We start from the raw sequence: 57671 nt of genomic DNA, 5'->3' as shown, positions 1-57671 counted from the left end.
CAGACAGAAAATGTATTTTGAATAAATCCGGTCGAGCGTAGTCAGGAAAAAAATAAAGCTCATTACCGCCACAAACGTCAGCGCGAACAACACCCCACCCCAAAACAAGTATCCCTTCTGGACCAGCGATTCATAGGCCGACTCCCGAATCAGGCTAATGGGCACAAGCTGTGTACCGCGCTGTTTATACATTCGGAAATAAGCCGTTACGCGTTCATGGGCGGGTACGGTAAACGGAAACCAATAGTGACGATGATGACGTAGGCGTTGGGTTGCCGGGGTTTTCCAACCAATAATCGGTGAGGCCAACAAGATCCGATTTTGGCTATCGACCAGAAAAAGCTGAAGCGAATCGAACGACCAGAAATCGATTTCGGCCAACCAGGTCTGGGCTGTTGCCGACCCATTCTCCATTCGAAATCGCAACCAGACAGGCCGGGCCGCTTTGATCCCCGTGACATAGCCAAAATTAGGAACGGGCGTGGTAATCGGTCGAAAGGCGGAACTGGCTGCCAGGTCAATGACATTCGAAATAGTTCGGCTAGCCAGTGAGTCCCGAAAATAAGCCAGTTTTCCCCGTAAGGAAACGTCATCCCCCTGCGTAGGCAAACGAATAACCGACTGCTTGCTGAGCGGTTGGGCGATCAGGCGAAAAGTCAGTAAGCAACAGCTTAAGATGAGGAATACCTGTTGACTAAAACGTCGCATTAGTGGTCTGAGCTACCACTAATGTAGGAATTTATTTAAAGAGTTAAAGAGCGAAAGCGTGTTTACGGTCCAGGATGTCACGCTTTCGCTCTCTCACTCTTTATAACGTATACCCTCCGTTGTATTGCCGCCGGACAAACTGGTTGGCGTAATCGAAGTTGGTAATCTTCATGTTGTCGCCATCCCACAGAAGTCGCTTACGCCCTGTAAACTTACCCCCTTCGCGTGCCATGTAGGAACGCGTAGCCAGATTGCCCATCAGAACGGTTTCGGTCAGTGGCCCCGACTGATCGAACGACGACGATGTGTAGGCTCCGTAACCCTGTTTGCAGGCTTTTACCCATTGCTGCTGATGCCCTTCCGTTTTTCCTTCGACCAGTGGCTTTTCGGGAGCGGGTAAAGCCGTGTTGGCAAACTTATCGGCCGGGAGTAGTTTTGGGTCATTACCAAATAAACCACCCGTCAGCATACCTTTGGTACCAATAAACAGCATACCGCCGTTGTTGTCCCGGAATACGTCTTCATACGCTACGCCTTCTGGCAATTGCGGTCGAATACCGCCATCGAACCAGGAGAATTTAATCTCTTTTACTTTCTTATCGTCGGATGGAAAGGTCAGGTGAATGGCCGACGAAGGTGGGCAACTGTCATCAAAAAAGGCTTCTTTGAAGAAATCGGCGTAAACCGAACCGACGCTGCACTCCACGGCGGTGGGGTATTTGAGTTTCAGGGCCCGGAAAGGCACGTCCATAAAGTGGCAGCCCATATCGCCCAGCGCTCCCGTTCCAAAATCCCAGTAGCCGCGCCAGCGAGTAGGCATATAGGCTTCGTGATACTCGCGAAAAGGAGCCGTTCCGAGCCAGAGCGGCCAGTTTACTTCCGGTGGTACCGGCTGCGATTCGCCTTTGTCTTTGGGCGACCGAACGCCCTGTGGCCATACCGGGCGGTCGGTCCAGCAGTAAACTGTATGCACATGGCCAATCAGTTTTTTCTGGATTGCTGTTTCGATAATCCGCGTGGCATCGCCCGAACTACCCTGGTTGCCCATCTGGGTGACCACTTTATACCGTTCGGCAGCCTGGGTCAGCATCCGGGCTTCGTAAATATCGTGCGTCAGCGGTTTTTCAACATACACGTGCTTGCCCAGCTGCATAGCCGCCATAGCAATGGGCGCGTGCATATGATCGGGCGTACTGACAATAACGGCATCAAAACTTTTACCGACTTTGTCGAACATCTGTCGATAATCCTGAAAGTACGGTGCGCTGGGAAACTGAGCCCGGTATTTTTTGGCCTGACGATCATCGACATCGCATAGGGCGACCATGTTATCGGAGCCATTGTTATACGCCAGCCGGATATTGACATCGGCCTTGCCTCCACAACCTACAGCCGCAATAGCCAGTTTATCGGACGGAGCAATAATGCGCGCACCTTTGGCCGACTTTCCGCCCAGTACATGACGCGGAAGCAGCAGAAAACTGGCCGCAGCCAGCGTACTATTTTCCAGAAATTGACGACGAGAGGGCTTAGGCATAAATTTAAAGAGCGAAAGAGTGAATTGTGAAAGAGCGAAACTTGACGGCTAAGACCAAGTATGTTCTCCATTCAAACTAGTAAGCCCGAAACGCTTAGCTACTACTTATTCAACTGGCCCCTTAGTTTTGCTCTTTCGCTCTTTCACTCTTTCACTCTTTCACTCTTTCACTCTTTCACTCTTTATAGTTAGCCCATTATCTGGCCCATTTTCATGGCGATGCCCATGTCGCCCTTGATTTTGAGTTTTCCCATCATCACAGCCATCATCGGATTCAGGTCGCCTGTGCTCATTTTCACCAGGTTATCGATGCTCACCTGCAAATCGCAGTCGGCGGGTTTATCGTCGTTCGACACGATGGCTGGCGATTGCGTAGCATCAATGTACACAACCCCTGCATCAGTTACGAGCTTAACGGTAGCGTTGATATTATCGGCATGTGTAACTTTGGTCCGAATTTGTTCGGTCAGTTCTTGCAGAGTCATTGGCTTTGGATTTCGTTGGTATGTAGGAAACTCTGCCGCGAAAATAAGGTTTTGGGAAGTTACATACGAAACTTCCTTTTAACAGGCTGTCAAATACGGAGATAAATCCGTTTCTATTAAACAGGCGGACAGGATGTTCGCGTTACTATGCGCTCTCAATTTTTAACTCTTCTTTGCATTCTTACCTTTCTGAGTTGTACCTGGGGAATCGTGGATGCCGTGGTCTCTTTTTCGCAAACCGAAGCGGTATCAGAAACAACACAGATCGAGCGAAAAAATAAGCCCGACGACACATCGCCCAAGCAATATTATGAGGACCGCTCGTCGGGGAACGTTCCCCTTCCCAATGATGAAGAACAGGTTCGGTCGCTGGCAATCGCTTCCTTTTTTTATTCCCTGATTACCCTGGTTGGGGCTATTTTCATGTTCCGGCTGCGTCGCGTTGGTTTCTGGATTTACGTGACTGGAGTTGTCTGCGGATTTATCTTACCCGTAGCACTGGCCGGCTTCGAAGCCCTGAATATTTCATTTGGCGTCTTTTTCAGCCTGCTTTTTGTCGGGTTGTACTGGATTTCGCTCAAGGAAATGCACTGATTAATTTGCCTTAATCAACCCCATCATGCATTATTTCGCCTTTGGATTAACTCTTCAGACCACCATTAATTTCGACGGTGTTTTGCCATCGTCGACTGGCCCGGCAGATGTCCTAATTACCGAAGGCCCTGTTCCTGAAAAAGCAGGGCAGTTGACTCGGGTCCAGCGACGGGGAGTACGGGCAAAATTTGGCCGGACAGGGGAGGCAATTGTTATCAACTGGGAAGGGATCGGTAAGTTTCGGATCAGCGACGGCAACCAGATTGTGTACCAGAATCTTGGCGCCGATGAAGGAACGCTTCGGCTATTCCTGCTTAGCGAAGTCTTTGGCGTGATTCTGTACCAACGGGGTCTATTCCTGCTGCATGCCAGTGCCGTGGAAGTAAACAGGCAGGCCCTTGTTTTTATGGGCATACCGGGTGCCGGCAAGTCGACAACGGCCACGGCATTTGGGAAAGCCGGACATACCGTATTGTCGGATGATCTGGTAGCGATCCAACTGATCGGCAACAAGGCCTACGTCATTCCTGCCTTCAGTCAGTACAAGGTCTGGAAAAAGGCGCTCAACGGACTTAACATAGCTACTGCCGGACTGGCTCCGTCGTTTGAAGGAATAGAGAAGTTTTTAGTAACCCAACCGCTGGATACATTTCCGAAAGAGCCGGTTCCGCTCCGCCAGATCAACATTCTGTTTCCACCAAACTCCCGTGTCAGTGAAGGGCCGATCAGTGCCATACGCGCCCCTGTCGAGCTACTTCGGCATTTTCCGATACCTGTTCAGTTGTTAACCAAACCCTACTTACCCCAGCATTTCCAGCAAGCGTTGCGCATCGCTCAATCGGCCCCGATTCACTTCATGAAGCGAACCAAGGATTTTCAGGCACTGGAAGCATACGTTGCCGAAACCGGAATTTGATCTCAACCATTAAACCTTACGCATTTAATACGCTCTATATACAGGTCGGCATGATTTTTCGTTTACTACGCTGACAAGTCGTCTGCGAATTAGTTATACATCAAAATCATTGCCTCAACTGTCTTATGAATCTGTTTCGTTTCGCCATTTTCCTGCTTGTAGCCACCCTGACTATCCCTTCTTTCGCCCGTAATGCCGACGATCCTGATGCAGTACTGGGAAAATGGCTTAGCTCGAAAAAGAGGAATCAGGTCCAAATCTATAAACAGGGGAATAAGTATTACGGCAAACTGGTCTGGATGCTGGAGCCCAATGACCCTGCTACCAACAAGCCTAAAATTGACACGGAAAACCCGGACGTTACGCTGCGGAATCGCCCCTTAATAAACATGGTCTTGTTAAAAGATTTGGTTTATAAGGGCAATAATGTGTGGAGCGGAGGAGAAATCTATAACCCGGAAGATGGCAAAACCTACAATTGCGACCTGACACTGAAAGATGCTAATACGCTCGATTTCCATGGCTATGTGATGGGTATCAGTTTACTGGGCAAAACCCGCACCTGGACACGGGTCAAATAACCTTATTCAACAATCCAGCGATTGAGCGAATTATGCTTGCCTTCCAGCACAACCTTGACAAACCCGGCAGGTAATTTAGGCACTTCGATCACAGCCGCTTCGGTACTGGCGGGCACTTCGGCCAGCAGGCTATACTGGTCACGTTTACCTTCTTCAAAGTGATTCGTTGTCGATACCCATACTTTCACCGTTCCCTCTTTATCAACGGCTTTCCAGTTCAGCAGCAGTTTTCCGGCTTCTTTCCGGGCTTTCGGCTCTGCAATGGAGATTTTACCCGTTAAGGGTACACCATCGAGTTCAAATGCCTGCTCTTTCGGAATCGTAACCCCCAAATGGCGGGCCATGGTCGGCATTATATCGACAATAGCGGGTGTAGTGGTTTTAAACTGACTATTCAGATCTCTGGCATTCGTTACCATCCAAGTAGCCCGCTCCCGATCCGACTGCCCTCCGTGATTTTTGCCTGTATCGGCACTACGGCCATGATCGGTGGTGATGAATAGCTGCCAGTCTTCACCAAACGTTTTCTGCCGGTATTGAATGGCTTTCCAAAGGCGACCCATCTGATCGTCCATGATGCCAACCGCTTTGTAAAACGGTTCGCTGTCGCCGTATTTATGGCCCATATCGTCGGTATATTCCAGATATACCCACGTTAGGTCCGGGCTTTCGTCCTGAATATACCGGCAGGCTTCGTCCACTACTTTTTCATCGATCCGGTGGATATAACCCGACTCCTTATCGTGCGGAAAAAGCAGCGTGTCGCGTTCCAGGCCATCGAAAGAATAGTCGATCCGTAGGTTTCCGGTTTGGGGCAGGTCTTCGCCCACCAGTTTGGTCCGGTTATCGAGCCAGGTCGAAAAAACGGCTGTTTTCTTGAAGGGGTACTGCTGTTCGAAAAAGCGAAAAATGGTCCAGTAAGCGTAGTTGGGCGCCTTGATGCTGTTGTCCCATACATTGTGTTTATTGACCCAGGTACCCGTAAGCAGACTGTTATACCCGACGGCCGAAATGGTTGGCGTTTGCGAATAGCTGCTTTTCTGCCCGCCTACGTAAGCCCGCGCATAACCGCCTTCTTTGGCAATGGCTTTCAGGTTGGGGGTCGGTTGCTTTTCAATGACATCAGATGGAATACCATCTACAATCACAAAAAGGGCTTTTTTAGACTTGGTTTGAGCCCAGCTACAGGGTACAACGAGTAGCCAGGCGGCAATACACAGGGAAAATTCGGCAATCCGTTTCATACAATTCAGTACTCCATTTTGACCCAAAATAAATGCAGTCTGGTGAATACTGGACGGTTTGCCCGAAAACTTTACAGCCTGTTAATATGAATCGCTCGTCCGACATGGCATCGCGGACGAGCGACTACTTTTTCATTTAAAATCCAATTGAATTACCACCATCGACGGGAAGCGACACGCCCGTAACATACCGAGCAGCTTCGGAAGCCAGAAAAACAGCCGCCCAGCCAATATCAGACGGTTTTCCGAATGCGCCCATTGGGGTCCTACGCATGGCCCGGGCAAAGCGGTCTGGATCACCACTCATGGCCGTTTTGCTCATAGCCGTTTCGATGAAACCCGGTGCGATGGCGTTGACCCGAACGCCATTGCCCGAAAATTCCGATGCCAGCACTTTTACCATACCCTCTAAACCCGATTTGGAGGCCGCATAGGCAGCCACCCGGTCGATCCCGTAGTAGGCCGCCATCGACGAAATCATGATGATCGAACCGCGTTGACGGGCCATCATCCGTTGCGCACAAGTACGGGTCAGGCTAAAAACGGAGTTTAAATTGGTATGGACAATTCGGTCGAAATCAGCGTCAGAAACTTCCAGCGCCGGTTTTTTCATATTGATACCCGCATTATTCACCAGAATATCAATGGGCCCCAACTCGCTTACAATTTTTTCGACCAGACCTTCCAGCGATTCACGGTCGGTCACGTCGTTAACCTGATAATGGGCCCGTTCGCCCAACGATTGTACGGCTTCTTTCAGCGGTTCCTCCCGGCGACCTGTAATCACCACGCGCCCCCCCGACTCAACCATACACCGGGCAATATCGAACCCAATACCGCTGCCTCCGCCTGTAATGAGTGCTAACTTGCCATCAAGCGAAAAAACAGCCGGATACGTTAAATTTTCGGTTTGTGTCATTTTATAAAAAGTGGTTTAAACACAGAGACGCAGAGAGCACAGAGGTTTTATATACGTATGTTTAGGAAGCTGTTTAAACTTTTCTTGTGAAGATTTTTGTCATGCTGACGAAGGAAGCATCTTACCATATCCTGACTATTATGTCTAGAAGATTTAAGATGCTTCCTTCGTCAGCATGGCAAAATCACTCATTTTGGGCCTATTATTAGGTGTTTAAACAACTTCCAGTGATAAAACCTCTGTGTGCTCTGTGCCTCTGTGTTTAATTAATAGTTTCTAAACTGCGTTCGATACCCATTTCAAGGCCTCTTAACTCCGCCAATCCACGCAAACGCCCAATGGCCGAATAGCCGGGATATGTTTTCTTGTGCAGGTCGTCGAGCATCTGATGGCCATGATCGGGACGCATCGGAATGGCGGTTTCCCCTACGCCTTCTTTGCCCCGTCGTTTCTGTTCCAGCACGATTTCCTTCACAACGGCATACATATCGACATCACCCGCTAAATGGTCGGCTTCGTGAAAATTACGAGGATCGGCTTCGCGCTTGGTCGTACGCAGGTGAATAAAATGGATGCGATTGCCAAACCGTCGAATCATACCCGGCAAATCGTTGTCGGGTCGTATGCCCAACGAGCCGGTACAAAATGTTATACCATTGGCCGTTATATCGCAGGCATTCATGAGTTGTGCCAGATCGGCCTCCGTACTCACTACACGGGGCAGCCCCAGCAAGGGTCTTGGCGGATCGTCGGGATGAATGCACAGATTGACGCCCACTTCCTGTGCCACCGGAGCCACCTGCTGAATGAAATAATACAGATTTTCGCGAAGCGCCTGATCGCCAATCTGGCGGTATTCATCCAGTAAGCCCTGAAAGGTATCCAGCGAAAAGGCCTCTTCGGAACCCGGTAGTCCAAGTAATACCGTATTGGTCAGTTCAGCAACTTGTTCGGCCGTCATTTTCGCCAGCTTCTGCCGGGACGATTCAATGATCTCTGGTTCATAATCCGCTTCCGCACCGGGACGTTTCAGAATATAGAGGTCGAACAGGGCGAAGTCCTCCCAAACGAATCGCAGTGCCCGTGAGCCGTCGGGCATTTCGTAGTCCAGCTTTGTACGGGACCAGTCCAGCACCGGCATAAAGTTATAGCAGACCGTTCGGATACCGCAGGCAGCCAGATTGCGGATAGACTGCTGGTAAGTCTCGATGTAACCCGCGCGGGTAGGGCGCCCTTTTTTGATATCTTCATGCACTGGCAGGCTTTCCACAACCGCCCATTGTAAAGGTGAATACCGACCGTTATCGGCTTCAATCAACTGTTTGCGTTTGGTAATTTCGTCGACGGTCCACAGATCACCTACTGGAATCTGATGCAGGGCCGTCACAACCCCCGAACAACCTGCCTGCCGAATATCCATCAGCGAAACCGGGTCGTTCGGTCCGAACCAACGCATGGTTTGTAACATACTCATTTGATATAGTCAATACAATTTAGGTATCACCGCGAGGACGCTAAGGCGCAAGGATTAAAATGGATTGATAGTCAATCTTTGCGTCTTTGCGTCCTCGCGGTGAAAAACAGTGCTTACGTACTGATAGCTGACGAACGTAGCATTCGTTTAGGCCTCAGTATCAAACTTATACAAAGAACGGAACATCTTTAGGTGCGTATTTTCGCATCCCTTCTTCATTGATTTCGACGCCAATACCGGGTTTTTCGGATAATGGAATAAACCCTTTCTCCACCATTGGCCCGTCGAAGGTAACGATCTCTTTGAACATCGGCTCCTCGTGGAAATAAATCTGCCACTCCAGAATCAGGAAGTTGGGCACCGACGCACATACGTGACTCGACGCCATGGCCCCCAGATACGACGCGACCATGTGTGGGGCAAAGGGTACGTAATACAAATTTGCCAGATTGGCAATCCGCTGGGCTTCGCCCAGTCCACCTGCCTTCTGCAAGTCGGGCATGATGATGTCGACAGCCCCGATTTCGAGCAGCCGACGGAAGCCATGAGCCAAGTAATGGTTTTCGCCTGCACAGATGGGGGTCGTCGTTATTTCCCGGATTTGTCGGTACGCTTCGGGGTTTTCGGCCGGGATGGGCTCTTCCAGAAAGAGCAATTTAAGCGGCTCCATCATCTTGGCCACCCGTCGGCCCGTGGTCATGTCGTAGCGCCCGTGCATATCGACGCAGATATCGATTTTAGGTCCAACGGCTTCACGAACCCCTGCAATCTGGTTGTACATACGTTCCAGTTCGCCGGGGCTGGCTGTCCAGTTGTAGGCGTCATATTTGTTGGGGTCGTTGCGCTCGTCGATGTCGTATTTGACGGCCGTAAAACCCATATCGACCGCCCGTTTGGCACTCTTCCCAAACGATTCCGGGCTGGTATCCGTCTCCCGATACGCTCCCGTATCGCAGTACACCCGGATTTTATCCCGAAACTTTCCGCCAAGCAGTTGATACACGGGCAAGCCAAGCGCCTTTCCGGCCAGATCCCAAAGGGCCGTTTCGACCGCCGACAGTACCGATACATATATACCCGCCTGTGCTCCCTCGAAGAACCCCGACTTTCGAACATCTTCGAAAATACGGTTGACATTCAGCGGGCTTCGGCCTTTAATACGTTGCCCAATCAGTTTGACCAGGTGGTAGGTTCCGACCGATGCATCGACGGCTTCGCCACATCCCCAGATTCCCTGATTGGTGTGCACTTTCACAAACAGACTATGACCACCGCGTGTGTAGCCACATTTTATGTCGGTAATTTTCAGATCCGACGGAGCCGACGAAAGTGGGGTCCGCTCAATGGCGGTTTCCAGCCCTTCGCCAAAGCTGGACAAGGCACTACCGCTAAATACGCTGGCTAGGGCGCTTTTGGTCAGGAAGGAACGTCTTGACGTTTTCATAAGAAATGAGGTCAGAAATGGACAGATATTGTCAAGGGTGGTCAGGGGTAGTCAAGTATGGTCAGGTATGGTCAGGTATGGTCAGGCATGGTCAATTCTTGACCATACTTGACTATTCCTGACTATGCAATTTTTACCAGGTTCGATTTTTGAGAAATTCCTGAATCTGCTCTTTCGGAACAGGGAGTTCATTAATGTGCGAATTCAGCCACTGCGAGAAATCTTTTTCGATCTCATCCGACCAGCGCGTATCGATCTGGCCCGGTGTATACTTCTGCTCGCGCAGCCGCTGATGCCCGAACATATCCCGCAACCGAATGATCTCGGAAGTTTTCACTACTTTTTCGGCCAGATGGGGCGGAATAAAACAAACACCTCCATCACGACCCAATACGATGTCGCCCGGCATGACCATCACTTTACCGATCCGGGTTGGCCGATTGATGCCGACCAAAGTTGTGTTCAGATCGCCTTCCGGGTTGTGGTGTGAGGGGTGATAACTGCGGAAATACGACGTAAAACCACCAATTTCCTTTAATCCGGCGATGTCGCGAACGGCTCCTTCATACACAATACCGTTGCCTGTTTTGGCATAGATGGAATTGCCGAGGTTATCGCCAATGGTTGGGCCATCTTCATGCATATCAAACTGGTCGACCACATATACATCGCCTTTCACGAGCAGGTCAATCGGCCAGGCGTTCTGCGATTTTACCCGACCGTCTTTGGTATGGCCTTTTTCGTCCGTGACCCGATGAACATCAGGACGACCCGGCATGAATGTGGCCGTTACGGCCCGCCCAACCAGCACACTATCGGGGTTGATGGTCTGCCAGCCACCTGCATACTGATACCGGTATTTTTCTCCTTTCAGCACCGCCCAGGCTTCTTCCTGCGTGACAAGTTTCATCCGTTTTAAAATGGCATCTGGTACTTTCGGGCGACCATCCGGGAACCGTTCACCTTTCCAGTCGGGAGTCAGGAAAATTAACTCTTCTTTCGAAATTTGTTGTGCAACCGATTGCACGGCATGGCCTGCCAAAATCAGCATGGTTAGCCAAACGAATACATGCTTCATATAGAATAGGATATAAGGGAGTTTACAGAGGGCTTGTCAACCAGGATGACATTCATTTATTCTCTTCCTTCCAAAGCATATTGAGCGATTATCCTACCCTCGATAAGTAAAGGTAACCGTAGGTCGGGTTTAAGGTATAGTTTACTATATCCGAAAAAACTCCACTGCCAATGCGCAATAAACCAATTCAGTACGCGTCAACACTTCTTTTCTTTCTCTTCATAGCTGGCTGGACTCAGGCCCAGAGCCTGCGCCCACCCGCCTATCCACTCATCACCCACGACCCCTATTTTAGCTTGTGGAGTATGACGGATAAACTAACCGACTCCCCTACCCGCCACTGGACTGGCAAACCCCAATCATTGGAGGGGATTATCCGGATCGATGGCAAACCGTATCAGTTTCTGGGTGCTGTGCCCACCACTTACGAACCCATTCTGGCAACCGGCGAATCGAAACCCTACCAGGCCCGATACACATTGGAAAAGCCCGATAAAGGCTGGGAAAAATCAGATTTTGACGATAGCAAATGGGCAACGGGTACGGGGCCTTTTGGCGATACGCCCGATGCGCATACCAAATGGGTCAATAGCCAGACGATGAAAGAGGGGATCTACGTGCGTCGGGAATTTACCTACGATGGCAAAGCCGATCCATCGAAACTATTGCTGGTGCTGAACCATGATGACGATGTAGTGATCTACCTCAACGGCACTAAAATTCTGGACAAGCCCGACTACGTCAACGAATACATCAACTTACCCTTCCCCGAAGCCGGTCAGAAGGCGCTGAAAACCGGCAAAAACGTGCTGGCGGTGCATTGTGTAAGCCCACGCGGAGGGTCGTTTATCGATGTTGGTATTGTTAACCCTATTACCAACTCATCCATTACCACAGCTACGCAAACCGATGTGACCGTATCGGCGACCCAGACCCGTTATAGCTTTACGGCCGGGCCTGTCAACCTGATGGTAAATTTTCTGTCGCCCCTGCTGCTCGATGAACTGGAGGTAGCGGCCCGACCTGTGAGCTACGTTACGTTCGACGTACAGTCGTCGGATAAGAAGCCGCACTCGGTACAGGTATTTTTCAGTGAAGCAGGCACCATTGCCACCAACACCATCGGTCAGGAGGTAATTACCAAAACCGCTCAGTCGAATGGCCTGACTTATCAGGTAGTCGGTACAGAATCCCAAGCCGTGTTGGGCCGTAAGGGAGATAACGTCCGCATCGATTGGGGGTACGCGTATCTGGCTGCCCCTCAACAAACCGGCAATCAGACCGCATCAGGACTAGCCAGTGCGCTGAAACAGGCATTTTTAGCCAAAGGTCAACTCCCGACTACGGGCGCACGACCAGGTGCGAAAGCTGCCGTCGATATAGCTATGGCTGCCGTTCTGGACTTTAACAATCTAACAGGCTCAGCTACCAAACACCTATTGCTGGGTTATGATGATCTGTATTCGGTGCAATATTTTAAGCAAAACTTACGCCCGTGGTGGCGTCGGGATGGGAAAACGGCAATGGCCGACTTATTGCATTTCGCAGAGAGTGACTATAATCGACTGCATCAGAAATGTACTGCGTTCGATGCTAAACTTCGTGCCGACGCTCAGAAAGCCGGTGGTAAAGAATATGCCGATCTTTGCGTACTTGCCTATCGTCAGTCCATTGCCGCGCATAAAATCGTAGCGGGCCCGAAAGGGGAAGTGCTTTTCTTCTCAAAGGAAAACTTCTCCAATGGCTCCATCGGTACCGTCGATATTACCTATCCCTCGGCTCCGCTTTACCTGCTCTACAACCCGGTCCTGCTGAAAGGCATGATGGAGCCGATCTTCCAATACTCCGAAAGCGGTCGCTGGACCAAGCCATTTGCCGCTCATGACGTAGGTACGTACCCGCTCGCTAACGGACAAACATATGGCGAAGATATGCCCGTTGAAGAATGCGGGAATATGCTGATTTTGATGGGTGCTATTGGTAAAGTCGAGGGCAACGCCAACTACGCCAAGCAACACTGGAAAACGCTGACAACCTGGGTAGATTATCTGAAAAAAGACGGTTTCGACCCCGCCAATCAGCTCTGCACCGACGACTTTGCTGGTCATATTGCCCGCAACGCCAACCTGTCGATCAAAGCGATTCTGGGCATTGCCGCTTATGGGCAACTAGCCGCTCAACTGGGCGACAAAGCAACGGCCGAAAGCTACCTGAAAACGGCCAAAGAGATGGCCGCTAAGTGGCAGCCGCTCGCGCTGGACAAAACCGCGTCGGATAAAACCCACTACGACCTGACGTTCGAAAATCCGGGCGACACCTGGAGCCAGAAGTATAACCTGGTGTGGGATCGGCTTTTGGGCATCAACATCTTCCCGAAAGACATTGCCAAAAAGGAAATTGACTACTACCTCACCAAGCAGCAGCCCTACGGTCTCCCCTTAGACAGTCGCAAGACCTACACCAAATCGGACTGGATCATGTGGACGGCTACCATGGCAACTTCCTCCAAGGATTTCCAGGCCCTGGTACGACCCGTCTGGCGGTATGCCAACGAAACCCCATCGCGGGTTCCCCTTTCCGACTGGCACGAAACCACCAATGCCAAGCAAGTTGGTTTCCAGGCCCGGTCCGTCGTTGGCGGTTACTATATTAAAATGCTCGAAAGCAAACTGGCTAAATAAACGACCATGAACTATCATTCAAGCTATCTACCCTCTCCTGAAATCAAGAGAGGGGGTGAGATAAAGTTACTCGCCCTACTTTCTACCCTCTTTGCCACTCCATTTTCTTTTGCCCAAACGCCAGCCGTCAGTCAGCTTCAGCCTGCGCCGATTATGAGTCGCTGGGAAAAGCAGGTAACGCCCGAAAATGCCTGGCGCGAATACCCCCGTCCACAGTTGGTACGGAAACAGTGGCAAAATCTGAATGGCCTTTGGGACTATGCTATTACGGCCAAAACGGCTCCTAAACCGACGCAGTTCAGTGGTCAGATTCTGGTTCCGTTTGCCGTTGAATCGACTCTGTCGAAAGTCACAAAATCGCTCCTGCCTGACCAGCGGTTGTGGTATCGCCGTACCATCAGCCTGCCCAGTGACTGGAACGGCCAGCGGATAATCCTCCATTTTGGTGCCGTCGACTACGAATGCAATCTGTGGGTCAATGATGGGCTGGTTGGCTCGCACACGGGAGGTTCCGACTCGTTTAGCTTCGACATTACGGATTATTTGAAAGACGGCGCTAACGAACTCGTTCTGGGCGTTACCGACCCAACCTCAACGGGTGAGCAACCGCGTGGCAAACAGCTGCTGAATCCCAACGGCATCTGGTACACACCCGTTTCGGGTATCTGGCAAACAGTCTGGATGGAGCCGGTTCCTAAACAGACTTACATCGAAGAAGTACGGCTCACCCCCGAATTGGATTCCAGCCGTGTCCGGGTAGAGGTATTGCTCGATAAACCTGCCAATAACTTTACGACGGCAATCCGGGTAACGGCATTAGACGGCAATCAAACTGTAGCCTCAACGCTGGTTCGCGCGGGAAGAGCGGCCTATTTGTCGATCAAAAGCCCAAAACTCTGGTCGCCGGATAAGCCATTCCTGTATGATTACCGGGTTGAACTCGTGACCGTTACCGATCCCTTCGGTGATACCCCCCGTAACCGACGCCCACGACAAGACGAAGCCTTACGAACGGCTTACGCGAATGCAACCGTTACAGGGAATCCGCAAGATGTTGTAACGGGCTATTTCGCCATGCGGAAGATTTCAGTAGGTCCAGGCCCCGTTGCAAATCAGCCGGTTTTGCTGTTGAACAACAAGTTTGTTTTCCAGAACGGCCCGCTCGATCAGGGTTGGTGGCCGGGTGGTTTACTAACACCTCCGTCCGACGAGGGCATGACGTTTGAGATCGATTTCCTCAAAAAATCGGGCTTCAACATGCTCCGTAAACACATCAAGGTCGAGCCCGAACGCTACTACTACCTCTGTGATAAGTTGGGGATACTGGTCTGGCAGGATATGCCGTCGGGTTTTCTGGAAGGCCAAAACGAAGCGCCCGGTGATCAGTCGGAACCCATTCGTCGGTCGAAAGGGAAAGAGCAGTTTGAACTGGAACTTCGCCGGATGATGAATCGTCTGCACAATCATCCAAGTATTGTAACCTGGGTAGTGCATAACGAAGGTTGGGGACAATACGACAACAACCGACTATCCGACTGGGTGAAAGCCATCGACCCAAGCCGAACGGTCAATGCCGTCAGTGGCTGGAACGACCGGGGGGCTGGTGAATTCTACGACATTCACACCTATCAGGAAGAACCCAACGCGCCCGCTCCTAAAGCCAACCGGGTTGTTGTCATTGGCGAGTTTGGCGGTATCGGCTGGCCAGTTCAGGGGCATCTCTGGAATCCGAATATGCGCAACTGGGGCTATCAGACCTATCAATCGGCCGATGTCGTGGAGCAGGCGTATCGGAAAAAGTACGCCAAAATCATTGAGTATTATCAGAAACAGGCCTTGTCAGCGGCTGTATATACGCAGACGACGGATGTGGAAGGCGAAGTGAATGGCTTACTTACCTACGATCGGGAAGTTATTAAAATCCCCGTCGAAACGCTCCGCCAAATTCACGCGCCGTTGTTCAAGTGAGTGTGTTTTGGGCATGCTGTCAGTGCGGGCGGGTTCTTCAATCTGACCTCACGGAAAAATGAGTGTATTTCTGTCATGCTGACGAAGGAAACATCTTCGGAAGTAGGATCAAAAGGCATTTCCGAAGATGCTTCCTTCGTCAGCATAACAAAATCTAAACCTTGCACCACTATGAAACGTAGAACCTTCCTCAACCAGTTGACCAGTGCCTCGGCACTTGCGCTCAGTCCTGTAACCGCTAGCCAGGCAGCTACTTCCCTTTTCAATTACGCGGGAGCCGACGACCTGATGAAGCACAAAATTGCCGATGTCAGCTATACCGAAGTTCAGTTGAAATGGCCGCGTTTCGTGGGTAAAAATGCCCGTCGGGATATTCACGGCTATGGCCCCAAAGTGACGGTCTGCATGCTCACCACCGATCAGGGAGCCAAAGGCTGGGGTCAACCCAACGGTCGACGTAATGACGAAGTGATCACCTATGTCAAAGGGAAACGGGTAGCAGAATTGTTCCAACCAGCCCAGGGGGTTACCGACACGAAAGCACTGGCGTTCGATGTTCCGCTACACGATCTGGCGGGGGTGATTCTCAACAAGCCCGTTTATCAGTCAATGGGCCGAAAAAAGCCGATCCTGACCAAGTGTTACAGCGGTATGATTTATTTCGACGAACTGGAGCCGAAAGAAGGGAAAGTAGGAACGCTGGCTAATGGATTCGATAAAATCCTCGAAGAATGTAAGCACGATTATGACATGGGCTACCGCCAGTTCAAGCTCAAAATCGGGCGGGGCAATATGTGGATGGATAAATCGGCGGGGCTGCAACGGGATATTGAGGTGACCAAACTTGTCGCTAAAACCTTCCCCAACTGCGATATTCTGGTTGATGGCAATGACGGTTTCACACCCGATAGCATGATTGCTTACGTAAAAGGTATTGGCGATATTCCGCTGTTCTGGATCGAAGAACCCTTTGCCGAAACCGTAGCCGACTACCGGAAACTGCGGGATTGGCTGACGGCCAACAAGGTAAAAACACTACTGGCCGACGGCGAATACGATCCCGATCAAAAGCTCCTCCGCGAACTGGAAACCCAGAAACTGATCGACGTACACATCACCGACATTATGGGCTATGGTTTTACGCCCTGGCGAAAAATTATGCCCGAACTGCAGAAGATGGGTATTCAGGCATCGCCCCATGCGTTCGGTGAGTTGCTCAAAACCTACTACACCGCTCACCTGACAGGCGCATTAGGCAACACCGTCACGATTGAAGGCGTCCCCTGTACCAGCGATGACATTGACTTTGGCGATTACAAGCTGGTTGGCGGTCAACTGGTTCCATCATCGGCACCGGGTTTTGGCATGAAATTATTAAAAACCGTTTGATTCTGAGTCTACTAGGAATCTACTATGAACCAGTCAGTTACTACTCTATTCACAACCATCGCTTTGTTGTGGATTAGCCTGTCCAAACCCGCATTGGCGCAAACGCCACGCCCGAAAATGCTGTTTGCCGACACAACTCATCGCAAGCCAGGATTTTCGAAAGACCCCCATGTAGTCTGGTTCAGGAACCGCTATCTGCTATACTATTCCGTTCCTCTTTATAAAGATTCAGCCGGAGCCGAGCATTGGGGTATTGGCATTGCCGAAAGTACCAATCTAACGAACTGGCAGAAAGTGGGCGAAATTGTCCCCACGACGGCCTATGAGCAAAAAGGCCTGTGCGCGCCGGGTGCGCTCATTCGCGATGGGGCTGTGCATCTGTTTTATCAGACCTACGGCAATGGCCGCAACGATGCCATTTGCCACGCCGTTTCGAAAGATGGTATTCATTTCGACCGAAATCCGACCAATCCAATTTTTCACCCGGCTATCAGCGACTGGTCGTGCGGACGAGCGATCGATGCGGAGGTAATTCTCTTTAAAAATCAGTATTTTCTCTATTTCGCAACCCGCGATCCAGCCTTCAAGATTCAGCAACTGGGCGTAGCGGTTGCGCCCGCCAACACGAACTTCAACCGGAGCGACTGGCATCAGCAGGCTATTGACGGGCCGATTCTAAAACCCGAACTACCTTGGGAAGGTGAGTGTATTGAGGGTGCGTCAGTGATTGAGCGAAATGGCGCACTCTATATGTTTTATGCGGGTGCCTATAACAACTGGCCACAGCAGATCGGCGTCGCCAGAAGTCAGGACGGCTTACATTGGGAGCGGGTCAGCAATGCGCCTTTCCTGAAAAATGGACAGCCCGGTTCCTGGAATTCCAGCGAGTCCGGCCATCCGCATATTTTCACCGATCCAAAAGGCAAAACCTATTTGTTTTTCCAGGGCAACAACGACAACGGTAAAAGCTGGTATCTGTCCAATATTCCAGTTAGCTGGACGGCTGCTGGTCCTGCATTGCAGAACTAAACGGAGAGCCTGTTTAAAAACTTTTGTTCTAATCGCTTTTTTGTCATCCCGAGGAACGAGGGATCTTCGGGCGAGGCTGAAAAACCTTCGGTAACCGAAGATCCCTCGTTCCTCGGGATGACAAAATACACCCATTATATCTTGATTAGAGAAAGTTAAAACAAGTTCAAAAAAACAGGAAACCTCATTTTTATCTCAAAAATGAGGTTTCCTGTTTTTTTGAAACAAATAACTAATCTATTAGTTGTAAAACTAATTCATTAGTCATACCTTTCGTTTATCAAACCATTAGCCTTAACCCATCATGCCGATCCGTGAACTTACCAAAGCCGAAGAAGAAATTATGCGCGTGCTTTGGCAACTCAAAAAAGGGTTTGTCAAAGACGTACTGGCCGAACTTCCGGAGCCCAAACCTGCCTACAATACCGTTTCGACTATCATCCGCATTCTGGAGAAAAAGGAACTGGTTGGCTACACAGCCTATGGAAAAACGCATGAGTACTACCCGCTGATTACCGAAGAAGAATACCGTCGTTTCCAGACCGAGCAACTTATGGCGAACTACTTCGATAATTCACTCAAAAAACTGGTATCGTTTTTCGTAAAGGATAAGAATATCAGCCTGAACGAAGCCGACGAAATCATTAAACTCCTAAACCAGCAGAAAGACCAATGAATACGCTCGACTATTTCCTAAAAGCCAACCTGTACGGCCTGTTGTTCGCAGGCTGCTACTGGCTCCTGCTCCGTCGGCATACGTTTTTTAGCCTGAACCGAGCCTATTTGTTGCTTTCGGCCATAGCCTCGCTGGTGCTACCCCTCGTCAGTCTGCCCACACAAACGGCTGAAACCCTTCCAGTACCAATGGGTGTGATTGTACTCCCTGTATCGGCTATAGCAATACCCGAAGAAACAGGGCCTGACTGGAATCAAATCGGTTTGATTGTGTATAGTCTTATTGGTATGTTGCTCGTTCTACGACTGATTGTTCACACAGCTCGGTTGATGGCTTTCATCCGTCGGGCAAACCAGCAGGTTTTTGACGATTATGTAGTCGTAGAACCCACGGAGGCCGCACCAACCTTTTCATTTTTCCGGTATCTGGTTTTAAATCCAGATGACAAAGGCAATCCGGTCATTATCAGCCACGAACTCGTTCACATCCGGCAACATCATAGCCTTGATGTATTGGGTATGGCACTGCTACGAGCGGTATTCTGGACCTGTCCGGCTTTATGGTTGATTGATCGTATGCTCCGGCAGGTTCATGAGTTTCTGGCCGATAAAGCCATTTCACAACCGAGCGACTACGCCCATTTTCTGGTGCAATACACCTTTGGTCAGCAGCCCGATGCGCTTGTTAATGGGTTTTTCAATCCTTCCATGCTGAAGCAACGCATCCTTATGCTTCATCAAAAAGCCACTACACGATGGGCCTTGGGTAAGTACGTATTGATTCTCCCGCTCGCCCTGGGCTTACTGGCTATGACTACAGCCCGAGAACAGCTAACGGATATGGTCAGTCAGGCAACCGACGAAACGATCACCGTTTCGGGACGAGTGACAAATGCAGCCGATGGGAAGCCATTGCCGGGAGTGAGTGTTATTCTTAAAAATACCAATGTGGGCACAACAACAGATGCAAACGGGAAGTATCGCCTGACCAACATACCGAAAACGGCTTCGTTGGTGTTCAGTTTTGTTGGCTTTGAGACAGCCGTGGTAGAGGTGAAAAGCCGTTCATCGATCAATGCCAGCCTGCGGATACAAAGTAATAAGTTGAACGAAGTAGTCGTCGTAGCCTATGAACCAACCACAAAGCCTACTTCCCCGGTAAATCCGCAAAATAAAGCCCAAAGCTCATCCTCAGGTAAAGGCGAAGTTTTTACCGTTGTGGAACAGGTCCCTGAGTTTCCGGGAGGTATGCGGGCTTTAGGTATGTACCTCGCTCGTAACCTACGCTACCCTAAAGAAGCCCAGCAGAGCCGGATACAGGGCCGGGTATTCGTACAGTTTGTTGTTACGCAGCAGGGCGATATTCAGAATTTACGTGTATTGAAAGGCATTGGTGGCGGTTGTGATGAAGAAGCGGTTCGGGTAGTGAGCCAGATGCCTAAATGGAATCCCGGCAGACAGCATGGAGAAGCGGTTTCGGTACAATACAACCTGCCCATTCAGTTCCAGCTTGAAAAGGCCGCAGATAAACGGACGGGACAAGTATTACAATCAGAACCGGATTCATCTCAAAAGTCAGGTTATATTATCGATAACAGTAAAAATGGCCGGTTCGCCCTCTATAACGACGTTAGCCCCTACTATCGACTCGCTGATTCGTCACGAAAACCGGGGCCTAGTATAGCTATTCGGGGCAATATATTTCATGATGGAGACCCTCTATACATCATTGATGGTGTTGAAGTACCAAAGGATTCAAAGTCAACTTCTACACTACGCTATAAAACCGTTCAGGATTTAAATCCCAATGATATTGAAAGCATCTCTGTACTGAAAGATGCCTCGGCCATAGCAGCTTATGGTGCAAAAGGAAAAAATGGTGTCGTACTCATAACTACAAAAACGAAATGAACACCTTCAGCTATTTCCTCACAGCCAGTTTGTTTCTTATCCTGTTCTACAGTTGCTACGCCTTGCTGCTTCGGCGAAACACCTTTTTCGGGCTAAATCGGGCATATTTGCTCCTATCCATTGGTTTATCACTGGTCTTGCCTTTCGTTGAGCTTCCCAACGAAACCCTTACCTCGCTTCCGAAGGGAAGTATAAACTTGCCGACGTTTGTGGTTGGTCAACAGTCAGCCAGCGATTACTCCCTAACGCTAGTCGATCGGATCAGTATTGTTTATGCCTCAGGCATACTCGCCATGTTCATCCGGTTGGTGCTCAATGTATGGGCTGTTTTCCGGCTCATACACTCAGGCAAAGCTGAAAAACGAGGAGCTTACATACTGGTTCGGCTTCCCGATGATTCCTCACCGTCGTTTTCCTTTGGGCCTTACCTGGTTCTGAACCGAAGAGACGCCCTTGCTGAGCCTGATGCGCTACTCTGTCATGAAGAATCCCACATCCGACAACGTCATACGGTCGATATACTCATTCTGGAGCTGGTACAACTAATCCTCTGGTTCAACCCTATACTGATTTACTACAAACGTGCCCTGCAGGAAGTCCACGAGTTTCTAGCCGACCGAGCCGTTCTAAAAACGCCCCAGCCCGACTACCCGCAGCAATTAGTCGCCTACGCCCTCAACGTATCACCTACGGCACTGATTACCCCTTTTGTATCAAAATCAACCCTTAAACAGCGAATTATCATGCTCAAAAAACCTGTATCAAAACGCCGGGCCTTGTTCGGTTATGCGTTAGTACTACCGCTGGCCGTCGGTCTGCTTATGTGTACGCAATCGGAGAAAGACCTGCCCGTTTCAGCCGCAAGAAAGCCGGTGAAGGTAGAAGGCGAAGTGTTTACTGTAGTTGAAGACCACCCTCAATTTCCAGGGGGGATGAAAAAGTTAGGTGAATATCTGGGCGAGAACCTAAAATATCCGGAAGCCGCCGTGAAAGCCAAGGTAGAGGGTAAGGTCTTTGTCCGTTTCGTTGTTACAGACAAAGGCGAGATTACGAATGTAGAGGTTCTGAGAGGCATCGGTTATGGAGCCGACGAAGAAGCCGTTCGGGTAGTTGAGCAAATGCCCAACTGGACACCTGCCCGGCAAAATGGCAAAGCGGTCAATGTAATGTATAACTTACCGATCCGGTTTCAGTTGGAAGAAGATGACAATTCATCGGCATTCAATGATTTCTGGAACGGTCTTTCAAAATATAGAAATTTGACGTTAGATGATCACGTCATTAATAATCAAGCTTTAAGAGCCACTATTGAGGAAGCACAACTTTCTGGAAAACATATTTCATTTACGATCAATGATCAAACGAATGCAGTCAATTTTCAACACGTCAACAATTAAATGACCACCAGAATGGCAAAAAAAATGGGGCTGACAAGGTAACCTTGTCAGCCCCATTTTTTGTAAAAAAGGAATTATTTACTTTAGTCGCTCCTGCAAAATTGTCAGAATCAATTGTTGCGTTTGCTCCAGTCTCGCCTGTCCAGCTTTTAGCTCAGAAACATCAGATTTAAGTTCTGATATATCTTTTTCAACTCGATCGAATCGTTCGTCAATCTGAACAAATCGTTCATCAATTTGACTAAATCGTTCGTCAATCTGACTAAATCGCTTATCAATTTGATCAAAGCGATCGTCAATCCGATCAAAGCGATGATTGACGGTTACGGTTAAATCAGCTACTCCCTTGGCAATGGTTTCGATCTGCCGTCCGTGATCAACAGCCAGGGTTTCTAATTGCTCGACGCGTTCTTCCAGGTACATGGTCAAATATACAGTTTTATTGAATACACGTACTAAGACGGCGGGAAGAATCAAACGTCATTGCTTATTCTTTCATTAGTTTTCGGTTTGCCTTACCATTTGCGGTCTGCACTTCCAGAAAATAGAATCCTTTGGGCAATTGACTAACATCGAGCGTAGCATTACGCTGTCGGCCCCGAAGGGATGGTTGTAACACCGTTGCACCCGTCAGTGTACGGACTGACAAGCTTTCAATCGTTTCGGCACCGGGCAGTTCTATTGTAAGCGTTGTATTGACTGGGTTCGGATACACCAACAAGGCATCGGCCCAGGCCGGTTCGGTTCCAGTTACCGCCAGTACGTTGAACGTTCGCTCCACGGTAGAGGCAGCCGCAAACTGGTCGTTCCCGTTCTGAAAAGCCTGTACCGTCACACTGCCTACCCCGTTGAATTTCAGCGTTGAGCCACTAAGCGTTGCAGGACCACTTTTCACCAGAAAACCAACGGCCAGATTCGAGGAACAGGTCGCTTTCAGAACCAGATCGCCCTGATTGACGTACCGATCTGAGATGGCATCGAAGGTAATGGTCTGAACTGCTTTCTGCACACGAGCCGCCGTTGTGTACCAAACGGGCCATTTTGCCCCGGTGTATAAAACGGAAGCATTCCCCGAAGCCGAAATTTTATTAGTCGCCAGGTTGATAGCTGATACATTTTCGCTTGAACCAGACTCCGTATTGAAAACCAACTGGTTGTCTAGACGCGAATAACTGGGGAACCCCAATACGATGTTTTCATAAACAACTTGCAGTTTGCCCGTGCTCAGATCAGCGGCTAACACGTAATAACTGTCGTCGTCGGCATTATAATAGTCAAAGGCGATAACATCCGGCGAATTTTTCGAGAACGACGGATTCCCTACGCTTTCGCCTTCGTCGAGGTTTGTAAACAGTTTTTCGATCTGTCCTTTAGCAAAATCGACCGCACTGTTACTCCAGACATTGATAAAGCCCACATCCCAATAGTCAATGTTGGCCCCGGAACTACTTTCTAGAGTATTATAGGCATCATACACAATGTTTTCGCCCGTAAAATCCCATTCAAAGGAATCGGCATATTGTACATTGCCCGTTTGAACACCCTGAGCCGTGGTTGGATTATACAGTTGAAACTGTACCCATTTCTGCTTGTCAAAGCTATACACCCAAATCGATTTATCCGCATCCGCTTTTAACGCTGCCAATCGCTTTCCATCTCGTGAAATAGCCACATTATCCCAGATTTGCTGGTCGAAAACAATCGTTTCCGTAGGGGTACCAGTTAGGTTAACCCGACGAATGCGCTTGTCCGTCGTTACATAATAGGCATACTTTCCATCGTCGGTAACGCTGGGGCGGTGTACCAAACCTAAGGTTGATTTCAGATCAAATTTAGCGGGCGAAACACCGACGGTAGTTGAATACACTTTCGAGGTGCTGGCATCAGCCAGTAAGATCAGGTCCTGACCCGAGGCAGCCGGAATATCGGGCTGTTTACCAGGATTCGTTTGGGTTCCATCGGTAATGCCTACGGCATCGAAGGCATTTTTGGCAGCCGTTACTTCTGCGCCACTGGCTCCATATAGATCACCAGCCGCTTTGATAACGGCCAGTCGAAGATCCAGAAACTGGGAAGTACGCACCAGATAGGTTGTCAAAGCCCGGTAATAGACTTGCTCGGCTTTGTCTTTCCCGATAGCCGTTGCGAATTTATAGAACGCGAAATTCGGAATGCCGCTGTTGGTATGGACGCCACCGTTGTCGTCGCTGGTAGTTTCATATTGCGACATGGTAGCGGGCTGATAGCCATTCGGATCTTTCGATTTCCCCCCCTGATTCGGATTCGACAGGTCGCGCAGGGCACCCGAAGGCAATAAGGCGGGGGTGGCGATCTGCTCGCCTATGGTCCAGTTGGTACGGTCGATCATCGCCCCAAATACATCGGCCATCGACTCGTTGATGGCACCCGACTGGCTTTTGTATTGCAAATTGGCGGTGTTCTGAATAACGCCATGGGTCATTTCATGCCCAGCCACATCCAGGCCACCAGCCAGGGGTTTCAGCAGTTTGCCATTGCCATAGGCCATCATTTTACCATTCCAGAAGGCATTATCCATCGTCTTGCCATCATCGTCGGGCATATTGACGATCGAAACCATCGTTTCGCCTGTACCACTGAGTGCATTCCGTTTGAACGTATTCAGGTAATATTCGTAGGCAATGCCCCCATTATAATGCGCCGAAATAGCCGTAGGACTCCAGTCGGCATTGCTGGTGGAGGTGATCTGGTAAAATTTCTGATTATTGCCAAAGGTGTTTCGAGCATCGATCGTCCAAAGTGCCCCTACAGGACTATCCGGCATTTTCGATGAAGTCGATTTAAACATCGCCCGTGATGCGTCGATCATGTAGTACGAATTGGTCGACTGCTGGTAGGTTTGAAACGAGCGGGTTACGCCGTTCAGATCTTTACCCGTTGCTTTAATCGGCCCTACAAACGAACAGGTATGATTGTATTTATCCAGTACATCGCCAGTCTGTGCATCAATGACATACTCCCAGCGTTCGAGCATATTGGGCCGGACGGTCAGCGCATAAGCCAGTCGGGCGGCTCCATCGGGCATTGTAAAAATACACAGCACCCCTTCCGACGACTTTAAATTCAGAAGATTATCACCAAATGACCGAACCGTCGACGTTTTCCGAACATCGGTCAGGGCCAGGGCCGATGCGTCAGGAAGGGCTAATTTGGGCGTTGTGGTCAGCCCTTCGGGTGCAGGCTGATAGCGACCGTTGATCGACGTTACTTCACCATCGGTGAGGTGCGCGACCAGTTCAGACCCCAGAATCGGTACACCTCGATAGGTTTGCGCCAGCCGAATATGCGTTTGGCCCAAATCATCTGTTTCGGTTCGTGAAATGGTAAAGTTATCCTCAGGTTTATCAAGCCTGAGCAGGTCACGAACCTGCCCCATAAACTGAAATGTGACCGATGCTGCCGCTGCTGCCGACAGCCGTGCTCCACTTTTTCGGCTCGCATTAACGCCCAGCGCAGGCGACTTTTTCCGCTCGATGAATACGGGCAGATTGGTAACCGTATCCCGGACCACCCGTAGCCGGACGGGTTCCAGCGAAAGAGAAGAAGCTCCCCTTGTCAGGAGCATCTGACCGGCTGGCCGATCTTTCGGAATTGGTACAACCGTTGCGTTCAATCGCTGAGCCAATCCTGGTGTAGGAGCCGAGGTTTTCATTTTACGACTAAACCCTGAATTGGGCTGTTGCGCTATCGACGCCCCCGTTGTTAAAAGTGCCAGAACGAGTAGATGTGGTTTCATTAGGATTTGGGATTTACAGGGTAGAAGTTTACCCCGAAGAGTACGATTATTTCAGTCGCAGCGAAGCCGGAATCATGGCCATGAACGAGTCATAAAATTTCGGATAGTTCGTGGGAACCTCTTTACCGACTGCTCCCCAGGACACTTTATGGCTCACCTTACCTTTTCGCCACTGAACAAACTTGTAGGTATTACCCGGCTGGTCGAACTTCGTCGTTTGGATTTTGCAGTTGACTTCAGCTATGGAAAATACTCGTTTGGTATTGGCAGCCGTCTGTTGCCCAATGAAGGTAAACGTAGTGTCGCGCGTCCGGCGGCCGTATAGCTTTCCATTTTCCAGCAGGTAATAGGCCGAAGACGCTCCCGTAACTCCACCACCACTGCCGACTATAATCTGGCGTCCCTTATAATTAGTCGGTGTAATTGCCGAAGCGGTTTTACGTACCTGCGGCATCTGGTCGGCTGCGGCCCGGATACCCTGTCCCTGAACGGCAGATAGAGTACTTAGAGCTAAAAATGTAAGTGTGGTTACGAAAAGGTGTTTCATGAGGCAGACTGGAAAGACGAAACAAAAGTATTGCCCGGTAGAAGGCCCGACAATACGGCATTTGTATGATTTGACAAAAACAGCGTATAAGACGGTAGATAAGTGGAATGAGTCACCTACGGGGTCGTAAGCGCCCCGTAGGTTGTCTGCGAAAAAGACACAGACTTGCCAAACAGCCCCCGCTTCAAATCGACCCTAAACAGATTATCGAAATCTCCCGATTCAATTCGGGTCATTGTCGGTTGAGCGCCTAGCCCTTTTGCGATCTCCAGAATGGTGTTGCTGTGCCCAACCACCAGCACCTGCTTCCCACTGATGCGGGCCACCCGATTCACAATCGCATCAATGGGTTTTGCCGGGTAGTCGGTCAGCGAAATTCCCAGCCGCTTTGCCAATGGCTGGGCCGTCTGCCGGGTTCGTCGATAGGGCGTTGTAAAGATCGAATCAATGGACGCACTACCCAGCCGATCCGCTAAAGCAGCAGCACGAGCGTAACCAGCAGGGGTTAAATCGGCCGTGTCGGCCTCCGACACTTTTTCGGCATGACGGACAATGTAAACGGTGGTGGTTGAGCAGGCCGTCAGTCCTAAACAGACCAGAACAGCAAGTAGGTAAATGTATCGCATAAAGCGTGGGGCATGATTTAAACGAACAATGATACGAAAAAGCCCCCGGCCATAGGTCGAGGGCTTGGTTGGACTTCGTAAGCGGTCAATTCTTACAATTCCCGAATCCAGATGTTCCGGAAACCAACGGGGTTGTTGTGATCCTGCAACAGGATTGGACCCGCGCCATGCGCCTGAACTTTCGGATAGCCAATGTACTCCGTTGTTCCACGGATTGCGGTATGGTTCTGCACCAGTACCCCATTGAGCAGTACAGTCACATAAGCAAATTCGGTCATCATACCCGCCTTGTTGAATTTAGGTGCCTGATAGATGATGTCATAGCTTTGCCACTCGCCAGGTTTACGGCTAGGGTTCACCAGCGGAATCGCCTGCTTATAGATCGAACCAACCATACCATTCACGTAGGTCGGGTTGTTGTAGTTATCCAATACCTGTAGTTCGTAACGGCCTTGCAGGAAGATACCGCTATTGCCACGTCCCTGACTGGTTCCTTCTACCTTTTCAGGCGATTTAAACTCAATATGCAGTTGAAAGTCCGTAAACTCCTTTTTTGAGCGAGCCGAAAACCCTCTGGTCGAGTACATCGCGCCATCCGTTACCGGCCATTTCAACGGCCCTTCGTTGGTTTTCTCCCAGTTGGCAGGGGCATATCCTTTAATAGCCACCCACTCGTCAGTATTTTTTCCGTCGAATAACACAATTGCATCTGACGGAGCCGTTGTGCCAGCCGTGTTGGGTGAATTTGTTCCTGGGGTCACGACGGGAGGAACAGGTTCCCAAATCTCGGTCGATTGAGGATTTTGCTTAGCAGGCTCCGTTTGAGCCATAGCCTGACTGGCAACAAAGAGACTGGCGATTCCGAGGCAGGCCGCAAACGATAACGGTACGTTTTTCATGGAAAATGTTTCGAGTTAATGGATTCGTTGTAAAACGGCCAAAGATAAGTCGAACTAATCATTCGCAGTCTTTTAGCCGGAAAAAATGTAACTTTCGCCCTTCAAATCTTATGATAAATCTATGGTAAACCTATCCCTTTCAGCTCGTTTTAGCGGGCTAGTAGGCGTTGTATGGGCCCTTGGAGCTGGACTTTCGCTAGGCCAACCGGCTCCGTCACCAGGTATTTCGCTACCGCTCAACGACTTAAGCGCATTTGTATCACCAGCCTCCAACTGGCGTATTGTTGGTGGGGTTCGGGCCGATTTAGCCAAAGAAAACACCCTTGTCACCACAAAGGGCACGGGTATTTTAGCAAACATTCCACTGGCCCACCCAACTGCCGACCCTAAAAATCCGTACAAATATGATCTGTTTACAACCCTGCAACACGGGGATATTGATCTGGAGCTAGATTACATGATGGCGTCCAAATCCAATTCGGGCGTGTATCTGCAAGGTCGGTATGAAATCCAGCTTCGCGATAGTTGGGATGTGCGGACACCAAACGTACATGACAATGGGGGCGTTTACGAACGGTGGGACGAAAAACGGCCGGAAGGGCAGAAAGGCTACGAAGGCCATGCCGCCCGTCAGAATGTGAGCCGGGCCCCTGGGCTGTGGCAACACCTGAAAATTTCGTTTCAGGCTCCCCGCTTCAACGCCAATGGCCAAAAGACCGAAAACGCCCGCGTGATTCGGATAGAACTAAACGGCGTGGTTATCCAGGACGATGTTGAGCTGACGGGGCCAACTCGTGGCTCGGCCTTCGATACGGAAAGTGCCACTGGCCCTATACGCATTCAGGGCGATCATGGGGCGGTAGCCATCCGCAATATCCGGTATGTCATGTATGATAAGCCGCGCCCGGAACTGGTCAACCTGACGTATTCGGTATATAAGGGAAAATTCCAGAAAGAACCCGAATACGACAAAACCGCCCCCGAATCGGAAGGCGCTACTAAAGTATTGTCGGCTTCGGTTAGCCGCATTCCAAACGAGTTTCTGATTCGCTATCGAGGCACCCTTCGTGTTTCGGAACCGGGCGAATACCGTTTCAATCTGGGCGTACCCGGTGGTGGCGGTCAGATGAAAATCAACAACCAGGTGGTGGTAGCTCCCGGCGAATGGAATGCCAGTGGCAAAGCCACACTTCCCAAAGGCGACCTTCCGTTTGAGTTGCTTTACTCGAAATTTGTCGACTGGGCCCAGCCTGCTCTGGGTTTGACCGTTGCAGGTCCGGGTGTACGGGAATTTGTTATCAGCGAAGGCGCTGGCAGTAATGGTGAAGAAGTTGACCCGATCCTAGTGGAAGCCCCAACCAACACCATCCTGCGTAGCTTTATGGACATGCCCGGCGAAAAAAACACGCAAGGCCGTACACTTCGGGTTACGCACGCAATTTCGGTAGGTAGCCCAGAGCAGGTACATTATACCTACGATCTGGACAAGGGAGCACTGGTACAGGTATGGCGGGGTGGATTTCTGGACGCTACGCCCATGTGGCACGACCGGGGCGATGGTTCTTCGCGCCCAATGGGTATGGTGCAGCGGCTAGGGGCTCCCGTTCTTTTCCTGAGCCAATTAGCGTCTCCACAGGCCAACTGGACAACGGACACGACGGGCTCTGGATTCCGGCCAAAAGGGTATGTACTCGACGAAAGTGACCGCCCTACGTTCCGCTATCAGAGTTATGGCGCTACGGTCGAAGATAAAATTCGGGTGCTCAGCGATGGGCACGGCGTCCAGCGTGAAGTGAGCGTTACCAATCCAGCCAGCGACTTATATGCCCGAATCATCAGTGGGGCCAGTATCAGCGCGCTCGAAAACGGCCTGTACCTTGTAGACGATCAGGCGTATGTTCGTATCGACAATGCAGCGGGTGCCAAGCCAACCATCCGCGAAAGCAATGGACGGCAGGAGTTGATCGTACCTGTAAAAGGGAAAGTGACTTACTCCATCTTATTTTAATGACTAATTGACAATGGATAATGCGAAACGGTTGCTAAACCCAGCCTTCATTATTCATTCTTCAACGATATATCATCATGAAAAAGATACTGACAACCCTCTTTTCCATTGGCCTCTTTTCGGTAACGATGGCCCAGGAATCGCCTAAAGAGGAAGACTTTTTTAGAATCCAGAAAGTAAGTGCTCCAGAAGGTACACTGCTCGAAGTAGGTGGCCTGACTACCTTGCCTGATGGAAATATCGGCGTAGCTACCCGTCGCGGTGATGTCTGGATCATTGAAAATCCAACCAGTCGAAAGCCCTTCTTCCGCAAGTTTGCTTCGGGGCTGCACGAAATATTAGGGCTGACCTATAAGGATGGCGCTCTTTACTGCGCACAGCGGGGCGAACTGACCAAAATGATCGACTCGAACAAAGATGGGAAAGCCGATATTTTTGAAACCGTTTACGCCTGGCCGCTTTCGGGTCATTACCATGAATATAGCTTCGGGCCCAAAATTGCCCCCGACGGTCAGTTTTTTGTAACGGGCAACGTTGCCTTCGGCGATGAAGAATGGTGGCGGGGCGAAAGTCGTGTTCCCTGGCGCGGCTGGACCATGAAAATCAACGAGAACGGCACCATGCAACCCTGGGCAACAGGAATGCGATCTCCTTGCGGCTTAGGCATTTTTGACGGTGAGCTGTTCTATGCCGATAACCAGGGCGACTGGATGGGTTCGGGCGGTGTTGTGCACGTGAAGAAAGGCGCCTTTGTGGGTCACCCTGCCGGTTTGCGCTGGTCGAGCATGGCTAATTCGCCCGTTAAGCTGACTCCTGAACAATTCGACGCCAAGATTGACGAACGCAAACGCCGGGACGAAAACGGCCGGGCCATCAAACCCGAAAACGTTGCGAACGAAACGCCGAATCTGCTCTATCAGATGAAAGAGAAATTCCCCAGCGCCGATATTCAAACCCCTGCGGTTTGGTTACCGCACGGTATTCTGGGTATCTCGAATTCCGAAATTCTGGAAATTCCGCAGAGTACATTCGGCCCCTTTTCGGGTCAATTGCTGGTGGGCGACCAGGGCATGAGTAAAATCTCGCGGATATTTATGGAAAAGGTCAATGGTGAATACCAGGGCGGTGCTATCGAATTCCGTAATGGATTCCGGTCTGGTGTGCTACGGATGGCCTTTGCGAAAGACGGTTCTTTGTTTGTTGGTGAAACCAACCGGGGCTGGGGATCGGCTGGCGATGCGAATGAAGGCTTACAACGGCTGGTCTGGAATGGGGCGATCCCGTTTGAAATGCGTACGGTAAAAGCTATGCCTGATGGATTTGAAGTCGAATTTACAAAGCCCGTCGACCGGAAAACGGCCGAGGATCTGGCGTCTTACCGGGTAGAGAGCTTCCTGTACAAATATCACCCGGTTTATGGTAGCCCAACCATCAACAAAGAAGCCCTGCCTATCAAAGGTGTGAAAGTGTCGGCCGATGGGATGAAAGCCCGGCTCATTGTTGGCGATTTGCGCCGGTATTACATCCACCAGTTGACCCTCGATGGGGTCCGTGGAGCCGAAGGGTCTTACTCACTGGTTCATCCCATTGCGTATTACACACTCAACAACATTCCCGAAGGTGAAAAACTGGCCATGAGCGAGGTAAGTACGAAAAACTCGGCGGCAGCTCCGGCTAATGCACCCGCTCCGGCAGCTACGACAACAGCTCCGGCAACTGGCAAGAAAGCCCCCGTCAAAACGACTACAGGAGGAAAGCCCAAGCTGGTAGAAGGTCAGGCGGTCACGATGGCGAAAGCCCCAACTTACGAAGAAGTAAAAGGCTTACTCACACGCCATACCTGCGTTGCCTGCCACCAGGCCAACAAGCGGCAGGTAGGTCCGGCTTTTGCCGATGTTGCCAAGCGCAAATACACCAATGACCAGATTGTGGAACTGATCTATAATCCGAAACCTCACAACTGGCCCGATTATGCAACCGAAATGCCACCGATGCCGCAGGTCCCTAAAGCCGATGCGCTAAAAATTGCTGCCTGGATCAACTCCCTGGCTCCTGCCGCTGGCAGCACATCGGCTGGAGAGCCTAAGCCCTAATCGGTAGTGTTTCCAACAGACTCGGTGCTTAGTGAGTCAATCATCAGAGCCGGATCAACGAAGCCTTAGGTTTGCGTTGATCCGGCTTTTTTAAGTAGATTCTACAACGTTCGCCAGGCAGCAAAACGCTCATTTTTCACTTAAATAAGCTACTATTAGCTATTTCACAGACAATTCGCCAGATAATAAAGTTAACGCAGAGCGGTCCTGATAAATAGTAGATTTACCCCCGTAAACTTCCTCTATTATGACTGTTCAAACTAACGTTTCCGACACTAACTCACCTGCCGGGAAAACGGATTCATTTCGAATCTATATACGCTGGCTGACCTTCCGACGGCAATGTCCTACTTGCCAGGATGCCCAGGCGCTGGACCGCACTCCCCGCCCTTTTTTACTCAAATACCTGTTGTTTTTTATTCCAACCCGAACCTACTATTGCTATAAATGCCGACACCGAGTGATTCGAATCGGGTAGATCGCCCTTCGGTTGGCCAATGCCCCTTACAACCAGTGCCAGTTCCATCGATTTATCCGTAGACAAACGATCGGTAAATCCGGTAACTTTGCGTCAGTGTATCTTCAGAATCAGTATGAAAATCTGGCGGCTGTTACCCTTTGTATTCATTTGTCAGCTTGGTTTGGCACAAACTCCCGATCAGGGTTTAAGCAACGATCCTGTATTTAATACCATTCTGAAACGCCGAATTAAATATCCGCGCGATGCTGAATGGGTAGGTAAATACATGCGAATTTTTGCTGAATTTACCGTCGGAGAAAAAGGGCGTGTGGAGAATATAGCTATCCTCAATCAAAGTCCAACCGGGGTTCATCTGGGTTTTGAGCCTATGGTTGTCACAGCGTTGAAAAAATTACCGTCGTTAAATCTACGGTATAAGGGTAGTTATATTCTGCCTGTTTCGTTCATTTACGTTGATTATCGCCATAAAGACAAACCCTACGTTCCGACCGATACGTTATTCATCGATGAATTGAGAGGCCGGGTTGTTTTGAAAGAAATTAACGTGTTTGGAAGCAGTGTCAACAGCCGGGAACGCGTACTTGCTGCCGACGATAATCGGGCGTATTAAGTAGCCATTCATCAACACCTATGATTCCATCTACCGAAACGAGTATTAAACCTGCTATTCAGGAAAAATTTGAACACCTCTGGCATCTGGTCGGCAATACCCCCATGCTGGAGCTTTTTTATACCTACAAAGGGCAGCCCCGTTCTCTCTACGTGAAATGTGAGCATTACAACCTGACGGGCAGTATGAAAGACCGGATGGCTCTGCATGTGTTGCATCAGGCGTATCGTCAGGGGCATATTCAACCTGGCGACCGAATCGTTGAAGCGACCAGCGGGAGTTCGGGCATTGCGTTTTCGGCCGTTGGGCGGGCGTTGGGTCATCCGGTTACGATCATTATGCCGGCTGGTATCAGCCAGGAGCGTATCGACATCATCCGCAGCCTGGGCGCCGATATTATCCTGTTCACGAAAGAAGAGGGCGGTTTTCTGGGAGCGATCCGACGGTCGGAAGAGATGGCGGCTGCTGATCCACATGTGTTTTTGCCCCGTCAGTTTGCCAATCAATACAATGCCGAAGCGCATCGGCTCACCACGGGGAAAGAAATCTGGCTCCAGCTTCAGGGGGTCGATATTACTCCCGATGCCTTTGTAGCCGGTGTAGGAACGGGTGGTACGGTCATGGGTGTGGGTCGTTATCTAAAATCGCGCAAGCCCGACATTCGTGTACACCCCCTCGAACCCGCCGAATCGCCTACGTTATCGGTTGGGCATAAAACCGGCACCCATCGTATTCAGGGCTTTTTCGATGAATTTATTCCCGATATCCTGAAGCTGAACGAACTCGACCCGGTCGTTCAGGCCAGCGATGGCGACTCGATTCTGGTAGCTCAGAAACTCGCCTTACAGTTGGGTGTAGCCGTCGGGATTTCGTCGGGGGCGAACCTGATTGGTGCCATTAATTTACAAACCGAGCTAGGTCCCGATGCACGGGTGGTTACGATTCTTTGCGACAGCAATAAGAAATACCTAAGTACCGACCTAGTCAAAGAAGAGCCCATCAAACCCGGGTATGTAGCGCCCCATATTGACTTTACCGACTACCGCCCCATCAGCCGACTACTGGTCGGGCGGCCGAGTGTGTTCTAACGTTGTGTTCTTTTTACGATAAGCGGTACACGTACTAACTTTCTAAATAGACTTTTGCTGCTGAAGTAACGTTAGGAACGTGAGCCTATCTGCGCTACTAACTGACTCACCACTTCCGTAATCACTTCATCAAGTTTTTTAATCAATCCCTCCAGTTGTGGGGAAGCCTGATAGGTTTCCGCATTTTTATCCATGTCTTTCAGCACCTCGGTTAGCGAATGGATGCCCAGGGTAGCTACCGAAGGGTGTAGCCGATGAGCCACCTGGCCAACTTTTTTGAAGTCATTTACCTGATAGGCTGCTTTTATCTCTTCCAGCCCTGCAGGCGCCAGATCAATAAACATGGTAACCATTTCCGAAACAAACTCTTCGTCTCCCTGAGCAATGGACCGTAATTCCGTCAGGTCAAATAAGCTATCCTGTTTTTCGGTTTTGGCCTGGGGCTTCGGAATGTATTCGTCTTTCCCCAACCATTTTGTCACGACAGTGAGCAGACTGGACTCATCGAACGGTTTGGCCAGATAATCGTTCATACCAGCCTTCAGAAACTTTTCTCGGTCGCCCGGTATAGCCAGGGCCGTCAAGGCAATAACTGGCAATTGGTTTTTCAAGGTTGCGCGAATCTCACGGGTCGCTTCCAGGCCATCCATAACCGGCATCTGAACATCCATCAGAACCAGATCGTAAGCTTGCTGTTCGAGCTTTTCAATTGCTTCGAGCCCCTGCCGTGCTTCCCCGATTACAGCCCCATAATTCTTGAGTATGGTAGCTGCCACCAGCCGATTCATTTCGTTATCATCGACCACTAGAATCTGACTTCCCGCAAGCAAATCGGTATTCATTTGCTCCTGCTGTTTTTGCGGCAAATGCCCGGATTCACCTTTACGAAAAGGAATGGTGAAGATCACCGAAGTACCTACTTCTTTACGGCTCTCTACCTCAATTTGCCCCCCCATCAACTCAACCAGATTTTTGCAGATACTCATGCCGAGTCCCGTTCCACCAAATCGACGGGTGATTGACGCATCTTCCTGACTGAAGGTCTGAAAAATCGTTTTAACAAACTCCTCATCCATACCCACGCCCGTATCCTGCACCGTTGCCCGAAGGGTTTGCTGAGTAGCCTCCTCATCAATAACCTGACAGCGAATATCGACCCCTCCTTTGTCTGTAAACTTGATCGCGTTCGAAATCAGGTTAAGAAATATTTGGGTTAACCGATAGGGGTCGCCAATTAAAACGGGGGCAATTCGGTCATCGAAAACGGAATTGGTAAATAACAATCCTTTTTCTTCGGCCCGGTGACTCATTATCTGCATCAGTTTCCTGATAACCTGATGCGGCTCAAAGCCAATCTGTTCGATGGTCAGTTTACCCGCTTCGATTTTCGATAGATCAAGGATATCGTCAATAATAACCAGAAGGTTATCAGAAGCCGACTGGATCGTATTCAGATAGAACCGTTGCTGCTCGGTTAGCGGAGTCTTTTTCAGTTGATTGCTCATTCCCATGATGGCGTTCATGGGGGTTCTGATTTCATGGCTCATGTTGGCCAGAAACAATTCTTTTGAGCGAGTCGATTCTTCAGCAACTTCCTTGGCGCGTTTGAGCGCAATCTCCAACTCCTTCTGATGGGTAATGTCAATGTGAGTGCCAATAATTTTTAACGGTTTTCCGTCGTCATCCTGTTCGATGACTACCCCCCGGTCCAGTACCCAATTAATTGACCCGTCTTTATGGACGACCCGGTATTCGATCGAATGGCGGGTCAGTATGCCTGCCCTATACTGCTGGTCATTTTCCTCCAGTAAATGCCGATCGGCTGGGTGAACCTGACGCCACCATAAACTGGCAAGATCGGTTGACTGGTCGATAGGAAAGCCCAGTAACTTGTTCGTTGGGTTGGAGAAGTAGGTTTTCTGGGTACGAAAATCATGTTCCCAATAATTGTCGCCAACGTCTGTTAAGGCCATCCGCAGCTTTTCTTCGTATTCTTTGAGCTGGCGCTGCACAATTTTTTCCTGGGAAATATCTTCCACCATTAAAAAATAGTGCGTGATCGTCTGCTGCCGGTCGGTTACGGGCTGACCACTTATGCGCGCCCAAAACCAGCTTTTATCCCGTCTATAAAAAATTCCTTCAAGGCTAAAGCTTTCCCCGTTTTTAAACGCTTGGTCCATAATAGCCTGATTCGTAGCGTCCGTATGAGGCCCTCGACACAACTCCAGCAAAGACTTACCTATTACCTGATCAACTCCACATTGAGTAAGCTTTTGAAAGCCCTCATTCGACCAGAAAATTTTAGTATTCAGATCGACGAAGATGATCCCGTTTTTGTTGGCGCTGGCCACAAGCGATAGTTTTTCCAGCTCGGATTCGTTCTTTTTACGGTCAGATATGTCCCGGATGAACGAACAGAAGAATTCATCCTCCCCCTGTTTGAGAGGAATGATGTATAACTCAATGGGAAACGTCTTTTGGCTACGATTGATGGCCGATAGCTCTAGTTGTTTGCCCAGCACAACACCCCTCTTCGTTTTTACATAGTCCTGCAAACCCCGTTCATGACCGCTCCGATGGACAGTTGGAATAATGAGATCCGCTAATTTCTGACCAAGTACCTCCTGGCTTGTCCACCCAAATATCTTTTCGGCCTGCGGGTTCCAGAACGTAATAATCCCTTCAATATCAATAGTAATTATAGCGTCTAAAGCCCCATTCATAATCAGGCGGCTCTTCAATTCACTCTGCTCAAGGGCATCGTGGCTCTTCTTCTGTTCGGTTATATTGGTATAGCTCCAGAGATGCCCTTTGTAATTTTCATCAAGGAATATGGGGATATAATCTCGTTGGTATATACTCCCATTCGCCAGTTCCAGAATTTCGCCCCGAACCAGCTTTTTCTCGGCCAGAATGGTAGTGATGCGACGAACAAACCGATCGGGGTCTTTGAACAGGTTTTTAGACGCTTCGGCGGCATTGGTACAATCAACGCCCTGGAGCGACTCGGGCGATGCAGGTATGGCGAATAGATCACAAAAAACCTGATTGGTAAAGACAACCGCCCGATTTTCGTCTTCTACCAGAACCCCATTCTCCATATTGGTGATCAGGGAGGTGAATATCTTTTCAGCATTTTTCCGTTTGTTGATTTGCTGATGAAGCAACCGGGCTATTGCCAATAAATCATTGGAGTCCGTCTGTATTTCCGATCCGCTGATCGTGTTAACAGCTTCTTCCAGCTTTTGAACCGAGAGTTTTTTTACTTCCAGTTCCCGTTTCAATCGGGCGTGTAACTCAATGTATTCCTTTTCGCTGATGGCAAAGGCCCGTTCGGTTAGTTCGCGGTCCCGTTCGTAGGCAAGGTATGAATGCTGAACAGACTCCAGGAATTTAGCCATTTCGGGCAGGCGCTGAATTTCCTGGGGTAAATAGCGGTTGATCTGACGCTCAAGCAACTGAGAATACTCCATACAATGAGGTTAATTTACATAGAGCAACTGATTGACCAGAAACCCAAGGCGACCCATCGACAAAAGCACCTGATCTCTTGTTCAGGGAAGCCGCTTATACGTTGTGGATTCAGCCAACCAGCTTAACAATCTATATAGACTTTTTTTTAGAAAAAATAGTCAGGTAATCAGCCAATTGAAGCGCACTATTACAGGAATATTTATACAAATTATAAGATGAAGTACAAATATTCCTTCACAAAGGTTAACTCTCATATAACTTTGGTCATATTCCTGGCTGAAATTGATCAGTCAGACACCTCATCCGAGGCTATTTGCCAGCCTTTGCCACAGAATATGTAGGCAGGCGTAAAAGCCCACCTTGTTACCAACAATAACCAAAGCTAAATTAGAATACATTTACTATGCCAATCAAAGCTTCGTCAGTAAACATAATCGACACAAAAAAGCGTCTCCGGAATCAACCAGAGACGCTTTTTTTAGTTGGTAGAATCACTCGTTAGTTCAACGAGATAACCCGGCTGGGGGCAGTAGGCTGCTGGGTCGATACGGTCACGGTATGGGTCGTTACCTCAGCGCCATTCGAAATCTCGACCTGATACACACCGTCGGGTAAGTCATTTACGCTTAAACGGCTACGGTACGTATTTTCATTTTTACCGAGGTGGTAGCTGTACAGCACCTGACCATCGTTGTTTTTCAACTTAATATCGGCAGTGCTGCCTTTTTGTTTGTCGAGAGCGATGCTAATCTTACCACTGCTGGTGGTGTAAACCGCCGACTGATACGAAGCGGTTTTGTCTGGATTAATACCGGGGTTGGTTTCAGCAAATGTAGCAGCCGATGTAACGATACCCAGTGTAAGAGCGAAAGCGAAAGATTTGATGAGCGTTTTCATTGTCGTATGTTGTTTATGTTGTTGTTCGAAGCAGGTCGGGTTTCTGTCCCGATTTGTTGCACCAAAGTTATGGGCACTAGATGGTACTATGCATTACAAACTACCGGAACGGTTGCCGAATTGGATGAGTGGTCGGAATCTGGGGCGACTGAGCGAATGGTATCGCTTTATAGTGGCTGAATTAACAAAGAACCCATACAAACGTTTACTCTTTAGTACAGAAGCGTCATTATAGCAGAATAGCCCCTGAAAAATGTCTGGAGATCGGGAAACGTGTTGGTCTGTTTTCCGGTTGAGAAAAGACCTTTATTACGCACACTCTTCGCTTACAAAGTGACGGGAAGAAATCAGCAACATCGTTTATGAACTTAGTACGACGCTACCAGCAGGTACGGGCGCGTAGTGAAGCCATTTGCCAGGGACTCCACGCCGAAGATTTTGTCGTTCAACCCGTCGTGGATGTCAGCCCACCCAAATGGCATCTGGGCCACACCACCTGGTTTTGGGAAACTTTTGTGCTACTTCCAGCCTGGCCAGACTACACCGTATTCAATAGCCAGTACAATTACGTTTTTAACAGTTACTATGAAACCGTGGGTACACGAGTTGTGCGCACAGATCGGGGCAACCTCTCCCGGCCTTCGGTAGCGGATGTACAGGCCTACCGATCCTACGTCGATACCGCCATGATTGGTTTTCTGACGGAACAAAGCCCACTGTCAGACGCCTTACAATCGACTATTTTGCTTGGCCTGAATCATGAAGAGCAGCATCAGGAACTACTGATTACCGATATCAAATACATACTGGGCAACAACCCTTTACTGCCCGCTTATGCTACAGATTATCCGAAACCCGAGGTACCTACCCTAACGGATGAATCCTGGATCAGCCTTCCAGAGGGGGTCTACGAGATTGGGGCTACTGGCGAGGGCTTTTGCTTCGACAATGAATTGAACCGTCATAAAGTGTACCTGGCTCCTTATCAGATTCGCCAGCAACTGGTTAGCAATCAGGAGTATCTGGCCTTTATCCAGGCAGGGGGGTATCAGGATTTCCGCTATTGGCACGCCGAGGGGTGGGAATGGGTCAAGTCGAATGCGGTAAGAGCCCCGCTATACTGGCATCAACTGGAGGGTGAGTGGTATCAGTACACCTCAAACGGGCTTACCCCACTAGCCATGAATCAGCCGGTTTGCCACATCAGCTATTACGAAGCCTGGGCCTATGCACAGTGGCAGGGGGTTCGTCTGCCCACCGAAGCGGAGTGGGAAGTAGCGCAGGAGCAGATTGGCTGGGGCTCTCGTTGGGAATGGACCGAAAGTGCTTACCTACCCTACCCTGGCTTCACGAAGGCAGAGGGGGCCATTGGCGAGTACAACGGAAAATTCATGGTCAATCAGATGGTACTTCGGGGAGCCTCCGAAGCGACTACCCCCGGGCATAGCCGACCGACATACCGCAATTTTTTCCACGCTCCCTTACGCTGGCAGTTCACGGGTATCCGCCTGGCCCGGTCCTGTTAATTAACGGAATCGTCTACTGCCTGGCTCAACGCTTCGAAACAGAGCGTTCATCAACGCCTGACACTTTTTTAAAATGGTATGAACGAAACACTTGTTGATAGTACGTTCCGACAGGATGTGCTCACGGGCCTGACCGCTCCCCACAAATACCTCCTGTCAAAATACTTTTATGACGCTAAAGGCGATGCCTTATTCCAGCAGATTATGCGTTGCCCGGAGTATTACCTGACTCGGGCGGAAGCCGAAATTCTTGTACTACAAAGTACACAGATTTTACAACGCTGCATGGATGTGCCACAGCCATTCGACATCGTTGAATTAGGCGCGGGCGACGGCTCAAAAACCATCTTTCTATTGAAAGAGGCCCTCCGGCTAAACCATAGTCAGCGCTATTATCCAATCGATATTTCGCCCGACATTCTTTCGTACCTGGAGCAGACTCTCGGTCCTAAACTTCCCGGCATGCAGATCACTAGCCTGGCTGGAGAATATTTTGCCCGACTGGAACAATTGCAACTGACCTCCAACCAGCCTAAACTGGTGCTGTTTTTAGGCGCGACCATTGGCAATATGCTGCCCGATGAAGCACTCCTGTTCTTTAAAAAACTGAAGACGTATTTACGGGCAGGTGATCACCTATTAGTTGGCTTCGATCTGAAAAAGAATCCACAGACGATCCTGAATGCCTATAACGACGCTGGCGGGCTAACCAAAGCCTTCAACCTTAATTTGTTACATCGTATCAACCGGGAACTGGGTGCTGATTTCAATCCCGATCAGTTTACTCACTATCCGGTATACGACCCCCTGACGGGCAGTTGTAAAAGCTACCTGATCAGCCGATGTGCACAACAGGTAACCTTCGACCCTGACACGGTGATCCGGTTTGACTGGGATGAGCCGATCTATATGGAGGTGTCTCAGAAATATAGCCTTGGCGAAATCCACCAACTGGCTTTACAGGCTGGGTTTGAGCAGGTCGACGCTTTTTTTGACTGCCGCCATCAATTTACCGATGTTCTGTGGCGCGTAGGCTGAACCAGATCGTTACCGGGTCAATAATCCGGCATCCAGTACAAATTGAGAGCCTGTGACATAACGGGCCTTGTCGGATGCCAGATACAAAACCATCGCCGATACGTCTTCGGGCTCTACCCAGGGAACGGGCAGCAGATTTCCCGCCGACCGTTCGGCAATCTCCTGCGTAGTGGTGCCTTCGAGCTCGGCCAGTCCGTCGTTCATAGGGGTATTTACACCCGTCGGATGAATGGAGTTGACCCGGATATTGTGCGGAGCGAGTTCAATAGCCCAGGATTTGGTCAGCCCTACCAGCCCCCACTTCGAAGCAGCATAATGACTAAGCCGATTCATACCGCGCAGGCCCGCAATAGACGAGTTGTTGATAATCACCCCTGATTTCTGCCGAATCATTACTGGAATAACCCGACGAGCAACCAGCCAGGCCCCTTTCAGATTAATGTCGATCATGGCATCCCATTCTTCTTCCGGTAGCTCATGCGCCAGGCCATACGCACAAATCCCGGCATTGTTGAATAGAATATCGATACGACCAAAACGGGCAACAGCCGCGTCAACCGCCCGAACAATATCCCCATCGCGTCGAACGTCGCCCTGAGCTGTCAGGCAATGCGAACCGAGCGCTTCTACTTCCCGTTTCAGGCTGTCCAGCTCACTTTCGGAGCCGAGTGCATAGCCCGGATAAGGCATGGGTTTTGCTAAATCAAACGCAACAATGCTGGCTCCTTCGCCAGCCAGCGCCAGCGCGACAGCCCTACCCTGTCCGTGAGCCGCTCCCGTGATCAATGCTACTTTGTTCTGAAAATCAGCCATTAGGATTGTGCGTGAATGGGGCCGGTTAAAGGCAAATACGGATATAGGTATTCATCAATGTTTACCTCCAGTACGTTATTGAACACGTTGGTGGCGATCATCTGTCCCGCAAAGGCTACCAGAATTACCAGTTGCGCATCGGAGTAATGCTCACCCATAGGCTCGTAAAGTTCATCAGAAATATCACCTTTGTTTTGAGCAATCGCACTGCCGAAGTCAACCACGGCCTGTTCGTGAGCCGTCAGCGTCAGATTTTCGGGCTGTTCGCCATTGTCGATGATAATCCGACGGAAAAATGTCGTACATAATGGGCAGTTGGACCCTTCTGAAATGGCATGGGCATAGAGATACGCCAGTCGATGACCAAGAATTTTCTTAACTTCTTCGTAGAGCGGATACCATTGCATATATACCTGAAATGCCAGCACCGAACGGCCCAGCGTGGCTTTCATGTTCGTGATGCGGCTACCCGGATAGTCGCTAACGTGCGCATCGAAGGCATCCTGAACCTCGGGCGTTGCTTCGGTAGCGGGCAAGGGGGTGATTCGGGGCATACAGGGGTTGGTTAATCGTCCACAACAGATCTCAAACGTTCTTACAATCGACTCAATCGCTCGGCGGCTTCCTGAAGGATGGCATCGTCTTTAGCGAAGCAGAACCGGAGCATTTTATAATCGTTCTTCTGATGGTAAAATACCGAAATCGGAATGGAAGCGACCTGAATCTCTTTAGTCAGCCGAATAGCCAGTTCATAATCCGACTCATCGGTAATGCCGCTATACGAAACTGTCTGAAAAAAGCTGCCTTCGGCGGGGGTAAACGTAAAGCGGGAATCCCGCAGGCCATCCAGGAACACGTCGCGTTTTCGCTGGTAGAAATCAGGCAGTTGCTGGTAATGAACCGGATTTTTCAGGTAATCGGCCAGCGCATATTGAATGGGCGTAACGGTGCTGAAAGTCAGGTACTGATGAATCTTCCTGAACTCGGTTGTCAACTCAGCCGGAGCCAGACAGTAGCCGATTTTCCAGCCCGTAATGTGAAACGTTTTTCCGAAAGACCCGATCACAAAGGTGCGTTCCTGTAATTCCGGGTGCGTCATGAGCGAGTGATGGATTCGCCCATCAAACAAGATGTGTTCGTACACTTCATCGCTCATGATCCAGATTTTGCGCTCCCGAATCAGATCGGCCAGTTGGTTCAGGTCATCGGCTGTCCAGGTATATCCGGTTGGATTATGGGGAGTGTTTACCAGAATCATCCGGGTTTTAGCCGTTATTTTCTGGCGAACCGCTTCCCAGTCAATCGCATACTGGGGCGGGGTAAGGGTCACATACACGGGTATGCCTCCGTTGAGTTCGATGGCGGGTACGTAACTATCGTAGGCCGGTTCCAGAACCATCACTTCGTCGCCCGGACGCACAACGGACGCTATGGCCGCAAAAATAGCTTCGGTAGCGCCCGATGTGACCGTTATCTCGGTGTCTGGATCATAGGCTACATTATACTGCTCGAAGGTTTTCTGAGCCAGCGCTTCCCGCAGCGCCGGAACACCCGTCATTGGGGCATATTGATTAAAGCCTTTCCGCATATAGGTTTCTACCAGCCCGACCAATTCAGCCGAACAGTCGAAACCCGGAAACCCCTGCGACAAATTGATGGCTCCCACCTCGGAAGCCAGTTTCGACATGACCGTAAAAATCGTGGTGCCAACGTTGGGAAGCTTTGAGGTCAAACGCGTTGCAATGGATGAATGCATAGGTACGAATCGGTCAGTACGAAAACAGACCTGTTAACGAAATTTTGTCAATATACGGTTCTAATTCATTTGTATTAGCCAGAACACGCACCAATTCGACATCGTACCGGCGCTGACAAATCCACATTTCGACAAAAAACGCATTGACCGCATACAAGTGCAGCCAAAAACCGGGAATCCGACGCGCTTCAAGTAATTTCCCCTGCCGCCAGACCATATTTAGCTGGTCTTCATAAGGCAGTTGATGAAAGAAAGCGGCTCCCTCTTGGTTTTGTCCTGTATGCATACAAAGTACTGAATGTATAGTCGGCTTTGTCAATGGGTTGCCTGGTACGTCTCATTTAGGGTACGAACAGCCTGAGCAATGGCCTCCTGGTCAAGAGATTGATCGAAATCGGTATCCAGAAAATGATAAGCAATCTGGCGGTCGGGGCCAATTACGTATAAAGCGGGCGTAAACGCTTCGTCCGAAATACCCGATATGCGTTCCCAAACGGGATCATCTTCGCTATACACCCCAAACCGCTGTGCTACAGCCGATTCAGCGTCGTAGGCTACCCGAAAATCGAGGTCGGATATCTGGCGAGCCAGCACTTTAGGCGATTCGTTGGAAAACACTACCAATTCGGCATCTTCACGCACCAACCGCTGATGCAACCGAACCAGCGATTCGAGATAGGGTCTGGCATAGCGCCCCCAGCAAGGGCAATAAAAACTGACCACCAGGGGGCGAGTGCTTACCAGATCAAAAATCGAGGTAGCCTGTTCGCTTAGTTTCTGACCAAATACTGATACCCGCCAATCGTTGGTGGCTCCCGTCAGGCTAAAGAAAGGAGCCAGGTCGCCCGTCAGCAGTGGGCTTTTACGAGCGGTTCTCGGGCGATTGAGCGCACTGGTTACGCTGCGGATATGGCCCAATTCGTTTTCAAATTCAAGTGTCATAGCTGTCGTTCGTTTAGGTAATTTATTGGTGTGTCGTCTGTTTGAGTAAGCAATAGGCGGCTATCCGTAGACCAGCCGTAGGTATCGTTTTTGCACCAGGGAAAAATAGGCCCACAACGATAAGGCCCCGATGTAAGCCAGTACAATCAGCATCGGGTCGCCCAAGATGGTGTATAAGCCCAGCCAAAGGATAGCCACCCGGCCGATTTCGAGGTAAAGAACCCACTGACGCTGCTCAAGCAGTGCCCCACAGTTGATCAGTGTCAGCAGAATGAAGAGGGCCGTCAGAAACTGGAGATAGCCCGGTATAGAGGCTTCAAAAAGCAACAAAGCGAACAAAATCAGTAGCGTACCAGCCAGTTGCCCTACCACGTACCCACGAAACCGTCGACTCTGAAGATTGGCTGCCGAGCGACTAACTGCCTGGGCCGACAAAAACCGCTCTTCCAGTTCGGTCCGAATACCTGGGTCAATCAGATCGGGTGGTCCAAACACGATCTTTCGTTTTGCCGACCAGCCTTTGGCCCGGTAAGCGGCCACCAACACTTCGAGTAGTCCATGAAAATGCTGCCACAAAAAACTATGGCTATCCAGTAGCTTGGTCAGTCCATACACGGGTTCCGCTTTCTCTTCGACAAACGTGCCAAAAAGCTTATCCCAGATGATCAGTACGTCCCCATAGTTTTTATCCAGATATTCGGGATTGCTGGCATGATGAACACGGTGGTGCGAAGGGGTAACCAATACATATTCGAGCCAGCCCAATTTCCCAATGGTACGGGTGTGAATAAAGAATGGATACAGCCCATGCACCAGTAAAATAGTTGTAATCATCTCGGCCGGAAACCCGATTATGGGCAAAACAGACCAGAAGAGGGTACGGACAGCCGCCTGAAATACGGTAATCCGGGCCGAAACGGTATAATTGAAATCGTCGCTCTGGTGGTGCACCACGTGCACGGCCCAAAACACATTCATCTCATGCGCCAGCCGATGATACCAGTACCAGACAAAATCCGTTGCGATCAATAAGCCAATCCAGGTTCCGATACTGGCCTGAATGTCAAATAAAGCGTAATGCCGATGCAGGTAATCGTAAACGAAGTAGAATAATCCGACCGTAAAACTGTCGAGCAACCGCTCGGCAATACCCACGTTCAGATTGGCTACCGAATTTGTAAACCGGAAGTACTTCTTTTTCTGAATCTTCGATACGAGGTATTCCAGCCCCATGAAAAACAGAAACAGCGGAATTGCAAAAGCAAGCCAATTCATGTCTGAAGTCATTAATCGTCTGTATTCAATCGATAGCTTTCCCCATTAGCTAGGGCTATAAGGCTACTTAAGAATTTTTGAACCCAGAACGTGGTAAAAAGGGGTTTTACTGGTGGCATGTTTCGGTTGGTACTCGCCCGTAATGATCGGGATGTACATCACCCGACGGCGGCTTTCAGCACCCAGATTCGGCGACTGCTCAACCCGATGCCAGAGGCTACCATTATGAATGGTTAGATCACCAGCTTCAATATCGAATCCAACTTCGCGTCGGTCGGGTCGGTGGTCAATAAACTGCCGCTTACGAAACAGGGTCATCAATGTATTTTGCCGGTGCGTGCCGGGTAGCACCCGTAATCCGCCGTTGCTCTGTGGGCAATCGTCCAGATGAAGACCTACATTCAGCATAGGCCGTATCCGGTGCCCCAGAAACAGATCGCGCGGGCTATCGGTATGCCAGCCCATCCGCGAAAAATTGCTTTCCGGGGTACGAACGTAATGATTCACGACCAGGCCATCTTTCTCTTCTTCGCTGATACGGCCCTCGTAGGGTTGTAAAAGCGTTGTCAGCGCCTGCAATTCAGGGCTTTTCAGAAATCGGCTCAATAACGGGCTAAAGAGGGAAGTAAACGCAAACCGTTGTACAATAAGCTGACCATGCTCATCGCGGCCATATTTTATCGGTGTACCATTGATCTTATCCACTTTCTCGGCAATCCAGTTGGCTTCTACACGCTGTAGCTCCTGTAAAAAAAGCTGTACGGTATCCCGACTGACAAAGTTCTTGATGTGGAGGAAGCCATTTTTCGAAAAAGAAGCTACCTGTTCGGCTGTTAAACCCTCGATTGATCGTGTAGATGTTAACGGTTCATTCAGTACCATTGACGTGTCAATTTTTGATTTACTATTTAATATATAGAATTAGTATAGTAAATCGGTTAATGAAAAGCAAACGAATCGTTTGCCGGAAAAACTAACTAAGTAAAACTACTTTATAAAATTGGAAGCAGTAAAAAGTGTCTCAATGACATCTTTTACCACTAATCTTCGTGTCAGCCATTCAGATTGATGGATTATCCATTGGTTATCAGTAAATTGACTACAGGTGCGTTCAGCAGTGCTAGCCAGCTCGCCTTAAATCTTCTTTATTGATAGACAAAGGTGAATAACCAAATTTAGATTTCCAAATATTTTTTGAATGAATGGCGCGAAGAAAGTAGATAGATCAAATTTAATCCTTTCTTAATGTATATTTAAGAAAGAAAATTTTGTCTTTTTCAAATAATAAACCTACAAACCAATCTCTTATTCTGATGAAACACAATTTATCGATGAAGGGCGGCACCTGTTGCCTTCTGCTTTGGGTTGTTTTCCTGATTAGTCAGGTAGCCCAGGCGCAGGACCGCCGTGTAACTGGCCGGGTCATTTCGGCCAAAGACCAACAACCCATCCCAGGGGTAAACATTCTGGTACGGGATTCACAACTGGGTACAACAACCGATGGCAACGGAAATTTTACGCTCAATGTGGGTCCTAACGCAACGCTGGTTTTCAGTGCGATCGGTTTCGCTGGACAAACGCAGGCCATCGGCAATCAGACCCAACTGACCATTACGCTTCAGGAAGCAGAACAGAACCTGGGCGAAGTTGTCGTAACGGCGCTGGGTATCAAGAAAGAAGCCAAGCGACTAGGGTATGCCACGGCTACGGTAGCCCCAGATCAGATTACAACAAACCGGACCGTCAACTTCATGAATGCCCTACAGGGGAAGATTGCCGGGGTTAACATTTCAAGCTTAGGTACGGGCGCAGCAGGTACGAGTAAAATTCGTATTCGGGGGCAGTCGTCGTTCTCGGGTCAGAACAACCCACTTATCGTGGTCAATGGCGTACCCATCGATAACACCAACTTTGGGCAGAACAACGGGAACGTTGGGGGTGATAACTCCATTGGCGGTCGCGATCGTAACTATTCCGACGGTGGTGATGGGCTTTCGTCGATCAACCCCGACGATATTGAAGGGATGACGGTTCTGAAAGGAGGTACAGCTGCTGCGCTTTACGGATCGCGGGCGAAAGACGGGGCTATCCTGATCACGACCAAAACGAAAGGGGCCAGCCAGGGTATTGGGGTTTCATACAATACAAACTTCACCACCGACCGACCGCTGGATTATACCGACTATCAATATGAGTATGGTCAGGGCGAGTATGGTGTTCGCCCAACGGCCCCTAACCCAACATCGGGTGTATGGAGCTTTGGGGAGAAATTCGCTGGGCAGACCCAGGTTCTGTTTGGCGGAGTAACAGTTCCCTACGAACCAGTTCGTAACCGGATCAATAAGTTCTACCGCGACGGTTCGACCTGGACCAACTCGATAGCCGTATCGTCGAGCAGTGAAAAAGGCGGTTTTAACCTGTCGTTATCGAATACGGACAACAAAGGGATTACGCCCAACAACTCATTCAATCGGAAAACCCTCAATCTGGGCTTCAGCTACAACCTGTCGTCGCGGCTGACGGTAACGGGAACCATGAACTACTCGAACGAGTACAACAAGAACCCACCCCAGATTGCCCAGCAGGACAACAGTACGCCAACAGTGATTTATACCCTGGCCAACTCCATGCCGCTGGACGTACTGGAAGCGAATCAGATCAACCCGGCTACCGGCAACGAGTTTATTTACTCGCGCTTTATGAACCGGACCAACCCGTATTTCGTCCTGAATTACAAGTTCGAAAACATCCGTCGGGATCGTCTGTTCGGTAACGTATCGGCCCGGTACAACGTAACCGACTGGCTGTATGTTCAGGGCCGTGTTGGTCAGGATTACTGGTCGCGCGATCAGGACTATAACTTCCCAACCGGGCAAGCCTCGCTGGCAGCCGCTCCAGCCGGTTATGTGAATGGTGCTTACGTGCAGGAAGCCCGCCGATTCCGCGAACTGAACACCGACTTCCTGATTGGGGCTAACCGTAAATTCGGTTCCATTGGGGTCGACCTTACGCTCGGTGGTAACCAGCTCTACCGCCGTAGTGATGTAAACAGTACGATGGTAACCGATTTCGTTATCCGTGGTTTATACGTACCCCAGAACGGTCGCTTGAAGGACCCTACCTATGGGCTTAGCGAGCGGAAAGTCAATTCCCTTTACGGTGCTGCTGAGTTTTCGTACAAAGACTTCCTGTATCTGAACGGAACAGTTCGTAACGACTGGTTCTCCACCCTGGCTCCGGCCAACCGTAGTATTCTCTATCCGTCGGTGACGAGCAGCTTCGTCTTTTCGCAGGCGTTCAATAATCTGCCAGCCTGGTTAAACTTTGGTAAACTTCGGGCGGCTTATGCCGAAGTGGGTAGCGATGGCGACGTAGCTCCTTACTCGAATAACCTGTTCTATTCGATCAACTCAGCTACTTTCGCAGGTCAGCCCGTTGGCAACATTACGTCCAGCACCATTCCCAGCTCTACGCTGCGCCCGAGCCGCACAGCCGAAACCGAGTTTGGTCTGGAACTGAAGTTGCTCAACAACCGAATCGCCCTCGACATGGCGTATTACAATAAAGTGACGAGCGATCAGATTGTAGCCGCTCAGGCATCGGATGCATCAGGTTATACCACAAAGCTGATCAACAGTGGAGAAAGCCGCAACCGTGGGGTCGAAATGTTGCTCACCCTGTCGCCCATACGGACCAAGAACTTCTTCTGGGATGTTATTCTGAACGGTTCATACAACGAAACCAAATTACTGCGACTTCTGACCGATACCCCTGGCGAATCCATTGTGGTGGGTAACGGGATTTACGTAGGCGAACTTCGGCAGGTAGTAGGTATGCCGCTCGGTCAGTTGTACACCTACGGATACGCACGCGACACGCAGGGACGTATTGTCCATGGGGGCGATGGCTTACCGAACCGTACGGCCACCTCGCTCTCGTTTGGTTCAGCTATTCCTAAATATGTGGGTGGTATTACCAATACGTTCAACTACAAAGGCATTAACCTGTCGTTCCTGATCGACTTCAAACTGGGTGGCAAAATGATTTCGGGCACCAACCTGAACGCCTTCCGACATGGCTTACAGAAAGAAACACTGGTGGGTCGTGGCGAAGCTGATAATAAAATGGTAGGCGTTGGCGTCAACGATAAAGGCGAAACCAATGCTGTTCGGGCCTTTGTACAGGATTATTACTCGGTAGGGCGCACGAAGAGCCTGGGCGAGCAGGTCGTATATGATGCCGGTTTCTGGAAACTTCGCCAGATCAGCCTCGGCTACGACTTCACGCATTTCCTGCCCAAATCAATGTTCATTAAGGGCATCCGGGTAAGTGCCATTGCCAACAACGTAGCGATCCTGAAAAAATGGGTGCCTAACATCGACCCTGAACAATTTGGGTTCAGTTCCGATAACCTGGTTGGTCTGGAATCAACGGGCTTGCCTACCACGCGTAGTATCGGCTTTAACCTGAATGTTAAATTTTAACCCTAAGGAGGCTAAATCCTGTTAAAACAATGAAAAAGAAATTTCTCTATACACCGCTGATCGCTCTATTGGTTGGTCTGAGCAGTTGCGATAAAGGGTTCGATCAGTTGAACATCAACCCAACGGCCGCTACGTCGCTCAATCCGGTATTTACCTTCAATAACGCCATCATCAATACGTCGTTTCCGGGGTCGACGTTGATCTTCGAAGAAGGTATCGTCCAGCAAATTTTCACGCCCAACTCCGGGATTAACTCGGGCGGAAACTTCAACATCGACAACCGAGGGCCCACGGGCAACAACGGTGGTCTTTGGCGGCAGTATTACCAGAACAACATCCGGTATCTGATCGACGTACTGACTCAGACCAAATCGGATGCCAACCGAACCAATCTCTACAACATGGTTCGTATCTGGAAAGCGTATTCGTTCATGGTGCTTACCGATACCTATGGCGACATCCCCTATACCGAAGCCGGGCTGGGCTATCTGTCACAAAACACGACGCCCAAATACGACACGCAGGAAAGCATTTACAATGACCTTATTAAGGAGTTGACGGAAGCCTCGGCTGCACTCGATGCCTCGAAAACGATTGAAACGGGCGATGTGATGTATGCGGGTAACATTACCAAATGGAAGCGATTTGGCTATTCGACCTTATTGCGGGTGGGTATGCGTCTGTCAAAAGTGAACCCAACGCTGGCCCAATCGACCGTTCAGAAGGCGGTAGCCGGTGGCCTGATGCAATCGAATGCCGACAATGCGGTCGTTAAGAATGACGCGAACTATAAGAATGGTGTTGGTAATACGCTGACCTCTACGGAAGCAGCGAACTTTTACCTGACCAAGAATTTTGTCGACTACCTCAAATCGACCTCCGATCCACGGCTGACGTCGATAGCTGTTCGGTACGTTGGCGCTAAAAGCGGGCCGGAGCAAACAGCCGCTCGGGCAAGTAAAGATCCAGCCGTTCAGATCGGAATGCCCATGGGCTATGATAACGGTACAATTCCAGCGCGGGTTACGGCCGATGGCCTGGCGAGTTTTTACGATTATTCGCAGCTAGACCGCACACGAATGGGCAAATTCGATGCGCCCTGCTACCTGGTGACGTATGCCCAAACCCAGCTTCTGCTAGCCGAAGCCGCTCAACGGGGCTGGACAACGGGCAATGCGGCTGATTATTACAATGCGGGTGTAACGGCGCACATGATCCAGTTAGGGGATTACGATGCCACTTCGCTGGTGCCTACGGCTGCCATAACGGCTTATCTGCAACAGAATCCCTACGTAGCGGCTAAAGGGCTGGAATTGATCAATACCCAGTATTGGGTTGCTTCACTGCTGAATGGCCCTGAGGCTTTTGCCAATTTCCGGCGGAGTGGTTACCCAGCCTTGACTCCAAATCCGTATCCGGGTAAGGAAATCAAAGGAAGCTTTATTAATCGCCTGTCGTATCCTGACTCTGAAGCCTCGGTAAACCTCGCGAAGCTAACCGAAGCGATCAACCGCCAAGGGCCCGATAATCTGGACACCCGTGTTTGGTGGGACAAACAGTAAGTACATGACGAAACGAGGGCGAACGTCCTCGTTTCGTTTTTAGTAGGAAACCATTTGCTCATCGACGTAGCACCACAACCATCGCTCACCAGGCTCTGCCGATGCAACAACCGGATGCCCTGTCCGATGAAAGTGTTTGGTAGCGTGTTTGTTTGGCGACGAATCGCAGCAAAGCGTAATCCCGCAGGTCTGGCAGGTGCGCAAATGGACCCATGAACTCCCCGTTTTGACACACTCTTCACAAACATACGCCTGCGGAGTGCGCACTTCGGTCAGCGACACAATGTGATTGCAAATGGTTTGTTTAAGCATAGAGTTTATGAAGGATGTATGGTGTATTATCTATTTATACATCATACATCATACATCCTTTAGTTTTCATCCTTTAGTTTTCTGCCAGGTATTTATGGACGAAGCTAACGGCCATGGCCCCTTCACCAACAGCCGATGCGACCCGGTTCATGGCACCCGACCGTACATCGCCAGCCGCAAAGATGCCCGCACTACAGGTTTCTAGTACATACGGCTCCCGATCGTGTTTCCAGACCTTTTTGAAATCGGCATAGCGGGCCAGATCACGCCCGGTAGCAATAAAGCCTTTATCGTCTTTGATGATATTCATTTCGATCCAGTCGGTAAAGGGTTTCGTACCGATAAAGATAAATAGTCCGGCCGCCGGTACGGTTGTCCGCTCTTTTGTGTCCATGTTTTCCAGGACCAGACATTCCAGTTGCTCGTTCCCTAACCCTTCGATCACTTCTGTGCAACCCATCACCTTAATATTGGGCGTATTGGCAATCTGGTCGATGAGGTATTGCGACATCGTTTCGGACAAATCCGGTCGACGAATGCAGATGACGACTTCCGAAGCCGTACGGGATAGATACATGGCCCCCTGCCCTGCCGAATTACCTCCTCCCACAATGTAAACAGGCTTCCCCCGGAAGGCGTAGGCTTCGGTAGTGGCTGCCCCATAATATACCCCAGCCCCGGTGAATTTATCCAGGCTTTCATTGTCCAGTTTATGATAGGCCACACCCGTACTCAGTAGAATAGCGCGTGCTACCACCTCACTCCCATCCGCCATTTTGATATGCTTGTACTGCTCGCCCTGCGACCGGATGGAAACGACTTCCTGCGGAGCCAGAAACTCAACTCCAAACCGCTGTGCCTGACTAATGGCCCGTCGGGTTAGATCGGCTCCACTCAGACCGTTTGGAAAACCAAGGTAATTTTCAATTCGGGAACTGGTTCCGGCCTGCCCACCCGGTGCCCGTTTGTCGATCAGAATGGTACGCAAGCCCTCCGAACCGCCATACACAGCAGCCGCCAGGCCAGCCGGACCAGCGCCAATAATCGCCAGATCGTATAAGCTCTGCGAAGCCTTGGGCTTTAAGCCTAGCTTTTCGCCCACATCACTCAAGGAAGGCCGCGCCAGTGCGGTTCCATCTTCCATGACTATAACAGGGAGTTGATCACGGCTCAAGCTGTGTAAATCAAGCAATTCCTGCGCCTGCGTATCGGCTTCAATATCGAGCCATTGATAAGGGAACAGATTCCCGGCCAGAAAATCCTTTAACTCGTGCGAACGGGGTGAAAACTGGTAACCAACCAGTTTGAGTCCCTCGAAAGCCGGTCGATAATCCGACTGCCAGTCCTCCAGCAGGTCGTCCAGAACCGGGTATAGCTTTTCTTCAGGTGGGTCCCAGGGTTTGGCAATGTAATAATCCAGTTGCACTTCGTTAATAGCCCGGATGGCAGCTTCAATGTCGGAATAGGCCGTGAGCAACACCCGCTTGGCATTGGGGAACAGGGAACGAGCCTGAGCCAGAAATTCGACCCCGGTCATATCGGGCATGCGTTGATCCGATAAAAACAGGGCTACCTCTTCGCCTTTTTTCTTCAGGTCGGGCAATGATTCCAGGGCTTCGCGAGCCGAAATGGTCGAAAGGATACGGTATTTTTTTCGATACTGTTTCCGCAAATCATACTGGATAGCCTGCAATACCTGCTGGTCGTCGTCGATGGAGAAAATAATGGGTAGTTTCATGGGTTAAAGAGCGATTTTAAAGAGTGAAAGAGTGAAAGAATGAAAGAGTGATACCATCCGGCGGCTTTTCACTCTTTCATTCTTTCACTCTTTCGCTCATTGAACAGGCAGGCAGACACTAAACTCGGTCCGACCCGGCGCCGACTGGACTTTAATGGAGCCATTATGATGCTTCACAATACCCTGTACAATATCCAGCCCAAGCCCAGTGCCTTTGCCAATTTCTTTGGTTGTAAAAAAAGGTTCGAATATTTTATCCTGAATATCGGCCGGAATCCCACTGCCGTTATCGATAACTTTGGTGAGCACGAAGTCAAAGCCGCTTGCCTGATGGTCGGGCTGACTGACGATCTCGATCTGGCCACCATCGGGTAATGCATCGATGGCATTGTCGATCAGATTGGTCCAGACCTGATTCAATTCTCCCGGCCAGCCGCAAACAGCGGGCAGGTCGTTGGGCAGGTTGAGATTGACGGTAATATGTTTGCTTTTCACCTTATGATTCAGAAGCGTAAGCGTGTTGCGAATCCCTTCGGCCAGTTGAATCGCTTCTTTACCTACCCCACGATCCATATGGGTATAATTTTTTATGGAGCCTACCAGCGTAGAAATGCGTCGGGATGCTTCGCTGATGTCGAATACCAGATTTTCAGTAACCAGATTATTGACTAACCAGTTAACAACACCACCCAGATTGGCCTCCCCAATTTTTTCCAGAATCCAATCCAGATCTTCTACCGAAAAGCAGTACTCGACCAGTGGCCCAGCCAGATCCAGCGAATCGTCAACACCATGATCGTCGAGCCAGTCGGTGAGTTCATCTTCGAGGCTGCTGCGCTCCAGTAAGGTTAGCGGTGCAGACGCCCCTTTGGCCAGGCAAGCATCCAGTTTACCGAAAAAAACCGTGTTGACGGAATCGACCTGCTCGTTGGTCAGCCTGAGATCCATGACCGTTTTGAACGCTTCAGGAGTTGCGCGCAGGTGAGCCTTCAGCGTTTCGGCCGACCGTACCACAGCCGCCACCGGGTTATTGAGTTCATGAGCCAGTCCTGCCGATAACCGACCCAATGAAGCCATTTTCTCATTCTGCTGAGTCAGTTTGGTAAAATCCCGAACTCGTGTGGTCATCTGATGAACCAACACCTCTGTAAGTTCATAGCAGGCCCGAATCAATGCCTGAAGATGATCGCGATGAAGCTGAAGAATGCGCGACCCTTTGTCCGAAATCAATCGGTTCGGGATGCTTTTCATACGCGAAAAGGGTAACACCCCAAGAATGGCATGCGGCTCGTAAACAATCAGTTCATCGCCCGCGCCATTGGCTGCTGTTTCGACCCGAATCCGCCCTTCGAGCAGTAAAATCAAAAACTCAACCGGCTCACCCGGTTTGTACAGAACCGTTTCTTCCGAAAACTGTACAACTTCAGCACGTTCAATGACCCACTGAAGCTGCTCATCAGGCACCGATTCGAACGCTGGAAACTGGCGAAGGCTTTCTAAAAGTGTCATATAGATTGGCGTTGAGGACTACGCTTAATCACAATTTGAGGAGGTTTGTCAGGTAACGAATTGTTTCTCCAATTGGTTACTGAATAGCCATTGGTTGCGATTTTTCTGAAAATTGCAGAATTTTTAGTAAGAAAACCTCACTGTACCGCAAATGCGACTGACTTTATTACTTCTTTGCCTGCTAGCGTTCTCGTTTCGGCCCGACAAGCCAGCCTACCGTCTCTATACCTCAGCTCTGAAAACCACAACCTACCCTAAGCTTGTGCGTCAGGCAGCCGAGGCCGATGTCGTCCTGTTTGGCGAATTACACAATAACCCGATCTGCCACTGGCTCGAACTTCAACTCACCAAAGATTTACAGGCGACTAAAAAAGGCAATCTGGTACTCGGTGCAGAAATGTTTGAAACCGATAATCAAACGGCGCTCAGCGATTACGTTCAGGCTAAAACAACGGCCAAAGAGCTAGCTACCCAAGCCCGGCTCTGGCCTAATTTCACTACAGACTACAAGCCAATCACTGATTTTGCCCGCGAGCAGCATATTCCATTCGTTGCCACCAATGTACCCCGCGTGTATGCCCGACTGGTATCGCGCCAGGGATTATCGGCGCTCGATACGCTTTCGGCCGACGCCAAACATCAGCTAGCCCCCTTGCCGTTGACCGTCGATCTCACGTTGCCCGGCTATAAAGCCATGATTGATATGATGGGCAATGCTTCGCACAGTAGCGTGACCAACCCCCAATCAACGACCAGCAGCAAAGCGCCTAGTGATATGGCCGCCAATTTTGCCCGCGCCCAGGCTATCAAAGACGCTACGATGGCCTATTTCATTTTGCAAAATCGTAAAGCCGGACAAACCTTCCTACACTTTAATGGCGACTACCATTCCAAAAACTTCGAAGGAATTGTCTGGTATCTGCGCCAACAGCAACCCGATCTGAAAATCCTGACCATTTCCTCCGTCGAACTACTCGATATTGAGAAGCCAGGTAGCGAAAATCGGGATCTGGCCGATTTCCTGATCACGATACCTGTCGACATGACCAAGACGTATTGATCGTTTTGGTCCATACTAGTCGTTGTACTTTCGACTAATTGAATGATTGAATTGACGGGTGAAGGTACTTCCTATTCAGTCATTCAAAATTAAATACTCCCCTACCAGCGCCCAGCTATGGGCTTCGCAGTGCCAGCGCATCTGAACAACGGGTCGATGCGCAAACCGACGAAGCCAGGGTTGTTCGTAAGCAGTCAGTAAACCAGCAATGAAAAAGTGGAATGTTTTGACATCGGTTTCGATACCCTCCCATGCTACAGCGGGCGGTGCTTCGCCCAGCCGTTGCAAGGACGTAGCCAGCATACACTGTTCAACCTTATTGCGGGCCTTTTTTAATTCCTGATAAGCATCCTTAATCAGTTGTTCACGAACAGAAGCCAGTTCGGACATATCAAAGGCGGCCATCAGCCGAGCTATGTGATAGATAATCAGCGACGTGCGAGCGTAGTGAGGGGCACACTGAAACGGTTCTGACTTATAGCGTCCTGTTTCAACAATGGATCGCAGGTAGTACAGAGAATCCGTATCATGCTGATTGCGTGGCAGGTTATAGTGATAGATGCAATAGAGCATGTTCGTTAAGGCACAGGCATCGAAATCGACACCCATGTTTTTACCAAACCAGGTTGAATAAGCCCGTAAATGCCGATAATCGGGGTAGGTATTCCGAATCTGATGGTGATGAGTACCATTGGCATGTTGACTCAGCTTATCTTTCAACCAGTGCGCATCGGCAGTTGACGGCTTTGTGGTCAGGAAAACCATGGCTGTATCATCGATATCATCGGGAATCCGAAAGTGCTCAAACCGACGAAACAGGTAGCCATTCGGAAAATGCCGGGAAGGGCGCGTTGGCCAGAAATTGTACGTATTGAGTCCGTCCTTATTGCGAAAAAGCGGATAAGCCAGTTGCGCTCGCTCGGCCATCTGGTCGATCAGTTGCTGGCTCGCGAGTGACACCCTCTGTCGCAGGTTTTGCAGCGTAAAAATCGTAATGGTCGTAAAAAACACATTCGTATCCGGTCGACGATAGCCTAGTTGATCATTCCGGCGAATGGCAGGAAACAGGCCATCAGCACCCTGCAAACTGGCGATATGCCGGATAATAAAATCGATTGAAAGGGCAGC

At 49.9% G+C, this 57671-nt stretch carries 46 protein-coding genes (2 of these 46 only partly in view); 20 read left to right on the top strand and 26 right to left on the bottom strand.

Annotation, left to right across the window (positions count from 1 at the left end):
* The 3 genes from B153_RS0132945 to B153_RS0132935 all read right to left on the bottom strand — a co-directional run.
* A protein-coding gene (locus tag B153_RS0132945; protein ID WP_020601025.1) for a sensor histidine kinase crosses the window boundary here: on the bottom strand, window positions 1–708 show its beginning. The gene continues 1266 nt to the left of window position 1, outside the view; the window shows 708 of its 1974 coding nt (coding positions 1–708); its start codon is at window positions 706–708; its stop codon lies beyond the left edge, outside the window.
* 100 nt (window positions 709–808) lie between these two features.
* Entirely contained in the window at window positions 809–2245 is a 1437-nt protein-coding gene (locus B153_RS0132940; RefSeq protein WP_020601024.1) for a Gfo/Idh/MocA family protein, read from the bottom strand.
* 188 nt (window positions 2246–2433) lie between these two features.
* On the bottom strand, window positions 2434–2730 hold the full coding sequence (locus tag B153_RS0132935) for an SCP2 sterol-binding domain-containing protein (RefSeq protein WP_020601023.1): 297 nt from the start codon (window positions 2728–2730) through the stop codon (window positions 2434–2436).
* A 147-nt stretch (window positions 2731–2877) separates the two neighbouring features.
* On the opposite strand from B153_RS0132935, the gene B153_RS0132930 reads away from it, so the two are divergent.
* From B153_RS0132930 to B153_RS0132920, 3 genes are all read left to right on the top strand, one after another.
* Window positions 2878–3324, top strand: a complete 447-nt coding sequence (locus B153_RS0132930) for a hypothetical protein (protein WP_020601022.1) — start codon at window positions 2878–2880, stop codon at window positions 3322–3324.
* Window positions 3325–3349: 25 nt separating this feature from the next.
* Window positions 3350–4240: a phosphoenolpyruvate carboxykinase (ATP) gene (locus tag B153_RS0132925; RefSeq protein WP_020601021.1), complete on the top strand. Its 891-nt coding sequence runs from the start codon at window positions 3350–3352 to the stop codon at window positions 4238–4240.
* Between the two features lie 125 nt (window positions 4241–4365).
* Entirely contained in the window at window positions 4366–4821 is a 456-nt protein-coding gene (locus tag B153_RS0132920) for a DUF2147 domain-containing protein (RefSeq protein WP_020601020.1), read from the top strand.
* A 2-nt stretch (window positions 4822–4823) separates the two neighbouring features.
* Here the strand turns inward: B153_RS0132920 and B153_RS0132915 are convergent, their stop codons facing one another.
* From B153_RS0132915 to B153_RS0132895, 5 genes are all read right to left on the bottom strand, one after another.
* On the bottom strand, window positions 4824–6065 hold the full coding sequence (locus tag B153_RS0132915; RefSeq protein ID WP_020601019.1) for an alkaline phosphatase family protein: 1242 nt from the start codon (window positions 6063–6065) through the stop codon (window positions 4824–4826).
* Window positions 6066–6201: 136 nt separating this feature from the next.
* Window positions 6202–6984, bottom strand: coding sequence for an SDR family NAD(P)-dependent oxidoreductase (locus B153_RS0132910; RefSeq protein WP_020601018.1), 783 nt, complete (start codon window positions 6982–6984; stop codon window positions 6202–6204).
* Between the two features lie 262 nt (window positions 6985–7246).
* The gene (gene uxuA, locus B153_RS0132905; RefSeq protein ID WP_020601017.1) at window positions 7247–8440 is read right to left on the bottom strand and encodes a mannonate dehydratase; all 1194 of its coding nucleotides are present in this window, start codon (window positions 8438–8440) and stop codon (window positions 7247–7249) included.
* Window positions 8441–8624: 184 nt separating this feature from the next.
* The gene (locus B153_RS0132900; protein ID WP_020601016.1) at window positions 8625–9902 is read right to left on the bottom strand and encodes a mandelate racemase/muconate lactonizing enzyme family protein; all 1278 of its coding nucleotides are present in this window, start codon (window positions 9900–9902) and stop codon (window positions 8625–8627) included.
* Window positions 9903–10035: 133 nt separating this feature from the next.
* A complete protein-coding gene (locus B153_RS0132895; protein WP_020601015.1) occupies window positions 10036–10980 on the bottom strand; it encodes an RraA family protein in 945 nt (314 codons plus the stop codon).
* 170 nt (window positions 10981–11150) lie between these two features.
* Between B153_RS0132895 and B153_RS0132890 the strand changes: the two genes are divergently transcribed.
* The 7 genes from B153_RS0132890 (at window position 11151) to B153_RS0132860 (ending at window position 22030) form a co-directional block, all read left to right on the top strand.
* Window positions 11151–13661: a glutaminase family protein gene (locus B153_RS0132890; protein ID WP_020601014.1), complete on the top strand. Its 2511-nt coding sequence runs from the start codon at window positions 11151–11153 to the stop codon at window positions 13659–13661.
* 6 nt (window positions 13662–13667) lie between these two features.
* A complete protein-coding gene (locus B153_RS0132885) occupies window positions 13668–15629 on the top strand; it encodes a glycoside hydrolase family 2 protein (protein WP_245564984.1) in 1962 nt (653 codons plus the stop codon).
* A 171-nt stretch (window positions 15630–15800) separates the two neighbouring features.
* Window positions 15801–17018, top strand: a complete 1218-nt coding sequence (locus B153_RS0132880) for an enolase C-terminal domain-like protein (protein WP_020601012.1) — start codon at window positions 15801–15803, stop codon at window positions 17016–17018.
* A gap of 24 nt (window positions 17019–17042) precedes the next feature.
* The gene (locus B153_RS0132875; RefSeq protein WP_040762452.1) at window positions 17043–18047 is read left to right on the top strand and encodes a family 43 glycosylhydrolase; all 1005 of its coding nucleotides are present in this window, start codon (window positions 17043–17045) and stop codon (window positions 18045–18047) included.
* Window positions 18048–18351: 304 nt separating this feature from the next.
* Window positions 18352–18723: a BlaI/MecI/CopY family transcriptional regulator gene (locus B153_RS0132870; protein WP_020601010.1), complete on the top strand. Its 372-nt coding sequence runs from the start codon at window positions 18352–18354 to the stop codon at window positions 18721–18723.
* Window positions 18720–20633 carry a M56 family metallopeptidase gene (locus tag B153_RS0132865; protein WP_020601009.1) on the top strand — a complete coding sequence of 638 codons (1914 nt, stop codon included), beginning with the start codon at window positions 18720–18722 and terminating at the stop codon, window positions 20631–20633. Before B153_RS0132870 ends, B153_RS0132865 begins: the two co-directional genes overlap by 4 nt.
* Window positions 20630–22030 carry a M56 family metallopeptidase gene (locus tag B153_RS0132860; RefSeq protein WP_020601008.1) on the top strand — a complete coding sequence of 467 codons (1401 nt, stop codon included), beginning with the start codon at window positions 20630–20632 and terminating at the stop codon, window positions 22028–22030. The genes B153_RS0132865 and B153_RS0132860 overlap by 4 nt, the downstream gene beginning before the upstream one ends.
* Window positions 22031–22108: 78 nt before the next feature.
* Here the strand turns inward: B153_RS0132860 and B153_RS36305 are convergent, their stop codons facing one another.
* The 5 genes from B153_RS36305 to B153_RS0132835 form a co-directional block, all read right to left on the bottom strand.
* Entirely contained in the window at window positions 22109–22453 is a 345-nt protein-coding gene (locus tag B153_RS36305; protein ID WP_020601007.1) for a hypothetical protein, read from the bottom strand.
* A 64-nt stretch (window positions 22454–22517) separates the two neighbouring features.
* Window positions 22518–25805 (bottom strand): M4 family metallopeptidase, encoded by a 3288-nt coding sequence (locus B153_RS0132850; RefSeq protein ID WP_020601006.1) that lies wholly within the window; start codon window positions 25803–25805, stop codon window positions 22518–22520.
* A 46-nt stretch (window positions 25806–25851) separates the two neighbouring features.
* Window positions 25852–26352: an FAD-binding oxidoreductase gene (locus tag B153_RS0132845; RefSeq protein WP_020601005.1), complete on the bottom strand. Its 501-nt coding sequence runs from the start codon at window positions 26350–26352 to the stop codon at window positions 25852–25854.
* Window positions 26353–26468: 116 nt separating this feature from the next.
* Window positions 26469–26978 (bottom strand): histidine phosphatase family protein, encoded by a 510-nt coding sequence (locus B153_RS0132840; protein WP_020601004.1) that lies wholly within the window; start codon window positions 26976–26978, stop codon window positions 26469–26471.
* Between the two features lie 92 nt (window positions 26979–27070).
* Window positions 27071–27877 (bottom strand): 3-keto-disaccharide hydrolase, encoded by an 807-nt coding sequence (locus B153_RS0132835; RefSeq protein WP_020601003.1) that lies wholly within the window; start codon window positions 27875–27877, stop codon window positions 27071–27073.
* 121 nt (window positions 27878–27998) lie between these two features.
* On the opposite strand from B153_RS0132835, the gene B153_RS0132830 reads away from it, so the two are divergent.
* From B153_RS0132830 to B153_RS0132815, 5 genes are all read left to right on the top strand, one after another.
* Window positions 27999–29885: a 3-keto-alpha-glucoside-1,2-lyase-like domain-containing protein gene (locus B153_RS0132830; protein WP_020601002.1), complete on the top strand. Its 1887-nt coding sequence runs from the start codon at window positions 27999–28001 to the stop codon at window positions 29883–29885.
* 77 nt (window positions 29886–29962) lie between these two features.
* On the top strand, window positions 29963–31978 hold the full coding sequence (locus tag B153_RS0132825) for a c-type cytochrome (protein ID WP_020601001.1): 2016 nt from the start codon (window positions 29963–29965) through the stop codon (window positions 31976–31978).
* A 247-nt stretch (window positions 31979–32225) separates the two neighbouring features.
* On the top strand, window positions 32226–32456 hold the full coding sequence (locus B153_RS37945) for a hypothetical protein (RefSeq protein ID WP_157635009.1): 231 nt from the start codon (window positions 32226–32228) through the stop codon (window positions 32454–32456).
* A gap of 19 nt (window positions 32457–32475) precedes the next feature.
* Window positions 32476–33069, top strand: coding sequence for a hypothetical protein (locus B153_RS0132820; RefSeq protein WP_026262633.1), 594 nt, complete (start codon window positions 32476–32478; stop codon window positions 33067–33069).
* Window positions 33070–33089: 20 nt separating this feature from the next.
* Window positions 33090–34157, top strand: coding sequence for a PLP-dependent cysteine synthase family protein (locus tag B153_RS0132815; RefSeq protein WP_020600998.1), 1068 nt, complete (start codon window positions 33090–33092; stop codon window positions 34155–34157).
* Between the two features lie 71 nt (window positions 34158–34228).
* On the opposite strand, the gene B153_RS0132810 is transcribed toward B153_RS0132815, so the two are convergent.
* Together B153_RS0132810 and B153_RS0132805 are read right to left on the bottom strand one after the other, a co-directional pair.
* Entirely contained in the window at window positions 34229–37630 is a 3402-nt protein-coding gene (locus B153_RS0132810; protein ID WP_020600997.1) for a PAS domain S-box protein, read from the bottom strand.
* Between the two features lie 499 nt (window positions 37631–38129).
* Window positions 38130–38528, bottom strand: a complete 399-nt coding sequence (locus B153_RS0132805; protein ID WP_020600996.1) for a PPC domain-containing protein — start codon at window positions 38526–38528, stop codon at window positions 38130–38132.
* A 362-nt stretch (window positions 38529–38890) separates the two neighbouring features.
* Between B153_RS0132805 and egtB the strand changes: the two genes are divergently transcribed.
* Window positions 38891–40054: an ergothioneine biosynthesis protein EgtB gene (gene egtB / locus B153_RS0132800; protein ID WP_020600995.1), complete on the top strand. Its 1164-nt coding sequence runs from the start codon at window positions 38891–38893 to the stop codon at window positions 40052–40054.
* Between the two features lie 78 nt (window positions 40055–40132).
* A complete protein-coding gene (locus tag B153_RS0132795) occupies window positions 40133–41092 on the top strand; it encodes an L-histidine N(alpha)-methyltransferase (RefSeq protein ID WP_020600994.1) in 960 nt (319 codons plus the stop codon).
* A gap of 9 nt (window positions 41093–41101) precedes the next feature.
* Here B153_RS0132795 and B153_RS0132790 read toward each other — a convergent pair whose 3' ends face one another.
* The 7 genes from B153_RS0132790 to B153_RS0132760 all read right to left on the bottom strand — a co-directional run bounded on the left by B153_RS0132790 (window position 41102) and on the right by B153_RS0132760 (window position 46760).
* Window positions 41102–41905 (bottom strand): mycofactocin-coupled SDR family oxidoreductase, encoded by an 804-nt coding sequence (locus B153_RS0132790; protein WP_020600993.1) that lies wholly within the window; start codon window positions 41903–41905, stop codon window positions 41102–41104.
* The gene (locus B153_RS0132785; protein ID WP_020600992.1) at window positions 41905–42459 is read right to left on the bottom strand and encodes a carboxymuconolactone decarboxylase family protein; all 555 of its coding nucleotides are present in this window, start codon (window positions 42457–42459) and stop codon (window positions 41905–41907) included. Before B153_RS0132785 ends, B153_RS0132790 begins: the two co-directional genes overlap by 1 nt.
* Before the next feature lie 41 nt (window positions 42460–42500).
* Window positions 42501–43661, bottom strand: coding sequence for a methionine aminotransferase (locus tag B153_RS0132780; protein ID WP_020600991.1), 1161 nt, complete (start codon window positions 43659–43661; stop codon window positions 42501–42503).
* A 13-nt stretch (window positions 43662–43674) separates the two neighbouring features.
* The gene (locus B153_RS0132775) at window positions 43675–43947 is read right to left on the bottom strand and encodes a hypothetical protein (protein ID WP_020600990.1); all 273 of its coding nucleotides are present in this window, start codon (window positions 43945–43947) and stop codon (window positions 43675–43677) included.
* Window positions 43948–43976: 29 nt separating this feature from the next.
* Window positions 43977–44603, bottom strand: coding sequence for a peroxiredoxin family protein (locus tag B153_RS0132770; protein ID WP_020600989.1), 627 nt, complete (start codon window positions 44601–44603; stop codon window positions 43977–43979).
* A gap of 60 nt (window positions 44604–44663) precedes the next feature.
* Entirely contained in the window at window positions 44664–45878 is a 1215-nt protein-coding gene (locus tag B153_RS0132765; protein WP_020600988.1) for a sterol desaturase family protein, read from the bottom strand.
* A 63-nt stretch (window positions 45879–45941) separates the two neighbouring features.
* Complete coding sequence (locus B153_RS0132760) at window positions 45942–46760, bottom strand: phytanoyl-CoA dioxygenase family protein (RefSeq protein ID WP_020600987.1); 819 nt, start codon at window positions 46758–46760, stop codon at window positions 45942–45944.
* Between the two features lie 431 nt (window positions 46761–47191).
* Between B153_RS0132760 and B153_RS0132755 the strand changes: the two genes are divergently transcribed.
* Entirely contained in the window at window positions 47192–50362 is a 3171-nt protein-coding gene (locus B153_RS0132755; protein WP_020600986.1) for a SusC/RagA family TonB-linked outer membrane protein, read from the top strand.
* 29 nt (window positions 50363–50391) lie between these two features.
* Window positions 50392–51924: a SusD/RagB family nutrient-binding outer membrane lipoprotein gene (locus B153_RS0132750; RefSeq protein WP_020600985.1), complete on the top strand. Its 1533-nt coding sequence runs from the start codon at window positions 50392–50394 to the stop codon at window positions 51922–51924.
* A gap of 39 nt (window positions 51925–51963) precedes the next feature.
* Here the strand turns inward: B153_RS0132750 and B153_RS37455 are convergent, their stop codons facing one another.
* From B153_RS37455 to B153_RS0132740, 3 genes are all read right to left on the bottom strand, one after another.
* A complete protein-coding gene (locus B153_RS37455) occupies window positions 51964–52236 on the bottom strand; it encodes a UBP-type zinc finger domain-containing protein (protein WP_083928273.1) in 273 nt (90 codons plus the stop codon).
* A 73-nt stretch (window positions 52237–52309) separates the two neighbouring features.
* Window positions 52310–53974 (bottom strand): FAD-dependent oxidoreductase, encoded by a 1665-nt coding sequence (locus B153_RS0132745; RefSeq protein WP_020600984.1) that lies wholly within the window; start codon window positions 53972–53974, stop codon window positions 52310–52312.
* 96 nt (window positions 53975–54070) lie between these two features.
* Window positions 54071–55483 carry a sensor histidine kinase gene (locus tag B153_RS0132740; RefSeq protein WP_020600983.1) on the bottom strand — a complete coding sequence of 471 codons (1413 nt, stop codon included), beginning with the start codon at window positions 55481–55483 and terminating at the stop codon, window positions 54071–54073.
* A gap of 151 nt (window positions 55484–55634) precedes the next feature.
* Between B153_RS0132740 and B153_RS0132735 the strand changes: the two genes are divergently transcribed.
* The gene (locus B153_RS0132735; RefSeq protein ID WP_020600982.1) at window positions 55635–56543 is read left to right on the top strand and encodes a ChaN family lipoprotein; all 909 of its coding nucleotides are present in this window, start codon (window positions 55635–55637) and stop codon (window positions 56541–56543) included.
* A 75-nt stretch (window positions 56544–56618) separates the two neighbouring features.
* On the opposite strand, the gene B153_RS0132730 is transcribed toward B153_RS0132735, so the two are convergent.
* Window positions 56619–57671, bottom strand: partial view of a hypothetical protein gene (locus B153_RS0132730; RefSeq protein WP_020600981.1) — the 3' portion only. It continues 3 nt past the right edge of the window; 1053 of the gene's 1056 nt are visible here — the last part of the coding sequence; its start codon lies off the right edge, out of view — the gene reads right to left on this strand; the stop codon is at window positions 56619–56621.

Origin of the sequence: Spirosoma panaciterrae DSM 21099 (assembly GCF_000374025.1) — a bacterium.
Taxonomy (GTDB): Bacteria; Bacteroidota; Bacteroidia; order Cytophagales; family Spirosomataceae; genus Spirosoma; species Spirosoma panaciterrae.
The sequence above is the reverse complement of the archived record's forward strand: the minus strand, read 5'-3'. Positions and strand labels throughout refer to the sequence as shown.

Excerpts from the sequence above, each read along its gene's own strand:
- B153_RS0132940 (WP_020601024.1), bottom strand. The coding sequence starts at position 2,245 with ATGCCTAAGCCCTCTCGTCGTCAATTTCTGGAAAATAGTACGCTGGCT.
- B153_RS0132935 (WP_020601023.1), bottom strand. The coding sequence starts at position 2,730 with ATGACTCTGCAAGAACTGACCGAACAAATTCGGACCAAAGTTACACAT.
- B153_RS0132930 (WP_020601022.1), top strand. The coding sequence starts at position 2,878 with ATGCGCTCTCAATTTTTAACTCTTCTTTGCATTCTTACCTTTCTGAGT.
- B153_RS0132925 (WP_020601021.1), top strand. The coding sequence starts at position 3,350 with ATGCATTATTTCGCCTTTGGATTAACTCTTCAGACCACCATTAATTTC.
- B153_RS0132920 (WP_020601020.1), top strand. The coding sequence starts at position 4,366 with ATGAATCTGTTTCGTTTCGCCATTTTCCTGCTTGTAGCCACCCTGACT.
- B153_RS0132915 (WP_020601019.1), bottom strand. The coding sequence starts at position 6,065 with ATGAAACGGATTGCCGAATTTTCCCTGTGTATTGCCGCCTGGCTACTC.
- B153_RS0132910 (WP_020601018.1), bottom strand. The coding sequence starts at position 6,984 with ATGACACAAACCGAAAATTTAACGTATCCGGCTGTTTTTTCGCTTGAT.
- uxuA (WP_020601017.1), bottom strand. The coding sequence starts at position 8,440 with ATGCGTTGGTTCGGACCGAACGACCCGGTTTCGCTGATGGATATTCGG.
- B153_RS0132900 (WP_020601016.1), bottom strand. The coding sequence starts at position 9,902 with ATGAAAACGTCAAGACGTTCCTTCCTGACCAAAAGCGCCCTAGCCAGC.
- B153_RS0132895 (WP_020601015.1), bottom strand. The coding sequence starts at position 10,980 with ATGAAGCATGTATTCGTTTGGCTAACCATGCTGATTTTGGCAGGCCAT.
- B153_RS0132890 (WP_020601014.1), top strand. The coding sequence starts at position 11,151 with ATGCGCAATAAACCAATTCAGTACGCGTCAACACTTCTTTTCTTTCTC.
- B153_RS0132885 (WP_245564984.1), top strand. The coding sequence starts at position 13,668 with ATGAACTATCATTCAAGCTATCTACCCTCTCCTGAAATCAAGAGAGGG.
- B153_RS0132880 (WP_020601012.1), top strand. The coding sequence starts at position 15,801 with ATGAAACGTAGAACCTTCCTCAACCAGTTGACCAGTGCCTCGGCACTT.
- B153_RS0132875 (WP_040762452.1), top strand. The coding sequence starts at position 17,043 with ATGAACCAGTCAGTTACTACTCTATTCACAACCATCGCTTTGTTGTGG.
- B153_RS0132870 (WP_020601010.1), top strand. The coding sequence starts at position 18,352 with ATGCCGATCCGTGAACTTACCAAAGCCGAAGAAGAAATTATGCGCGTG.
- B153_RS0132865 (WP_020601009.1), top strand. The coding sequence starts at position 18,720 with ATGAATACGCTCGACTATTTCCTAAAAGCCAACCTGTACGGCCTGTTG.
- B153_RS0132860 (WP_020601008.1), top strand. The coding sequence starts at position 20,630 with ATGAACACCTTCAGCTATTTCCTCACAGCCAGTTTGTTTCTTATCCTG.
- B153_RS36305 (WP_020601007.1), bottom strand. The coding sequence starts at position 22,453 with ATGTACCTGGAAGAACGCGTCGAGCAATTAGAAACCCTGGCTGTTGAT.
- B153_RS0132850 (WP_020601006.1), bottom strand. The coding sequence starts at position 25,805 with ATGAAACCACATCTACTCGTTCTGGCACTTTTAACAACGGGGGCGTCG.
- B153_RS0132845 (WP_020601005.1), bottom strand. The coding sequence starts at position 26,352 with ATGAAACACCTTTTCGTAACCACACTTACATTTTTAGCTCTAAGTACT.
- B153_RS0132840 (WP_020601004.1), bottom strand. The coding sequence starts at position 26,978 with ATGCGATACATTTACCTACTTGCTGTTCTGGTCTGTTTAGGACTGACG.
- B153_RS0132835 (WP_020601003.1), bottom strand. The coding sequence starts at position 27,877 with ATGAAAAACGTACCGTTATCGTTTGCGGCCTGCCTCGGAATCGCCAGT.
- B153_RS0132830 (WP_020601002.1), top strand. The coding sequence starts at position 27,999 with ATGGTAAACCTATCCCTTTCAGCTCGTTTTAGCGGGCTAGTAGGCGTT.
- B153_RS0132825 (WP_020601001.1), top strand. The coding sequence starts at position 29,963 with ATGAAAAAGATACTGACAACCCTCTTTTCCATTGGCCTCTTTTCGGTA.
- B153_RS37945 (WP_157635009.1), top strand. The coding sequence starts at position 32,226 with ATGACTGTTCAAACTAACGTTTCCGACACTAACTCACCTGCCGGGAAA.
- B153_RS0132820 (WP_026262633.1), top strand. The coding sequence starts at position 32,476 with ATGCCCCTTACAACCAGTGCCAGTTCCATCGATTTATCCGTAGACAAA.
- B153_RS0132815 (WP_020600998.1), top strand. The coding sequence starts at position 33,090 with ATGATTCCATCTACCGAAACGAGTATTAAACCTGCTATTCAGGAAAAA.
- B153_RS0132810 (WP_020600997.1), bottom strand. The coding sequence starts at position 37,630 with ATGGAGTATTCTCAGTTGCTTGAGCGTCAGATCAACCGCTATTTACCC.
- B153_RS0132805 (WP_020600996.1), bottom strand. The coding sequence starts at position 38,528 with ATGAAAACGCTCATCAAATCTTTCGCTTTCGCTCTTACACTGGGTATC.
- egtB (WP_020600995.1), top strand. The coding sequence starts at position 38,891 with ATGAACTTAGTACGACGCTACCAGCAGGTACGGGCGCGTAGTGAAGCC.
- B153_RS0132795 (WP_020600994.1), top strand. The coding sequence starts at position 40,133 with ATGAACGAAACACTTGTTGATAGTACGTTCCGACAGGATGTGCTCACG.
- B153_RS0132790 (WP_020600993.1), bottom strand. The coding sequence starts at position 41,905 with ATGGCTGATTTTCAGAACAAAGTAGCATTGATCACGGGAGCGGCTCAC.
- B153_RS0132785 (WP_020600992.1), bottom strand. The coding sequence starts at position 42,459 with ATGCCCCGAATCACCCCCTTGCCCGCTACCGAAGCAACGCCCGAGGTT.
- B153_RS0132780 (WP_020600991.1), bottom strand. The coding sequence starts at position 43,661 with ATGCATTCATCCATTGCAACGCGTTTGACCTCAAAGCTTCCCAACGTT.
- B153_RS0132775 (WP_020600990.1), bottom strand. The coding sequence starts at position 43,947 with ATGCATACAGGACAAAACCAAGAGGGAGCCGCTTTCTTTCATCAACTG.
- B153_RS0132770 (WP_020600989.1), bottom strand. The coding sequence starts at position 44,603 with ATGACACTTGAATTTGAAAACGAATTGGGCCATATCCGCAGCGTAACC.
- B153_RS0132765 (WP_020600988.1), bottom strand. The coding sequence starts at position 45,878 with ATGAATTGGCTTGCTTTTGCAATTCCGCTGTTTCTGTTTTTCATGGGG.
- B153_RS0132760 (WP_020600987.1), bottom strand. The coding sequence starts at position 46,760 with ATGGTACTGAATGAACCGTTAACATCTACACGATCAATCGAGGGTTTA.
- B153_RS0132755 (WP_020600986.1), top strand. The coding sequence starts at position 47,192 with ATGAAACACAATTTATCGATGAAGGGCGGCACCTGTTGCCTTCTGCTT.
- B153_RS0132750 (WP_020600985.1), top strand. The coding sequence starts at position 50,392 with ATGAAAAAGAAATTTCTCTATACACCGCTGATCGCTCTATTGGTTGGT.
- B153_RS37455 (WP_083928273.1), bottom strand. The coding sequence starts at position 52,236 with ATGCTTAAACAAACCATTTGCAATCACATTGTGTCGCTGACCGAAGTG.
- B153_RS0132745 (WP_020600984.1), bottom strand. The coding sequence starts at position 53,974 with ATGAAACTACCCATTATTTTCTCCATCGACGACGACCAGCAGGTATTG.
- B153_RS0132740 (WP_020600983.1), bottom strand. The coding sequence starts at position 55,483 with ATGACACTTTTAGAAAGCCTTCGCCAGTTTCCAGCGTTCGAATCGGTG.
- B153_RS0132735 (WP_020600982.1), top strand. The coding sequence starts at position 55,635 with ATGCGACTGACTTTATTACTTCTTTGCCTGCTAGCGTTCTCGTTTCGG.